The 57,671-nt window shown below is 47.9% G+C and carries 39 protein-coding genes and 1 pseudogene (1 of these 40 only partly in view); 23 read left to right on the top strand and 17 right to left on the bottom strand.

Features of this window, described 5'->3' with window-relative positions; all coding sequences use genetic code 11:
* From ACYVGO_RS35290 to ACYVGO_RS35265, 6 genes are all read left to right on the top strand, one after another.
* A protein-coding gene (locus ACYVGO_RS35290) for an ABC transporter transmembrane domain-containing protein (protein ID WP_142775284.1) crosses the window boundary here: on the top strand, window positions 1–859 show its 3' portion. The gene continues 146 nt to the left of window position 1, outside the view; only the last 859 of its 1,005 coding nucleotides appear in the window; the start codon falls outside the window, past its left edge; the stop codon is at window positions 857–859.
* Window positions 852–2,204, top strand: a complete 1,353-nt coding sequence (locus ACYVGO_RS35285; RefSeq protein WP_142775285.1) for an HlyD family secretion protein — start codon at window positions 852–854, stop codon at window positions 2,202–2,204. Before ACYVGO_RS35290 ends, ACYVGO_RS35285 begins: the two co-directional genes overlap by 8 nt.
* Complete coding sequence (locus ACYVGO_RS35280; protein ID WP_460973386.1) at window positions 2,201–3,754, top strand: TolC family protein; 1,554 nt, start codon at window positions 2,201–2,203, stop codon at window positions 3,752–3,754. Before ACYVGO_RS35285 ends, ACYVGO_RS35280 begins: the two co-directional genes overlap by 4 nt.
* A gap of 117 nt (window positions 3,755–3,871) precedes the next feature.
* Window positions 3,872–5,770, top strand: a complete 1,899-nt coding sequence (locus ACYVGO_RS35275; RefSeq protein WP_460973385.1) for a CocE/NonD family hydrolase — start codon at window positions 3,872–3,874, stop codon at window positions 5,768–5,770.
* A gap of 260 nt (window positions 5,771–6,030) precedes the next feature.
* Entirely contained in the window at window positions 6,031–7,134 is a 1,104-nt protein-coding gene (locus ACYVGO_RS35270) for a vWA domain-containing protein (protein WP_460973384.1), read from the top strand.
* A gap of 8 nt (window positions 7,135–7,142) precedes the next feature.
* Window positions 7,143–7,826: a uracil-DNA glycosylase family protein gene (locus ACYVGO_RS35265; protein ID WP_460973442.1), complete on the top strand. Its 684-nt coding sequence runs from the start codon at window positions 7,143–7,145 to the stop codon at window positions 7,824–7,826.
* A 162-nt stretch (window positions 7,827–7,988) separates the two neighbouring features.
* Here the strand turns inward: ACYVGO_RS35265 and ACYVGO_RS35260 are convergent, their stop codons facing one another.
* On the bottom strand, window positions 7,989–8,522 hold the full coding sequence (locus tag ACYVGO_RS35260) for a lipocalin-like domain-containing protein (protein ID WP_460973383.1): 534 nt from the start codon (window positions 8,520–8,522) through the stop codon (window positions 7,989–7,991).
* A gap of 179 nt (window positions 8,523–8,701) precedes the next feature.
* Window positions 8,702–9,217, bottom strand: coding sequence for a lipocalin family protein (locus ACYVGO_RS35255; RefSeq protein ID WP_142775289.1), 516 nt, complete (start codon window positions 9,215–9,217; stop codon window positions 8,702–8,704).
* Between the two features lie 176 nt (window positions 9,218–9,393).
* Here ACYVGO_RS35255 and ACYVGO_RS35250 point away from each other — a divergent pair, with 176 nt between their 5' ends.
* Together ACYVGO_RS35250 and ACYVGO_RS35245 are read left to right on the top strand one after the other, a co-directional pair.
* Complete coding sequence (locus ACYVGO_RS35250) at window positions 9,394–10,758, top strand: alpha-L-fucosidase (protein ID WP_460973382.1); 1,365 nt, start codon at window positions 9,394–9,396, stop codon at window positions 10,756–10,758.
* Window positions 10,759–10,883: 125 nt separating this feature from the next.
* A complete protein-coding gene (locus ACYVGO_RS35245; protein ID WP_142775291.1) occupies window positions 10,884–11,204 on the top strand; it encodes a heavy metal-binding domain-containing protein in 321 nt (106 codons plus the stop codon).
* A gap of 79 nt (window positions 11,205–11,283) precedes the next feature.
* Here ACYVGO_RS35245 and ACYVGO_RS35240 read toward each other — a convergent pair whose 3' ends face one another.
* On the bottom strand, window positions 11,284–12,261 hold the full coding sequence (locus ACYVGO_RS35240; RefSeq protein WP_460973381.1) for an SMP-30/gluconolactonase/LRE family protein: 978 nt from the start codon (window positions 12,259–12,261) through the stop codon (window positions 11,284–11,286).
* Between the two features lie 239 nt (window positions 12,262–12,500).
* Window positions 12,501–14,030 carry a P-loop NTPase family protein gene (locus ACYVGO_RS35235; protein ID WP_460973380.1) on the bottom strand — a complete coding sequence of 510 codons (1,530 nt, stop codon included), beginning with the start codon at window positions 14,028–14,030 and terminating at the stop codon, window positions 12,501–12,503.
* 231 nt (window positions 14,031–14,261) lie between these two features.
* On the opposite strand from ACYVGO_RS35235, the gene ACYVGO_RS35230 reads away from it, so the two are divergent.
* On the top strand, window positions 14,262–16,055 hold the full coding sequence (locus tag ACYVGO_RS35230; RefSeq protein ID WP_460973379.1) for an IPT/TIG domain-containing protein: 1,794 nt from the start codon (window positions 14,262–14,264) through the stop codon (window positions 16,053–16,055).
* A gap of 98 nt (window positions 16,056–16,153) precedes the next feature.
* Here ACYVGO_RS35230 and ACYVGO_RS35225 read toward each other — a convergent pair whose 3' ends face one another.
* On the bottom strand, window positions 16,154–17,092 hold the full coding sequence (locus ACYVGO_RS35225; RefSeq protein WP_142775295.1) for a 2-hydroxyacid dehydrogenase: 939 nt from the start codon (window positions 17,090–17,092) through the stop codon (window positions 16,154–16,156).
* A gap of 155 nt (window positions 17,093–17,247) precedes the next feature.
* On the opposite strand from ACYVGO_RS35225, the gene pdxA reads away from it, so the two are divergent.
* The 3 genes from pdxA (at window position 17,248) to ACYVGO_RS35210 (ending at window position 20,422) form a co-directional block, all read left to right on the top strand.
* The gene (pdxA, locus tag ACYVGO_RS35220) at window positions 17,248–18,753 is read left to right on the top strand and encodes a 4-hydroxythreonine-4-phosphate dehydrogenase PdxA (protein WP_460973378.1); all 1,506 of its coding nucleotides are present in this window, start codon (window positions 17,248–17,250) and stop codon (window positions 18,751–18,753) included.
* A 115-nt stretch (window positions 18,754–18,868) separates the two neighbouring features.
* Window positions 18,869–19,756 carry a YicC/YloC family endoribonuclease gene (locus ACYVGO_RS35215; protein ID WP_142775297.1) on the top strand — a complete coding sequence of 296 codons (888 nt, stop codon included), beginning with the start codon at window positions 18,869–18,871 and terminating at the stop codon, window positions 19,754–19,756.
* 15 nt (window positions 19,757–19,771) lie between these two features.
* Complete coding sequence (locus ACYVGO_RS35210) at window positions 19,772–20,422, top strand: DNA-3-methyladenine glycosylase (RefSeq protein WP_460973377.1); 651 nt, start codon at window positions 19,772–19,774, stop codon at window positions 20,420–20,422.
* 56 nt (window positions 20,423–20,478) lie between these two features.
* Here ACYVGO_RS35210 and lepB read toward each other — a convergent pair whose 3' ends face one another.
* Both lepB and ggt read right to left on the bottom strand, forming a co-directional pair.
* Window positions 20,479–21,648 carry a signal peptidase I gene (gene lepB, locus ACYVGO_RS35205; RefSeq protein ID WP_460973440.1) on the bottom strand — a complete coding sequence of 390 codons (1,170 nt, stop codon included), beginning with the start codon at window positions 21,646–21,648 and terminating at the stop codon, window positions 20,479–20,481.
* Window positions 21,649–21,825: 177 nt separating this feature from the next.
* Window positions 21,826–23,631: a gamma-glutamyltransferase gene (gene ggt / locus ACYVGO_RS35200; RefSeq protein WP_460973376.1), complete on the bottom strand. Its 1,806-nt coding sequence runs from the start codon at window positions 23,629–23,631 to the stop codon at window positions 21,826–21,828.
* Between the two features lie 225 nt (window positions 23,632–23,856).
* Between ggt and ACYVGO_RS35195 the strand changes: the two genes are divergently transcribed.
* Window positions 23,857–25,098 carry an ABC transporter permease gene (locus ACYVGO_RS35195; protein WP_142775300.1) on the top strand — a complete coding sequence of 414 codons (1,242 nt, stop codon included), beginning with the start codon at window positions 23,857–23,859 and terminating at the stop codon, window positions 25,096–25,098.
* Between the two features lie 59 nt (window positions 25,099–25,157).
* On the opposite strand, the gene ACYVGO_RS35190 is transcribed toward ACYVGO_RS35195, so the two are convergent.
* Complete coding sequence (locus tag ACYVGO_RS35190; protein WP_460973375.1) at window positions 25,158–26,732, bottom strand: NFACT RNA binding domain-containing protein; 1,575 nt, start codon at window positions 26,730–26,732, stop codon at window positions 25,158–25,160.
* Between the two features lie 406 nt (window positions 26,733–27,138).
* On the opposite strand from ACYVGO_RS35190, the gene ACYVGO_RS35185 reads away from it, so the two are divergent.
* The 7 genes from ACYVGO_RS35185 to ACYVGO_RS35155 all read left to right on the top strand — a co-directional run bounded on the left by ACYVGO_RS35185 (window position 27,139) and on the right by ACYVGO_RS35155 (window position 38,128).
* Window positions 27,139–30,429, top strand: coding sequence for a SusC/RagA family TonB-linked outer membrane protein (locus tag ACYVGO_RS35185; RefSeq protein ID WP_460973374.1), 3,291 nt, complete (start codon window positions 27,139–27,141; stop codon window positions 30,427–30,429).
* Between the two features lie 40 nt (window positions 30,430–30,469).
* Window positions 30,470–32,206 carry a RagB/SusD family nutrient uptake outer membrane protein gene (locus ACYVGO_RS35180; protein ID WP_460973373.1) on the top strand — a complete coding sequence of 579 codons (1,737 nt, stop codon included), beginning with the start codon at window positions 30,470–30,472 and terminating at the stop codon, window positions 32,204–32,206.
* A gap of 123 nt (window positions 32,207–32,329) precedes the next feature.
* Window positions 32,330–32,590, top strand: coding sequence for a hypothetical protein (locus tag ACYVGO_RS35175; RefSeq protein WP_460973372.1), 261 nt, complete (start codon window positions 32,330–32,332; stop codon window positions 32,588–32,590).
* 107 nt (window positions 32,591–32,697) lie between these two features.
* Window positions 32,698–33,903, top strand: coding sequence for an AGE family epimerase/isomerase (locus ACYVGO_RS35170; RefSeq protein WP_460973371.1), 1,206 nt, complete (start codon window positions 32,698–32,700; stop codon window positions 33,901–33,903).
* Window positions 33,904–34,023: 120 nt separating this feature from the next.
* Entirely contained in the window at window positions 34,024–36,471 is a 2,448-nt protein-coding gene (locus ACYVGO_RS35165) for an endonuclease MutS2 (RefSeq protein ID WP_460973439.1), read from the top strand.
* Between the two features lie 109 nt (window positions 36,472–36,580).
* Window positions 36,581–37,243: an HAD family hydrolase gene (locus ACYVGO_RS35160; protein ID WP_142775307.1), complete on the top strand. Its 663-nt coding sequence runs from the start codon at window positions 36,581–36,583 to the stop codon at window positions 37,241–37,243.
* Between the two features lie 102 nt (window positions 37,244–37,345).
* Window positions 37,346–38,128 (top strand): carboxypeptidase-like regulatory domain-containing protein, encoded by a 783-nt coding sequence (locus ACYVGO_RS35155; protein ID WP_142775308.1) that lies wholly within the window; start codon window positions 37,346–37,348, stop codon window positions 38,126–38,128.
* A gap of 22 nt (window positions 38,129–38,150) precedes the next feature.
* Here ACYVGO_RS35155 and ACYVGO_RS35150 read toward each other — a convergent pair whose 3' ends face one another.
* The 5 genes from ACYVGO_RS35150 to ACYVGO_RS35130 form a co-directional block, all read right to left on the bottom strand.
* Entirely contained in the window at window positions 38,151–38,903 is a 753-nt protein-coding gene (locus ACYVGO_RS35150; RefSeq protein ID WP_460973370.1) for a response regulator, read from the bottom strand.
* A 4-nt stretch (window positions 38,904–38,907) separates the two neighbouring features.
* Entirely contained in the window at window positions 38,908–40,689 is a 1,782-nt protein-coding gene (locus tag ACYVGO_RS35145; protein ID WP_460973369.1) for a histidine kinase dimerization/phosphoacceptor domain -containing protein, read from the bottom strand.
* A gap of 394 nt (window positions 40,690–41,083) precedes the next feature.
* On the bottom strand, window positions 41,084–41,587 hold the full coding sequence (locus tag ACYVGO_RS35140; protein WP_460973368.1) for an MOSC domain-containing protein: 504 nt from the start codon (window positions 41,585–41,587) through the stop codon (window positions 41,084–41,086).
* Window positions 41,588–41,702: 115 nt separating this feature from the next.
* A complete protein-coding gene (locus ACYVGO_RS35135; protein ID WP_460973367.1) occupies window positions 41,703–42,623 on the bottom strand; it encodes a metallophosphoesterase family protein in 921 nt (306 codons plus the stop codon).
* A gap of 231 nt (window positions 42,624–42,854) precedes the next feature.
* A complete protein-coding gene (locus tag ACYVGO_RS35130) occupies window positions 42,855–45,581 on the bottom strand; it encodes a DUF5686 and carboxypeptidase regulatory-like domain-containing protein (protein ID WP_460973366.1) in 2,727 nt (908 codons plus the stop codon).
* 212 nt (window positions 45,582–45,793) lie between these two features.
* On the opposite strand from ACYVGO_RS35130, the gene ACYVGO_RS35125 reads away from it, so the two are divergent.
* The gene (locus ACYVGO_RS35125) at window positions 45,794–47,170 is read left to right on the top strand and encodes a M24 family metallopeptidase (protein ID WP_460973365.1); all 1,377 of its coding nucleotides are present in this window, start codon (window positions 45,794–45,796) and stop codon (window positions 47,168–47,170) included.
* Between the two features lie 184 nt (window positions 47,171–47,354).
* On the opposite strand, the gene ACYVGO_RS35120 is transcribed toward ACYVGO_RS35125, so the two are convergent.
* The 4 genes from ACYVGO_RS35120 to ACYVGO_RS35105 all read right to left on the bottom strand — a co-directional run bounded on the left by ACYVGO_RS35120 (window position 47,355) and on the right by ACYVGO_RS35105 (window position 55,938).
* Window positions 47,355–48,479, bottom strand: coding sequence for an efflux RND transporter periplasmic adaptor subunit (locus ACYVGO_RS35120; protein WP_460973364.1), 1,125 nt, complete (start codon window positions 48,477–48,479; stop codon window positions 47,355–47,357).
* Complete coding sequence (locus ACYVGO_RS35115) at window positions 48,460–51,780, bottom strand: efflux RND transporter permease subunit (protein ID WP_142775315.1); 3,321 nt, start codon at window positions 51,778–51,780, stop codon at window positions 48,460–48,462. Before ACYVGO_RS35115 ends, ACYVGO_RS35120 begins: the two co-directional genes overlap by 20 nt.
* A 492-nt stretch (window positions 51,781–52,272) precedes the next feature.
* Window positions 52,273–53,352, bottom strand: coding sequence for a class II fructose-bisphosphate aldolase (gene fbaA / locus ACYVGO_RS35110; protein ID WP_142775316.1), 1,080 nt, complete (start codon window positions 53,350–53,352; stop codon window positions 52,273–52,275).
* Window positions 53,353–53,496: 144 nt separating this feature from the next.
* Entirely contained in the window at window positions 53,497–55,938 is a 2,442-nt protein-coding gene (locus ACYVGO_RS35105) for a T9SS type B sorting domain-containing protein (RefSeq protein ID WP_460973363.1), read from the bottom strand.
* 264 nt (window positions 55,939–56,202) lie between these two features.
* On the opposite strand from ACYVGO_RS35105, the gene ACYVGO_RS35100 reads away from it, so the two are divergent.
* Both ACYVGO_RS35100 and ACYVGO_RS35095 read left to right on the top strand, forming a co-directional pair.
* Window positions 56,203–57,009 carry a sugar phosphate isomerase/epimerase family protein gene (locus ACYVGO_RS35100; protein WP_246859279.1) on the top strand — a complete coding sequence of 269 codons (807 nt, stop codon included), beginning with the start codon at window positions 56,203–56,205 and terminating at the stop codon, window positions 57,007–57,009.
* Window positions 57,010–57,278: 269 nt separating this feature from the next.
* Window positions 57,279–57,671 (top strand): annotated as a pseudogene (locus ACYVGO_RS35095) (hypothetical protein); the annotation flags it as partial.

Here is a 57,671-nt window from a genome sequence, read left to right as displayed (position 1 = left end):
TCAGGCTGTTTTTAATCTGGTTTCAAGCGGCATGCTCTTCAGTTCGGTCTATGTAATGATCGGGCTGGTTATTGTTGGGGTTCTGGTTGGCGGTCTGCTCACGATTGTCCAGTTTACACTCGTTGAAATCATTCAGCAACGGCTTTTTGCCAAGGCTGCTTTTGAGTTTACTTACCGGTTGCCCCGCATCCAGCCGGAAGCGATGGCCGATTACTATCCGCCCGAACTGATGAATCGGTTCTTCGATGTAGTAACACTCCAAAAAGGCATGACAAAGGTTCTGATCGATCTTCCAGCTGCCGCTGTACAGATTCTTTTCGGCATCGTTCTCCTCTCCTTTTACCACCCGGTCTTTTTAGGATTTGGCCTTATTGTGCTGCTGGTTATTTATGGTGTTATCCGCCTGTTCGGGCCAGAGGGAACACGCACGAGCATCAAAGAATCGAGCGATAAGTACAAAGTGGTCGACTGGCTCGAAAAGTATTCGATCGACCTGTCAGAAAAGCGCTCGACTGAAGGCACACAAAATCCAATCGGCCAGATTGATCGCCGACTAGCCAACTACATAAACCATCGGAACGACCATTTTACAGTCCTAAAACGCTTCTATTACAGCTCCGTTGCGTTTAGAACACTGGTTACCGGAGGATTGCTTATTCTGGGTACATCGCTAGTTGTCAGCCGCCAAATGTCGCTGGGTCAGTTCGTTGCGTCGGAGCTGGTCATTGTACTTATTACCGGGGCCGTTGACAAACTCGTATCCAGTGTCGACACGATATTTGATATGCTGGCGGGTGTAGAAAAGATTGCGGCTGTAACTGACTTGCCCTTAGAAACCGATACGACAACACATGCTTAATTTATCGAATCAACAGATTGATGAGCAGATGTTCGGCGAATATCCGCTCAAAACGTTACAGGAACTGCCACATCCCCGCAGTAGTCGTCGGCTTGGCCGATGGATGCTCTTTTTTCTGTTCCTGACTATAGTCATCCTGTTCCTTCCCTGGCGTCAGAATATCAGCGGGTTGGGAAGCGTAACCGCTTTGACTCCACAAGACAGACCACAAACGCTCCAGAACGCCATTGCGGGTCGAATTGAGCGCTGGTCGGTTCGGGAAGGCCAGTTTGTCAAAAGGGGCGATACGCTACTGGTCATTTCGGAAATCAAAGACGAATATTTCGACCCCAATCTCCCCGAACGACTCGGCGAACAATTGGCCGCCAAACAGGGCACCAGAGTGGCCACGGATGCCAAGATTCAAGCGCTCGACGGGCAGATGAAGGCATTGAGCACAGGCGTACGGGTAGATTTGGCCGAAGCCAGAAACCGGGTTCAGCAGGAACACCTGAAGGTACGTATAGACAGTGCCGATCTGGTAGCGATCCGACGCAATTACCAGATTGCTGTTGACCGACTGGAGCGGTATGAAAAGGGCTACCGGGATGGCTTGTTCTCACTCACCGACCTCGAATCCCGGCGGCTCACAATCCAGCAGGACTATGCAAAGGTCATTGTGCAGGAAAACAAACTGAACGTAACACGGCAGGCACTGGCCAACGCCCGGCTCGATTTAGAGTCTATTCAGGCAAAATATGAGCAAGACATCGCCAAAACGCTATCCGATCGAAGTTCAGCTTTGTCGAGTAAGGCCAGTGCGAACAATGAGATTGCCGTTATGCGTAATAAGATCAGTAATGTTAGTGTAAGGCGTGGTATGTATGTTGTGCGGGCTCCGCAGAATGGCTATATCGTACGATCGCTGAAAGCGGGCATCGGCGAAACCATTAAAGAGGGCGAGGCTATAGCAACCCTGCAACCCGCCAATCCAACGATTGCTGTGGAGTTGTACGTACGCGCGATGGACGTGCCGCTGATTCAGCGTGGACGCCGGGTACGCATCCAGTTCGATGGCTGGCCCGCCATTCAGTTTTCGGGATGGCCTGCGGTGGCCGTCGGTACGTTTGGGGGGAAAGTGGCGGTTATTGACGCTGTGAGTAGCACCAATGGCCAATACCGGCTATTGGTAACGCCCGATGCGTTACCCGGTGATCAGCCCTGGCCTGAACTGTTACGCGTTGGGTCTGGCGTGGTTGGGTGGGTAATGCTCGACGATGTGCCCATCTGGTACGAACTATGGCGTCAACTCAATGGATTTCCACCAAGCCTAAAAGAAGAACCCGCGAAGCCAGAAAAAATATGAAGCTATTCGTTTTTCTGCTCTGGCTCAGCAGCATGGCACTTTGGGTAGAATCGGCTTTAGGGCAATCGGTTCCGGTACCCTCAGATGTTTTGTCGCGCACAGCCATTGCTACATCAGAAACCTCAACCGGTAATGTACCGTCGTCGCTGTCTGCACTGGCAGGTCTGCCTTTAGCAGATACGGGGATCGTGTTCACTGCCGAGGAGTTTTACCAGGCAGTGTTGCAGCACAATCCGATTGTTAAACAGGCGGCTTTACTAAGTCAGGAAGCGCAGGCGCAGGTCCAGCAGGCCCGTGGTGCGTTTGACCCCAAGCTGTTCTCGGCCTATAATCGTAAAAACTTTGGCAACACGCTTTATTACGACAAATGGCAGTCAGGGCTGGCTGTACCGATCTTGCCCGGTGGCCTTGATGTAAAAATGACGTACGACCGGAATACGGGAAAGTACCTGAACCCCGAAAACAACGTGCCGCCCACGGGGCTGATTGCGCTGGGAGTCAGTGTACCCATTACGCAGGGACTACTCATCGATGCACGTCGAAACACGTTGCGCCAGGCCCAACTGGCCGTTAATCTGGCCGAGGCCGATCGGATTTCATTAATCAACAAAACCCTGCTCGATGCGGCCAAAGCGTATTGGGACTGGTATCTCGCCTACCAGCAATTTCGCTGGATTGAGCGCGGGTATCAGTTGGCTCAAACGCGTTTTGTGGCCGTTCGGCAACGGGCGCTCATTGGCGACGCAGCTCCCATTGATACCACCGAAGCCCTGATTACGGTTCAGGATCGGCTGGTTCAATTTCAACAGGCGGCTGTCGATCTGCAAAATGCCCGACTCAGTCTAACAACGTTTTTGTGGAGTAGCCAGGAAGGCGCAGTTCCCCAACCTGTCGATTTGCCAGGTACAGTTATTCCGCAGGCCGCTCCCCCCGACCAGACCAGTCAGGTACAGCTTCAGGATTTACTCAACCGAGCTGCCGAACGGCACCCAGACCTGGTTAAATTGGTCAATAAGCAGCAACAATTAACCATTGAAGAGCGCTACCGCCGGGCGCTGTTGATGCCCAAAGTAAGCGTTGAGGCTAGCTTATTGAGCCGAGGTCCACTCTCGGAAGCAACTACTGATGGATCGGGTTCGTACGGCTTTCAATCGGGTAACCACAAGATTGGCGTCGATCTGGCCTTTCCTTTATTTCTCCGCGCCGAACGAGGAAAACTTCGTCAGGTGCAGTTAAAAAACCAGCAAACGGGATTGGAACGGCAACAGACAGGCCGCGACATTGTTAACGACATACAACGTGCCTGGAACGAACTGGTCGCCCTTGAAAAACAGATTACTACCCAGCAGCAAACCGCCACCAATCAGCAGATTTTGGTCCAGGCCGAAGTAAGCAAGTTTCAATTGGGCGAGAGTTCGTTGTTTCTGGTCAATAGTCGGGAAACTAAACTCATTGACTTACGGATAAAGCTGGAGGAGCTACGCACCAAGCACCAGAAAGCCCTTGCTAATTTATGGTACGCTGCCGGTTCCAACGTTGGTAGCCGGTGATTTTATAGTAAGGACAAGCTACATACAAAGCAGGATTGCTCTCAAAAGGCAGTCCTGCTTTGTTTTATCCCCATAAATTCGCTACTTCACAGCCTTTCATCTCTCCCAAACTAATTAATGAAAAACCTCTCCTCTTTCGCAGGGCGGCTAGTGGCTCTCGTCTTGTGCTTTTCTCACTATGCTCACGCCCAGGTACAGGAAGACGTTCTTAAAAAACTACAGGAAATTGCCATCATTGAGCAGAAAGTCATGATGCCCATGCGGGATGGCGTTCGGCTGGCAACGGATATTTACCGGCCCAAAACCGACAAACCCGTCCCGATTATTTTCTCTAAAACACCCTACAATTTCAACGCCTGGGGCGATGGAGAGCTTCGACAGAACTCGTACCTGGGCGCGCTTGACGCTGTAAAGCGGGGCTATGCCTATGTGGTTCAGAATGAGCGGGGCAAGTTCTTCTCCGAAGGCGACTGGGACATTCTAGGCCCACCAACCACCGACGGCTACGATGCCTTTTCGTGGATGGCCAAACAACCGTGGTCGAACGGGAAAATCGGGACGCTGGGCTGCTCTTCTACCGCCGAATGGCAGATGGCGGTGGCTGCTTTAGATCACCCGGCACACGCGGCTATGGTGCCCATGAGCTACGGCGCGGGTGTGGGACGCGTAGCTCCCTTTATGGAACAGGGCAACTGGTACCGGGGCGGGGCGCAACAAATGCTCTTTACCACCTGGTTGTATGGCACACAGGTCGACAATTTTGCCCGGCCGCTTTTCCCGAAAACCGCCAGCAGTGAAGACCTGACCCGCGTATCCCGATTCTATGATCTAGCGCCCGAAATGCCCAAAGTCGACTGGGCGCAGGGGCTGAAGTTTTTGCCGGTTCAGGACATTATCAAAAATGCGAATGGCGCGAAAGGAGTTTACGAGAAAATGATCGTTCGCAAACCAAATGACCCCGAGTGGTACAAAGGCGGTCTATATCATGATAACATGCCATTCGGCGTTCCCAGCTATTGGTTCGCGTCCTGGTACGATGTCTCGACCGGTCCCAACATCGCGTTGTTCAACCATGTCCGTAAAAACGCAACAGACCCTCAAATTCGCGACAATCAGTTTCTGGTTATTGCGCCTACGCTGCACTGCGCCTACAAACGAGCTACGGCGAATACCATCGTTGGCGAACGAAGCGTTGGCGATGCCCGGCTGGATTACGACGCCCTCACCTACGGCTGGTTTGATTACTGGCTCAAGGGGGAAAACAACGATGTTCTGAAAAACACACCCCGCGTCAGGTACTACACGATGGGTTCCAACAAATGGCAGACTTCCGATACCTGGCCACCCGCTACGTCCGAAATGACTACCTATTACCTATCCAGCGGAGGACACGCGAATAGCCTGTACGGCGATGGCAAACTTACCCCAAAGCCGGTCGGGAAGGAAGATAAACCAGATCTGTTTGCCTATGACCCGGCTTACCCGGTGCCTTCCTATGGAGGCAATGTTTGCTGCACGGGAACGGCAATTCAAGGCGGGGCTTTCGATCAGCACCAGATGGAAACCCGGCAGGATGTGCTGGTCTATACCACCGAACCCTTTGCCAATGGTGTCGAACTGACCGGCTCGATTGAAAGCACGCTTTATGTTTCTTCCGATGCCAAAGACACTGATTTCACGGTCAAACTGATTGACGTTTACCCGGATGGGAAAGCCTATAATCTGGACGAGACCATTCTCCGCGCCCGCTATCGGGAGGGCTTTGAGAAAGAAGTCTGGATGGATAAAGGGAAAGTGTATAAACTGACCCTAAGCCCCATGTCGACCAGTAATTATTTTGCACCGGGCCACAGTATTCGGGTTGAAGTATCGAGCAGTAATTTCCCCCGTTTCGACCGAAATATGAATACAGGTGGCGATAATTATAGCGAAACAAAAGGCGTAGTAGCTCACAATCAGGTGTTTCATTCAGCGCAATATCCGTCGCAGATTCGATTGCCGATTGTGAAGAAATAGCAGGTTTATTCTGGTCCGTCCCGATTGATCTCGGAGACGCCCGAACAGGCGAACAAATCAGGGAAACGTGCTGTTCTTTTAGAACAATCAGAAACCGCTAGGCACTGTACGAATAAAGAACTAGCTAAAACTTATTCCTTAATTAGCTTAAAACTACCCCGAACCCCCTAAAGGGGGCTTTGCCTATCTCTAAGACTGACAAAAGCCCCCTTTAGGGGGTTGGGGGTAGTTGGCAATTCGCTCAATCACTCATTAGCAATATGAAAGGCTTTCAATTTTCCGATTTCGTGCCGCCCGAACAGAAGGAAGGCAGCAACTTCGATAAACTGCTGAATATTTTCCAGCAGTTATTACTGCTGACGTCCGGCGATGTGGAACAAGCCATGTCCTGGATGAGTCAGCTTGACCGGCAATACGGCCTCACCGATGACAAATACGGCATTGGCAATTTCTTCGATGATCTGAAAGAGAAAGGCTATCTGACCGAAGATAATCAGGAAGGCAAAATCGTGATGACGCCCAAGAGCGAACAAACGATTCGGCGAAGTGCGCTGGAAGAAATTTTCGGTAAACTCAAACGGTCAAAGTCGGGCGGGAGCCACAAAACACCCTATACCGGCACCGGTGATGAACTCAGCAGCGACCTTCGAACTTATCAGTTCGGTGATTCTCTGGAACAGATTTCAATGACCGAATCCATCAAAAACGCACAGATCAACAGCGGTGTGGAGGAGTTTCGGTTGATGGAGCGCGATCTTGAAGTGACCGAAAAAGAGCAGAAGACGCAAACCTCGACCGTGCTCATGATCGACATTAGCCACTCGATGATTCTGTACGGTGAAGACCGGATTACACCCGCCAAGAAAGTGGCGCTTGCCCTTGTTGAACTCATCAAACTGAAATACCCCAAAGACACGCTCGATATTGTTGTGTTTGGAAACGATGCCTGGCAGATTCAGGCCAAAGAGCTTCCGTATCTGGAAGTTGGTCCCTACCACACCAACACGGTTGCCGGGCTGGAATTGGCAATGGACTTACTGCGTCGGCGAAAGAATAAGAACAAGCAGATTTTCATGATCACAGACGGGAAACCGACCTGCTTGAAAGAAGGCATCAAATACTACAAGAACTCATTTGGGCTGGACCGAAAAGTTGTGAGTAAAACACTCACGCTGGCCGCCCAGGCTCGTCGGCTGGAGATTCCGATCACAACATTCATGATTGCTTCGGACCCTTATCTGAAGCAATTTGTACAGGAGTTCACAAAGGTCAATAACGGCCGGGCTTACTATAGTGGCTTGCAGGGCCTGGGTAATATGATGTTCGAGGATTTTCAGCGGAACCGCCGGAAGAATATTAAGTAGGCTACATGCTGACAACCTTCGCAGACCAAGCCATTCCTTATTATAACACGCTCGCAGCACCAGCGAATCTGCCAACTGATGTGGGCGTGATAAATCCCTACCAACAGCCAGAAGTCGAGCACATTGTAAGCGAGTTCTACACCCGATTTTTCAGTGATACCAAACCGCGCGTTTTTGTGCTGGGTATTAATCCGGGGCGGTTTGGGGCAGGTGTAACGGGCATTTCATTTACCACACCTCAGAATCTGCGTCGATACTGTGGCATCGAAAATGACCTGCGCGATACACCGGAATTATCGAGTCGGTTTATTTATCAGGTTGTGGAAGCCTTTGGCGGAGCCGAGGCATTTTACGGGCAGTTTTTCCTGACATCCCTCTTTCCATTGGCCCTGACGAAAGCAGGCAAAAACTACAATTTCTACGACGACCGCGGAACAACCGAAGCGCTCTGGCCTGCCATTACCGAAACAGTTCGAACGCAAATCAATTTTGGTTACAACAGAAAGGTGGCCGTGTGCCTGGGTCGTAAAAACGAAACCTATTTACGTCGACTCAACGACCAGCAGGGCTTTTTCGACCGCATCGTTACGCTCGACCACCCGCGTTACATTCTGCAGTATAAAACGAAGGATATGCCAATGTACCTGGAGCAATACATCGCGACACTGCATGAATGTATAATCGATGTATAAACTTTTGAAATTACAGCGAATTTGTTTTTTGTCATTCCGACCTTAGGAGGAATCTCAAGCTTGATTATCAAAAAACTTGAGATTCCTCCTAAGGTCGGAATGACAAAAACGCAAAAACGACGCTATTCTAAAGAATTTCGGAAAGTTTAAACAGCATCTTTCTTATACCTTCGTTAGCTCCAGCGTAACGGTGTACGTTTCATCCTTACCGTCGCCGTCGAAGTCCTCCAACTCTTTACCCGACAGTTTCAGGACATTGCCACTAATAACCGTATCGTAGACGGTTACGTCGGTACCGCTGGTAAGGGTTAGCTTGTTGCCATCTAACTTCCAGGTAGAATTATCTTCAACCGGATTCATATCTGTTGAGGCAGAGCATTTAGCCCCCGGCGTTCCGGTAACTTTTCCACCCGAATTAAATATGATTGTCGTGCCTGTCAGACAGTCAACCAGATCGTTCCCAAGCCCATTCGGTAAGGATTTGAAGTAGGCCAGCACATCATTGCTTTTCTGGCCGGTTCCCAGGAAATCGACCCCAGGATCAATTTTATAGCCTGATATTTTCCAGCTTCCCTCAACGGATGATGTGGTTGGCGTTACTGCATCGTCACTCCCTTTCTTACAGCTACCGAACCACATTGGCATAGCGACGACTAACGCCCAGGCCATCAAACGGATTCCATTCAACTTTTTCATAATCGTACAATTTGTTAGAATTTGTATTCGCCCCGAAAGTATTAGCTCGGTTTGTACGGCCTGAAATGTGTTGAGCAAACGGTAAGTCGCACTTCGTAAACGGTCGAAACGAAGAATTTAACCACAAAAAAACCGACTCTATGACGAGTCGGTTTTTAGATATTGGAATTATAAGACGATTACTTTTTCGTCAAATCCATTGTATAGGTATACGCTACCTTTGTACCTGTACCCAGATAATCCTGGCTATCCTGCCATTGAACCTGCAGAACGGTACCCGTCTTGAGAACGGTATATGCCGTTTTCGTACCATCACTTTTAGTAATGGTCAATGTGTTCCCACTATAGGCCCATTTGCTGGTGGCATCAATACCTGTGATTGTACCCGGTGGAACAGTGCTTTTCTGGCAGGTAGTTGGGTTATCAGTGGCAATAGCACCGCCCGTCTGGAAGGTTAAGGTAATGTCATTCAGACAGGTAGTAGTTAAGATTAACGGAGCAGCGGCTAACAAATCTTCGTAGATACCACCTACTTTAGGATTAGCTTTCAGTGCAGTAATCTTATAACTACCCTCAATTGTTGTAGTTGGGGTAATAACTGGATTCTCATCATCTTTTTTGCAACTATCAAACCATAGGGGCATGGCAATGAGTAGTGCCCAAATGAACAGGCGGGATGAACGTAAATTTTGCATTGTTTCTGGTTATAAGAGGTGATTAATTAGGTTTGACGTCAAAATAGGCAAATAAATAATAAACTTGCGTAGCAGATAGTCAAACCATCTGAATAATTAGCAAATGATCTATCTAACGAACTAAAAGTATAAAAAAGTACCGGTCTACTTCCCCAAAAACTCCCAATCCAATAATCATGCGTTTATTTCTGCTTGGCTATTTTCTCTATATAACCCTACCAGTGCTGGCCCAAACGGCCTACCAACCTAGCGCTGAAAACCTGGCGGCCCGAAAAACCTTTCAGGATAATAAATTTGGAATGTTTATCCATTGGGGGGTGTATAGCATTCTGGGTGATGGCGAATGGGTGATGAACAATCGGCAGATTTCAGCGAAAGACTACGAAAAGCTACCCACGTTTTTTAACCCTACTGCCTTCGACGCGAAAGAATGGGTTTCAATAGCCAAAAATGCGGGCATGAAATACATTACCATCACGAGCAAACACCACGATGGGTTTGCCATATATGACTCAAAAGTGTCTGACTACGATATCGTTGACCGGACACCCTATAAAAAAGACGTACTAAAAGCCTTAGCCGATGAGTGCCGGGCGCAAGGCATCAAACTGTTCTTTTATCACTCCCACCTTGACTGGCACCATCCTGATTATTACCCACGTGGTCGAACTGGACAGAAAACAGGCCGTCCCGAAAGCGGCAATTTCGAGAACTATCTCAAATACATGGACACCCAGCTAACCGAACTGCTGACCAACTACGGCCCGGTTGGAGGTATCTGGTTCGATGGCTGGTGGGATCAATCTGCCGATGATGCAGGGCATGTAGGCAATTCAGCACCGGCTAGTAAAACCGGTATCGACTGGCATTTAGACCGGACTTATTCACTCATCCATAAACTACAGCCAGCCGCGCTGATTGGCAATAATCATCATGTAGCTCCTTTTCCTGGCGAAGACTTTCAGATGTTCGAAAAAGATCTGCCTGGTAGCAAAACAACGGGCTTCAATGAAGCGCAGACAATTGGGCAACTCCCGCTCGAAACCTGCGAAACAATGAATGGTGCCTGGGGCTTCAACATAAAAGATAATCACTACAAAAGCACCAAAGAACTCATCCAGTATCTAGTTAAAGCTGCTGGTCATAATGCCAATTTCCTGCTCAACGTCGGCCCCATGCCGAACGGTAAAATACAGCCTGAATTTGTGAAAACACTCGGCGAAATTGGCCAGTGGACACAACAAAATGGCGAGACCATTTACGGTACACGCAGTGGTCCCGTTCCCGCCCGCAATTGGGGCGTTACCACTGCTGTTGGCAATCGGGTGTTTGTGCACATACTCGACTGGTCTGACCGCCAACTGACGCTGCCCGCCATTCCAGGTAAGGTTCGCTCAGCTAAGCTGTTTGCAGATAAGAGTATTGTTAAAGTTTCTCAAACACCCGAAGGAGTAGTGCTAACCATGGCCACGGCTCCCGCAGATGATGCTATGGATACTATTATTGAGCTGGAAATGAACTCAGAGACCGCAAAAAAATAAGCCTAAACAAGTTTTTTCACGGTTGTAAGGTATAGCCACAGGATGAATGGTGCCTACAAATACCTACAACTACCTAACTTTACATGTTTGAATGGCAGATTGTTTCTTAACTTCTCTCCTCTTGTATGCTCGTAACCACTACCTCTAATATTGAAGGCAAGCATATCACAAATTATATAGGTCTGGTAAACGGGGAGGCAATTATTGGCGCTAACCTTGTCAAAGATTTTTTTACGAGCATCCGCGACGTAGTTGGCGGACATTCAGGCGCTTACGTGCAGGCCTTACGCGAAGCAAAAAGTATTGCCCTCAAAGAAATGGTTGATCAGGCTACCCGGCTGGGTGCCAACGCAGTTATCGGTGTTGATCTGGATTACCAGACCATTGGTGGAAACGGTGCCATGCTGATGGTAAGTGCCAACGGGACAGCGGTAATTGTAGCGTAATGCTATGAGCGTATAAACGATTTGCCTACTGTATGTATAGCACCATACAGTAGGCAAATCGTTTTATACTGCCTGGTCCTTATTTAAATCGCTGGATGCTATAGTCGTTCGATTGAAGTTTAGACCGATCGCCCATAGCCGCACCTACTTCGCCAATCCGGCCATTTAAGGTGAAAATCTGATTATTGACCGCTACATTCGTTGTGGCCTGGAAATAGCCGTTTGTATCTCTTTTTAACACCACAGCCGTTTGCCAGTTGTCATTGCTGTGCAACTGTGCTACCTGGCTTCCACTGCCCGTTACAACATACAAATCGTTATTCAGCAGCGTCAGTCCATCGCCAGGTAGGGGCCCTGTCCCAATTACTTCCGTAACAGCATTCCCATTTTTCAAATCCACCTTATACAACTTGCCCTGACCCGTGTTAGCCACAATCAGGTAACCGTCGGGATGGTACACAATACCATTCAGGCCAAATGTAGGACTGGTAAATCGTACATCGTCCCGCACCAGAACACTAGCCTGTCCATTGCTGGTAACTTTATAAATAACTGGCGAAAATGAGTCCGTCACGTAGATCGTACCATCTGGTGTAATAACCAGATCATTAGCAAGATTGGGTTCAGCGGCTGGCAGTAAATCGTCAAGATCAATTCGGCGCTCCAGCTGGCGGGTACTAAGGCTGAATACGAACAGTTCGGCCGTTTGGCGAGTTGTTTGGGCTGTACTTTTATCCGATGCACCCTGGTCGTTGTTCGTCACGATCAACCGGTCACCGGCTACTTTTATTCCATTCACACTAATCAGGCCCGGGTCCGACAAGAGATCCTCATAGCGGCCGTCGGTAGTAACCGTACCGATTTTCCCCTGGGTTACTGATGAGATCAGAAATTTATCCAACTGAGCAGAATAGGTGATTCCCTCTGGATATTGGCGTCGGGCTACGAAGTCAATTCGCTCCGGGAAGGAGGCATTCGGGCTAAGCCGGTGATCTTCACAGGCGGTCAGGCAAACGGCGAATGTACACCACCCGATTAGCTGGTAAGCGTTTTTCATAACGAATTAGTTGAATAGACAATAAAACGTTCTAACCATGAACAGATAGGTATGTTTCTATAACTTAGCCAAATCAGCTATTTATGAGCGAATGACCACACCAGATCCGTGTCTTATGAGTGAATGGTTCACCCAAATAGCTGATCGTACCTATAAAACCAGCAACAAAAAAGGCGTCAACCAAAGCCAGAATGACTTCAGTTGACGCCTGCTAAAACCTACCTATTTACCATTTCGGCTTAATACCGATCATCATCCTCTTCCTCTTCTTCCCCGAAGTTAGTACCTGGGTTGAACATCGAGCCGAGAAGATCCTTGAACGATAGGCCCGTATCCATTGCTTTTTTGCCAACGAGCGAATGCTCGGCCAAGCCATGCAAAGCGAACTCCATCATAAACAGTTTTTCGGCTTTGCTCATACGTTCGTGAAACTGATCCACAACATCATCCAGGCCGTCGATTGTACGGAGTCGGGCTTCGTAGTCGCGGTTGGTCAGATCGTTTAGAATGTCCATGGTATTGCCATCACCAAACCAGTCCGTGATTTTCTTGTAGGGGTTGCCGCGCTTATCCTTTTTGGCTTTCTCTGGATTCGGGAAGTACTGTAAAAACTGATTTCGAATGGCTTTACCAATCAGGTTCTGCGCTACAATAACAGGGCCCTCTACCTCACCTTCATATACAAGTTCGACCTTACCGCAAATGGCTGGCACAACACCATACAGATCGGCAATACGGACATAGGTTTCTTTTTCGCCATTGAGCAACGCCCGCCGTTCGGCAGAGGAGAGTAAATTCTCATAAGCCGAAATGGTCATCCGGGCCGAAACACCGCTTTTCGAATCGACATATTCACTCTCACGAGCTTCCAGTGCGATTTGCTCAATCAGGTCAGCAATCAGCTCATTCGTTTTCACCATGCCCGCCTGTTCCGTTTTCACGACAGCTTCCTGCATGGTAATCTTTTTACCGATTTCGATAGATTTCGGATAGTGAGTCACAATCTGCGAATCGATCCGGTCTTTCAACGGTGTTACAATGCTGCCCCGGTTGGTATAATCCTCTGGGTTAGCCGTAAAGACAAACTGAATATCGAGCGGCAAACGCAGTTTAAACCCACGAATCTGAATATCCCCTTCCTGCAAAATATTGAACAACGATACCTGAATACGTGCCTGTAAATCGGGCAATTCATTGATCACAAAAATGCAGCGGTGCGAGCGCGGAATCAGGCCAAAGTGAATGGTCCGTTCGTCGGAATAAGGCAGTTTAAGCGTGGCCGCTTTAATGGGGTCTACATCGCCGATAAGGTCAGCTACCGATACATCGGGCGTAGCAAGTTTCTCGGTGTAACGATCACTTCGGTGCATCCACTCAATGGGGGTCTGATCTCCTTTTTCGGCGATCAAATCGATGGCGAAACGCGAGAGCGGTTGCAACGGGTCATCGTTCAGTTCAGATCCGGCCACCACTGGAATATATTCGTCTAACAAATTGACCATCAGGCGTGCAATCCGGGTTTTAGCCTGCCCACGCAGCCCCAGGAGGTTAATGTGGTGCATCGACAAAATGGCCCGTTCTACATCGGGAATGACGGTATCTTCGTACCCCCATATTCCCGGAAAAACAACTTCCTTTTCTTTAATTCGCTCAATCAGATTGTCGCGTAATTCCTGCTTAATTGAACGGGTTTGATACCCGGCGGCTTTGAGTTCGCCAAGTGTAGAGATCGCTAGTAATTTTGATGCTTTCAGGCTGCGGTAGTTCATTCGCTGATTCTATGTGAAGAGTGTAGCATACAGAAGAATAAAAAGATGAATCGGGTCGTTTTCGAAGAATCAGCTTTACCAAATCTAGCTTTGTCTTTCGGTTTTCATTCACCTTTTCACAGACTATATACTTCATTAGGTCTAACAGGCTTTCGGAAGAAATGGTTTTTTGACAGTCAAATTGACTAATTTTACCAATCATGCGTCGGGTATAGTATCCCGTTGCCGTTTATGAACTCGATTGTATCATTTTTCTTTCTCTTTATTGCATTTATCGCTGTATCTGGGTGCCGCGTACAGAATAGTCCACCCGAATTAACCGGATTATCGACAAAAGAGGCCTTTGTTGGTGATGCAATTACCCTAACTGGTTACCAATTTGGCTCTGATCCTGTTGTAACTTTTGGTATTGCTTCCTCCGCTGTTACGGCTCAAATTAGCAGTCACGACGAGAATATCATCCAATTAACGGTGCCCTTAGTTCAACCGGGAAATACGCAGGTTCGCGTTCGTACTGACGAAGGCACCTCAGATCCACTCCTGCTTAAGGTAAAGCAACCCGTTCCTGTATTAACAACAATTACCCCCGGCAATGGGCTACCTGGTTCTCTGGTCGTTATTACGGGGGCTTACCTCAATCAAATTAAACGGGTTCGCTTCGACGATGTCACGGCAGAGATAAAAGATAGTACAGCCCAAAAGCTCACTATCGTTGTTCCGCCCAAACTACCCCACGGCCCGGTAGCACTCGCTATTGAAACAAAAGGCGGTGAATCTACCAGTAAATTTATTGTAGCGGGAACACCTCAGATTACCAGCGTTAGTCCACTACGCGCCAAACCCGGTGCGGAATTAGTTATACAAGGTCAAAATCTGATAGATGGTATTGTAAGTATCAATGGGCTTCCTACCGAAAAATCACTAACAACAGTAAAAGACACGGAGATTCGGACGGCAATACCGGCAACGGCTACATCGGGTGTGATAACGGTAAAGGTATTCGAGACATTAATAGCTACCAGTGTCGATACGGTTAAGATCATCCAACCCCCTTTCATTACTAATTTACTGGCTCAGGATGGTATTGCCGGAGATAAACTCCTTGTGAATGGCCGTAATCTCCGTGATGTAACCGGTATGACAGTAGGCAATGTGGGAGCTATATTCCGCATAATAAGTGATACACAGCTTGAAGTCACAATACCTGCCCTGACATCGTCGGGACCGGTACAGATTTCGGCCAGTAGTATTGGCGGAAACACTACCGCTACAGATCTTTTCTTTTTCTATCTGCCCCCTTCTAACCTCGTTATTACGCCAGCACGTCAACTTCGCGGGCGAACACTCACCGTTTCGGGCAAGAACTTGTATCGTATTACTGCGGTCAGTGTTAGTGGTATTACGGTGCCCATCACCAGCAGAAATGAAGGTATTGACTTACTTATTGGCGTGCCAGAAACTGCAGTAAGCGGCCCTATTACCGTTTCAAGCCGGGCAGGTACGGCTTCCGCTCCGTTAGTAGTCGTGCAACCGCCCGTTGTTTCTGATATTCTACCCGCAAAAGCACGACCGGGAGAACGGATTGTTGTACGGGGAGATTTCCTGTTGAACGCACAAATTTTCTTTACCGGTTCAGCTACACAAGCAGTTGATGGAGGGAAAAATGAAGATACCGAGCGCTGGATTCTTGTATCAGCCGATGCACAATCAGGCCCATTACGTGTGGTAAACGCTGCCGGTGAAATTGCGACACCCATGTTTTTTTCGCCTATCCGATTAGTAACCATCACGGACTTCCTGCCCAAGACGGCTAAAATTGGTGATGAGATTACCATTACCGGACAGAACTTATCATCTGTAACAGCCGTGCGTTTTAATGGTGGCACATCAACTCCGGCAACCTTCAGGCTATCGGGCAGTTCGCTACTTGCAACGGTTCCAACGGGGGCAGTTACAGGTCAAATCTGCCTTACCAATGATGCAGGGACGGTTTGTACAAGCGCTAATCTTACAATAACAAAGTAGAGCCCGGTCGGCCGTTGCCGCATCCCTGCGGTTCTTGTTCACCAGTAATACCGTCTGGCAAGTGGAACCGCAAGGATGGGGAAAGGGCCGACCGGGCTCTACATCTGCTTGATTTGCCTTATCAGTACTTCGTTGATACGAACGTAGCTTTCGTGGGTCCAGCCTGCTATGTGTGGCGTTAGTACTACCCGATTCGACTGGCGCAGATAATCAAAGGCGGCTTGCTGATCGGGCGTTAGTTTTGCTAACTTTTCGTTTTCCAGTACGTCTAAACTAGCCCCACGAATTTTGCCACTTTCCAATCCACGGACAACGGCTGCCAGTGACACAATTTCGCCCCTGGCTATATTATTCAGGTAGAATGGTTTGGCCACTTGGTCGATGAATGAATCGTTAATCATCATCCGCGTTTCATCAGTCAGTGGCACGTGTAGGCTCAGTACATCCGCTTCGGCCATAATCTGGGCTAGTGAAGCCTCCTGAGCAAAGCCGTCTCCATAGTTCGTCAGAAATTTGTCGTAAGCCAGTACGCGGCATCCAAAGCCACTAAGCCGCTGAGCGGTAGCCCGACCATTGTTGCCGTAGCCAACCAGACCAACGGTAAGACTACCGAGTTCATACCCTCGGTTGCCCTCCCGATCCCAAATTCCCTGACGCACTTCACGATCGGCTTTCAGGATATTGGCCAGGAGTGCCAGCAACATACCTACGGTATGCTCGGCAACCGCATCTCGATTTCCTTGACCTGCGTGAAAAACGGCAATACCTCGCCGTTCGGCAACCTCAAGGTCAATCAGATCTAAACCAGCTCCAGCCCGCCCAATAAAACGTAGGTTAGGGGCCTGACTTAGCAGTTCCTCATCGACAGTCGTTTTGCTCCGAATAATAAGACCGGTAAAGGGTGCAAGGCTCGTTATCAGCTCGGCTCGGCTAATTTTTGGTTGATACTCATACAAAAAGCCAGCTTCTGTAAGCATGGCAAAGAGCGACGGGTGCATTTCGTCGGCAATCAGAATAGATGGTTGATTCTGGGACATCCGGGGGGTTTTCGTAACTTGCGGCTATATGAGTGAAGAATGAAAAGTGAAAAATGAAAAATGAAAAGCTTCGCTTGATAGTTTACCATTTATTCTTCACTCTTAATTCTTCATTCTTCACTAGTTAAAATTCTTGGCGAAACTACGAAAAGTACATGGAACAACGCCAACCGAACGAACCGAACCAATCCCGCAATACCTCTTCAGGTGGGCCAAAACCTGATACCCGCTCAACCGATGCGCAAGTACAGCCATCGACAGAGCAACGGCAGAACAATCAGCCCCGCAACAATCGCCAGGATGTTCCTTATCAAGACAACCGAAAAAAGGATAATGCGGTAAATGATGCGCCAAATCGGCCTGAGCGATCGTACAAACCCGTGCAGAATCAACGGGAGAACCGACAGCAACCGGGCCGAACTGACGAGCCACGGCCCAAGAACCAACGGGATAATCGGCAGCCCAACAACGGTCAGCGCCCCAACGAAGCTCGCCAACGTGATGAAAACCGGCAGGATCGGGATCGGAATCCGAACAACAACCGGAATCAACCTCGCGAATCCTTACTAAGCGAAGGAGGATCGCGTGATTTTGGTAATCAGGCAGCTCAGCCAACCGAATATGCAGGTCGAGAGGATCGGCTAGTGATCGGCATTTCGCTGGGCGATTATAATGGCATTGGTCCCGAAGTAATTCTAAAAGCCCTTCAGTATAACCGATTGCAAAAAATCTGTACGCCTGTTATCTACGGTTCCATGCGGATTTTGAATCGGTATCGGAATTTGTTGAACCTGAAAGACTGGAATCTGAATGGAGCACAGACGATTGGTCAGATCAGTCATAAACTGACCAACGTAATCACCTGCTGGCCCGACCAAAATCAGGAAATTCAGCCCGGCCAAGTGACTCCCGAAGCGGGCCAGGCCGCATTGGCTTGCTTGCAACGGGCCGTTGATGACCTAAAGAATGGCAAGTTAGATGCCCTCGTAACCGCTCCAATCAACAAATACAACATCCAGTCGGAAGAGTTCAAATTCCCTGGCCATACCGAATACCTGGCGCAGGAATTTGGGGTTGAGGATAATCTGATGTTCATGGTCAGCGAAACCTTACGGATTGGCGTTGTAACAGGTCATGTCCCCTTGGGGCGCGTCCGGCAGAATGTCACGCGTGAGCGTATTGTCCAGAAATTGCATATGATGATGCAGTCGCTGAAGCAGGATTTTGGCATCGAAAAACCGAAAATTGCGGTACTCGGCCTGAACCCTCATGCGGGTGAAGAAGGACTACTAGGCAGTGAGGAGCAGGACATTATTAAGCCACTGCTCATCGAATTGGCCAACAAAGGAGAACTGGTTTTTGGACCCTACCCTGCTGATGGTTTCTTTGGCACCAGGGCTTACAAGAAATTCGACGCAGTTTTGGCCATGTACCACGATCAGGGTCTGATTCCGTTTAAGGCTATTGCCTTTGAGGAAGGCGTGAACTTTACGGCTGGCATGCCCGCCGTACGAACATCGCCCGATCATGGGACCGCCTATGATATTGCTGGCAAAGACCTTGCCGACGAAACCTCCATGCTCCAGGCCATTTATACCGCCATTGATGTTGCCCGCAACCGCAAGGAGTTTTTAGAACTAGAAGCAGGAGCCCTGAAGTAGGGCGGTTGGTTATTGAATCAGTGGTTTATTGAGTTATACATCTTATGACTTACTTAATAAACTATGGCGCGATAACCTATTAACTTAACAACCCATACAAAACCATACCAATCGAATGCTCAAATCAATGACTGGCTTCGGCAATGCAACAGTGGAAGCTGGTGGCTTGTCTGTAACGGCGGAAATTAAAACCCTGAACTCAAAGTTTTTAGATATTTATTGCCGGATGCCCCGGCAGTTTTCTGATAAAGAAATTGAGTTGCGTGCCTTGCTGACTCAGCAGTTGGAACGCGGCAAAGTAGAGCTTTCGCTCAATCTGGCTCGTACCAGTGGCATACGGCCGGGTGTAACCATTAATCGCCCACTGGTGCAGGCGTATGTGAGTGATTTAAAGGAAACTGCCAACACAATGCTTATGAGTATACCAGACAGCGATGTGCTGCAACTGGCTCTCCAGCAACCGAATGCCTACCTGACCGAATCCGCCGACCCGACGGATGACGCATCGGACTGGATAACCGTACAGGCCGCTGTGCAGGAAGCATTGCGCCGGTGCGATGGATTCCGTAAGCAGGATGGGGCCGTTTTGGAGAGCAAATTTCAGGAGTATATCCAGATCATTACCGACCGATTGGCAGCTATTGAAGAGCAGGATGTTCGGCGGATTCCGGGCGTTCGGGATCGGATGCGAAACTCGGTAAAAGAGCTATTGGACAGCGAATCGTTCGATCAGAACCGCTTTGAACAGGAGTTGGTCTATTATGTTGAGAAGTTCGACATTTCAGAAGAGAAAGTCCGGCTCAAAAGCCACCTTAGCTACTTCTTAGAGGTGCTTTCAACAGAAGAAGCCAATGGAAAAAAACTAAATTTCATCTCGCAGGAGATTGGTCGGGAAATTAATACGATTGGTTCCAAGGCCAACGACGCAGCCATTCAGCGGCTGGTTGTACAGATGAAAGACGAGCTGGAAAAAATCAAAGAGCAGACGATGAATGTGATCTAAAAACTCCTGCTACTCTTGACAATTCTTGACCATACTTTCTATCAGTCACACGACACCCTAACGCTGGCTCAACTCCTGCTCGGTTGTGAACTCGTACACGAGAGCCGTGGCGACGGACCGCTGGAAGGCATAACAGCAGGCATTATTGTGGAAACGGAAGGCTATTTAACTGATGATCCAGCCTGCCACGCTTACCGGCGGCAAACAGTCCGCAATGCCGCCATGTTTGGGCCAGCCGGAACGTTGTATGTCTATCAGATTTACAACCACTACAACTGTATCAATGTCGTATCAGGTCCCGAGGGCGTAGGAGAAGCGGTGCTCATTCGGGCCCTCGAACCTACAGAAGGCATTGACCTGATGGGACTCCGGCGTAACGAAGCCTTTAAGACCGGCTTCGAACGCTATCGTAACAATACCATCGACGCCACAACCGCCGATGGTCAGCGTAATCTCGCCAACGGACCCGGCAAACTCACCATTGCGATGGGCATTAGTCGGGAGCATGATAATGCCTCATCGCTGGTAACAGGTTCAATTTATATTCGTGGGCCGGTATTGCACGACTTCGATATGGTCACCACAACCCGTATCGGCCTAACGCACGGCGCTGATTTGCCGTATCGATATTATATAAAAGGGAATCGGTTTGTGAGTAAGAAATAGATAAGAAGAACTACATAGTTATTTTTATCTATTTCTTACTCCTCAGTTAAATCCTCCTAGTTAATCACACGGAACAAGCGATCCCAGCGTACTTTGTGCCAGATATCAGCCGGAACAGGATCGATTGACATCCAGACAAATACCGCTTTACCAACAATATGATCTTCAGGAACAAACCCCCAGTAACGGGAATCCTCTGAGTTGTGTCGGTTGTCGCCCATCATGAAGTAATAATCCTGTTTGAAGGTATAGGTGGTTATTGGCTGGCCGTCAATGCGAATGCCAGTTGGCGTTACCTCTACCGTCTGATTCTCTTCATACCGCTGAATGGCAGTCCCATATACGGCAATTGTTTGGGTATTGATGGGTATTGTAACCCCTTTTTTAGGAATGGTAAGCGGACCGAAATTATCCTGATTCCAGGGATAAGCTGACCCACCATAGATGCCCTGTGTAGCTAATCCTTTCGGCTCCGTTATGGGTTCAATTCCCTTCACCCAATCGAATCCGGCAAATTTATGCCTGACTTCCTCCGTCATATTGACTCGGTAGCCTACTAGTGTAGACGATTTCGTTGACTCATTATAGGACTCAAGCGGCTGCCAGTTAATGAACGGTCCCTCCGGCGATTTGAAATCATTGACGATATCGTATTTCCGAAAAAATCGCTCGTCAAGTACCTCATTGGTTTTCACAAAATAAGTCGTTTCAGATCGGGCTGGCGTTGGGAACGCCTTACCATTAACATATACCTGCTCCTGACGAATCTCCACTACATCGCCGGGAATACCGATACATCGTTTTATAAAATTGGTTTTTAAATCGGTTGGATAGGCAGGTTCCCCAGCTTTAGGCGGTGGGTAATTGAAGACCACAACATCCCCATTTTTCACATGCGTAAAACCAGGCAACCGATAAATTGGCAACTGAATGGCTGTGCTATAGGATGGTAGATCGGTACCCCAGATTTTCTGATGGGTAAGCGGTATTTGCAGGGGCGTTTTGGGGGTACGAATACCATAATGCAGCTTGCTGACGAATAGGAAATCGCCAACCATCAGGCTGTTTTCCATGGAAGGTGTCGGAATGGCGTAGGCTTCAAAGGTCAGAAACCGGATAAGCGTAGCGGCAATAACCGCAAAAAGTACCGAATCGAACCATTCCCGGATGGGTGTTTTTTTGGATTTAAGGGGCTTAGTCGCCTGCTGTTTTTTCGCTTTGAGCATATCCTGAGGGGTCGTGAATGTAAGAACGAGTATCTGAAAATGAAATATAACCATCGGTGTAATAGGCTGATACCTATTTTACACCGATGGTTATATGACTAGCTGAATGCCTTGTTCTGTATTCTACACTCAAATCCAGCAACAGGAAGCTGCCTGTTCACGGATCAACTGCTCGCATTAATACCCCCTCGCGGTATTGTCAGCTCTTGGGTCAGATGCGCCCTCATAGGAGCCGTCGGGGCGGATCAGTACGCAGTCCATACGACCCAATGTATTTGTGAGTTTTTCCAGAGTATAGCCCCGGTTTTGCAGCGCCTGAATCGTGGCGTCGGAAAAGGCTCCATTTTCGAAAATCGTTTTATCGGGTAACCACTGGTGATGGAACTTGAGCGCATTAACCGCCTGCTGCATGGTCATACCATGTTCTATAACGTTCAGAATGGTCTGGTATACCGACGTAATAATGGTTGAACCACCCGGCGTTCCCACCACCATAAACAGTTTCCCGTCTTTTTCCAGAATAGTTGGAGTCATCGACGAGAGCATGCGTTTATTAGGCGCGATGGCGTTGGCCTGATTTCCAATTAAACCAAACATGTTTGGAACGCCTGGTTTTACACTAAAATCATCCATTTCATTGTTCATGAAAAAACCAGCGCCACCTATAACCACCCGGCTCCCGTAACCACCATTCAGGGTTGTGGTGATACTTACGGCATTACCCTCTTTATCGACCACCGAAAAGTGGGTAGTTTCGAGGCTTTCGTATCCAGGAATAGTGCCGCCCTTCACGTCTTTACTATCGGTAGCCTTAGCCCATGAGAAATCCGTCCAGCGCGTACGCAGGTAGTCCGGGCTTATTAATTGGCTAACAGGCACCTTCACAAAATCGGGATCACCCAGAAACTTAGCCCGGTCGGCATACACACGACGCTCGGCCTCTATCATTACCTGCACCGTACTGTCGCGATTCCAGCCCCACTTTCGGAGCGGATATGGCTCTGTCAGGCGCATCATTTGTAGTAAAGCAACCCCACCGCTTGAGGTTGGTGGCATCGTAATAACATTGTACTCTTTGTATTTCGCCTGAATTGGCTCCCGCCAGACAGAATGGTAATTTTTCAAATCTTCTTCCGTAATCAGCCCTTTTCCACGAACCATCTCTTCTGCCAACAGCCGGGCCGTTTCGCCTTCATAAAACCCGGCTCTTCCCTGCGCCTGAATCCGCTGTAGCGTTTTTGCTAAATCAGATTGCACGAATAATTCACCTTTATGCCAGGTAACTGTATCCGTAAGAACGGCACTTTTCAGGAAGTATGTTTTACCAGGGTTAATTGTATTCAGATCGGTTTTGATCCGATTTAGGCCCAGTGCATCACGTTCGGTTAGCGCAAACCCTTTGGCAGCCAGATCGATAGCTGGCTGTATTACCTGTGTCCAGGTTAGTTTCCCAAAGCGTTTATGGGCTTCGGCCATTCCATCAACTGAACCGGGAACCCCACTCGCCAGATGCCCGCTAATGCTCAAACCGGGTCGAACATTGCCCAGTGAATCAAGATACATATTCTGGGTGGCACGGCCGGGCGCTTTTTCACGATAGTCGAGCGTATACGCTTTACCGACATTATCCCGATAAACCATAAATCCACCACCCCCGATATTGCCGGCACCCGGATACACTACAGCTAATGCAAACTGTACGGCTACAGCCGCATCCACCGCATTCCCTCCCGCTTTCAGGATGTTTAGTCCTACCTGCGATGCTTCGGGATGGGCCGATGCCACCATGCCATTACGCCCGGTTACGCCTACCCGATCAGAGAAAAAGGGTTTTACAGTTGGGTCTTCGTCACGATATTGATAAACACCCTGACTCTGCGTTACCTTCGTATCGGTCGTTGTTGAAGGGGCTTGCGTTTTGCAGGCGGTTACTCCTAACGTAAAAAGCAGGAATGGTAAATAGTATGTACTGCATTGTTTCATAGGTTACGCTTCAGTTAGGTTGTATTATGCCGTAAACTACAAAAATAACGGTATCCCGCTGATACCCAAATCAACCACTTATCCGCCAGAAGTTTATACTTGTCCGAAATTCGTTGGCGATGCAAACCTCATGTTGTACTTTCATTGCTTGGAACCTTGTAGGCAGCATGGCTCTAGGGCGTGCTAGACTAGGCTGGTTATTCACTTTTTCGCTCTTTATACCAGATGCGATTTATTCGTCAGACTTTTGAAAGTTTTCGGTTCGCGTGGCAGGCACTTCGCTCGAACCTTCTTCGTACAATGTTATCGCTACTTGGGGTAACCATTGGTATTTTTGCGATCATCGCCGTTTTTACGCTGGTCGATTCACTAGAACGAAACATCAAAGAAAGCCTGTCCTTCATTGGCGATAAGGTGGTGTATGTAGAAAAATGGCCCTGGGTCTTTAGTGGCGATTTTCAGTGGTGGAAATATTTTCAACGGCCAGTACCCACCTATAAGGAGTACCGCTTTCTAAGTGAACGGCTTGAAAATGCTCAGGCGGTTGTGGCTATGTCTTTCAAAGGTCGGATTACGATCAAAAAGGATAACAACAGCATGATTGCCCTCATTCAGGGAACAACATTGGATTACAACAAGATCTCGGATGTGCCGGTTGAACAGGGTCGTTATTTTACCCAGCAGGAAGTTGACGTTGCCCGCAATGTAACTATCATTGGGTCCGACGTGGCCGAAAACCTCTTTCCAGGTCAGGATCCTCTTGGCAAGTCGTTTAAAATAAATGGCATGAACTTTTCGGTCATTGGTGTTCAGAAAAAGAAAGGTGAAAGCATCCTTAACGTAGGCGGTAATCCAGACATCAAATGCCTGATTCCTTATGGCGCCTTTGCGAAGATGTTTCACTCCCTCAATCCGAATATTACGCTGGCAATCAAAGGGTATGATACGGATGAGGGATTGCTCGAACTGGAGAGTGAAATTCGCGGGTTGATGCGTACCCGACGTGGATTACGTCCTACGCAAGATGATAATTTTGCCATTAACCGCCCCGAAGCTGCCGCACAGGCAATCAGTGGTATTTTTTCCGTTTTAACCTTAGCAGGCTGGGTAATTGGTGGTTTTTCGATTCTGATCGGTGGCTTTGGAATTGCCAACATTATGTTCGTTAGTGTGAAAGAGCGCACCAATATCATCGGTATTCAGAAATCGCTGGGAGCAAAGAATTACTTCATTCTGTTTCAGTTTTTATTTGAAGCTGTGCTATTAAGCTTAGTTGGCGGGTTAGCCGGTATCTTTCTGGTTTACCTACTGTCGTTCATGGATTTAGGAAGCCTTGATCTCCAGTTAACAGCGGATAATATCGCATTGGGGCTGGGTGTTTCTAGTATCATTGGCATTATGTCGGGAATTATTCCCGCATTTTCAGCGGCCCGTCTCGATCCCGTAATTGCCATACGGGCAAAGTAAGTAGGATGTATGATATATGATGTAGGTGTCCAGTCTGAATCCATACATCATATATCTTCTCACTCTCCCTTTGGCGCAACCAGGACAACATCTTCTTTCTCCACAATCACTTGCCCAGGAGCAAGGCCTTTCGGCTTACGAACAAATTTTTTGGGAGTAACAACAACAGGGCATAAGCTATCAGTTCGGCGTTTTGAGTACCATGCAGCTAACTCAGCGGCCCGTTCGATAACATGACGAGGAAAGGTCTTACCGGCCTGGTATTTCACAATTACGTGCGAACCAGATACATCACGGGCATGAAGCCAGAGATCGTCTTTGTAAGCATATTTCAATGTTAGTAAATCATTATTTTTCGCATTCCGGCCAATCAGAATGCGAAAGGCATCAATTGTTACTTCTTTAAATATAGGCCCAGCATCATTATTGGGCGAAATTCGGTCCGCCGAATCCGTGAGTAAATTTTGTTGTTTCACATAGCGACGTAGTTCTTTTAGGGTTTGAATTCCGGCTAAATCAACTTTCTGCTGGTTAATCCGCGCTATTTCCACTTCACGGTTGGCTACCATCTCTGTCAAGTGTTTCTCTTCAATTTTTTCATTCTTTGCCTTTCGATAAAAGTTCTCCGCGTTTTTCTGAGGACTTAGGTCAGGCTTAAGTTTTAGGATTATTGGTTGATCGCGATAGAAATCGTATAGTGTTAACCGTTCAGGAGATTTAGCCCCTGGTATCTGTGGTACATCATGAAGATTTGCCATCAGTATATGTCCCATTTCTTCATGACTCGCTCCCTCTTCACGCGATATAAGTCGTTGCATAGCGCCCGCAAGCTGTCCTTTTGCCCGTTTCTGACGCTTTTCGAGAAGGCGTAATAGGTTTGCTTTCTCATGCTCAAAAATACCTAGTCCGTTATAAGTAGTATAAAACCGATTAGCGGCCTCAACAGGATCGTCAAACTCGCGCAAATAGGATCGGTTGGGAGCCTCCCCAGCGTCTGGATCGACCATTGGTAACAGGCTCAAGGTTGGCGTATGATGCAGTTGCGTCAAGTAATACCGGGGGTGTTCGAGTAGCCGCAAAGTGTCCTGAATAATAGTCCACTGGGGTTTACCCTCCTCTAGATTTTCCGATTCTTGCTTGCTGATCCATTCATTTACAACTTTCCCGAAGGTTGGAAACAGTTTTCGATGGTCGAAATTAGCCCGCTCGAAAGCCGCATAAGATTGATCGATTGGGCGGTCAATAGACGAGAAAAGGAGATGCTCATCACTTACTAATTGGCGGTTAAACAGATCGACAACCCCATTGTTGAAGAAAGCCAGTAAGTTAGGCCGGTTGCCGAAAAATTTAAATACTAATGAGAAACCGCCCTCCAACAAAATAGCCAGGCAGCGCTCGTTCAAAAATGAACGAACACCAATAACTGCCCGTTCCTGCCCCGTTTCTCCAACTACTGTTTCAAATAAATCAACACTATTCGTTCGTGCACGTTGCACAGACTCAGGAAAGAACAATCCAGAGAAATCGGGGCGTAACGTTGCTTTTATGTAGAATGGTTTATAGTAATTGTTTTTCCCCCTGGCCTGCGCAAAAATGAGCACAACTTCATCACGGTCCTGACTGAAACATTCCATGAATAGGAGCCCCTTTGAAAGTGGGTTAGCAGTCCCTGAAATTAGCGCAAAATTACCTAGTAAATGGGATTCGAGGACTGGAGCAAGCTGCCGTAGAAAGTAATAGTTGGTATGCATATAGCGACAAAAATACGCCTATAATTTCTTAAGCCACTCTATAGTCAATAACTAGTTAAAACAGAACTATATTAAAATTATATATAACTAATCTAACATAATATAATTTTAACTACATACAATAATTTGATTATCAGATTGTTGTTAATATTTCAATATGGTTTTTTTAATAATTGATATTTTTTTAATTAGCCAGCCAGTGTACATTTATTAAGATTTCACTTTGAAGTATAACTAAACTAACTTAATATTGATGCGTTTAACTCAATATATAACCAACCTAATCTTCATGAAAGCAACGCTCTACAGGTTTCTGCAGACCGCTTTTCTGGGCGCAGTTCTACTGCTCTGGGGCTTATCAGCCTCTGCCCAAGACCGTCGATTGACGGGTAAAATTACGGGTACTGATGGTCCCGTACCAGGTGCCAACGTGGTCCTAAAAGGGACCCAAACGGGTACCAGTTCCGACGCAAGCGGTAACTTTGCCTTAAACATCCGGGGCGCCAACCCGGTGCTGGTTGTATCAGCCATTGGCTTTAAAACCCAGGAAATTAATGTAGGTAACCGTACCGCCGTAACCGTATCTCTCGAAGATGATGCTACCGCTCTTAGTGAAGTAGTAGTAACCGGGTACTCCACTGAAAATCGTCGGGATGTAACTGGAGCCGTATCCACTGTGAAACCCGCTCAATTGAAGGTTGTTCCTTCGGCAAACGTGGAGCAACAGCTACAGGGCCGTGTAGCCGGGGTAACCGTGATCACTAACGGACAGCCAGGTACCTCCAGCCAGGTTCGAGTGCGGGGCTTCGGTTCGTTCGGTGGTAACCAGCCATTATATGTAGTGGATGGTGTACCGACCCAGAACATTCAATTCCTCGCACCGGATGACATTGAAAGTACCACGGTACTGAAAGATGCGGCCTCAGCTTCGATTTATGGAGCGCGGGCAGCTTCGGGTGTGATCGTGTTGACAACCAAGAAAGGTCAGCGTCGGGCGCAGAAATTAAGTGTTAGCTACGATGGTTTATTTGGTGCTACCGATCCAGGCAAAAGCTTACCAATCCTGAATCCACAGGAGCAGGCCGACTGGAGCTGGCAGGCCCGTAAAAATGACTTGTACCAGGCTGGTACAACCCCCGATGCGACGAGCTTTGCGGGTATTGCCGGTGGTCAGTATGGCTCGGGCTTAACACCTGTTCTGCCAGATTATCTGTTGGTTGGTAGCCGTTCGGGCTTGTCGGCTTCGCAGGTAGATCTAACGGCTGAAGCCGCTAAGTATAACGTCAATTCGGCTAACGGTGCGATTTACAACGTAATTCCATCTAACAAAGCAGGCACCGACTGGTATGCAGCCATTACCCGTGTAGCTCCATTAATGCGCCATCAACTTGGTTTCTCGGGTGGTACTGAATCAAGCCGATTCTATATTAGCCTGGGTATGCAACAGCAGTCAGGGATTGTTATTAATAATGAATTCAAAAAATACAATCTCCGTGCTAATACCGAGTTCGATATCACCAAGAAACTCCGGTTCGGCGAAAATTTCCAGATTTCGTATGTTGCAACCAAAGGCATTTTGGGCGGTGTGGGAAACCAATTGGGTAATGCTACCAATAACAACTCAAGTGCTGCTTCGGACGAAAATGAAGTGTTGTCGGCGTTCCGTATGCCGCCAATCATCCCGATTTATAACTCCTTCGGTGGGTATGCCGGTACAGCCGCTCCAGGCTTCAACAACCCCCGTAATCCGGTTGCTGACCGTATGGCAAACGCTAACAACGGCAACTTCAACATCTTCGGCTTTGGTAATGCGTATTTAGAATACGATGTACTTCCATCCTTAACCCTGCGCAGCAGCATTGGTGGTACGTATTTCAGCAACTATTTTAATAGCTACGGTCGGGTACAGTACGAAAACTCGGAGAATAACACCACCTACACCTACAGCGAAGGATCGGGTTATGGCTTAGCCTGGACCTTTACCAACACGGCTACTTTCAAACAGAAGTTTGGTCGCCATGACATCTTTGCGTTAGGCGGTATCGAAGCGCTGAACACAGGGCTGGGTCGTAACATCAACGGATCGGGTCAGAACCCATTCTCGCAGGACCCTAACTACGTGACCATCAACACAACCACGCCAGGCGCCACCCGCGGTGTTGGAAGTAACTATTTCCTCGGGAATAAATTTTATTCCTTGTTTGCGCAGGCTCGTTATACCTACAATGACAAGTATATCCTGACGGGAGTTATCCGCCGGGATGGTTCGTCTCAGTTTGCGGCTTCCAACCGGTACGGGGTGTTCCCTGCTGCCTCAGCAGCCTGGCGTTTGTCGGGCGAGGAGTTCATGAAAAACCTACCCTGGGTATCAGACCTGAAAGTACGGGGTGGGTACGGTATCATGGGTAACTCCAACTACCTGAGTGCTACTAACCAGTTTAACCTCTACGGTGGTGGGGCTGGTCAGGGTTATGACCTCGGTGGCACCAATAACTCGATTTCGCAAGGCTTCTACCGGAGCCAGATCGGGAACCCAGAAGCTAAGTGGGAATCCAGTATCACCAAGAACATTGGGGTCGATGGAACGTTCTTCAACAATAAGTTGGAAGTGGTACTTGATTTCTGGCAGAAGGACACCAAGGATCTGCTCTACCCATTGGCATTGCCGGGTGTCGTAGGTGTTCGGTCGAGCGCTCCCTACAAAAACGTAGCCAGCATGACCAACAAAGGGATCGACATTCTGGTGACCAATCGGGGTACACTCTCGGGGGATCTGACCTATGAAGTAACAGGTATTGCCAGTTTCCTGGATAACAAGATCACAGCCATTGACCCATCGGTTCCGTACTTCAACGCAGGCGGTACTCGTTTGAGCACCAACGTGGTTCGTAACCAACCTGGTCATGACCTGTCTTCGTTCTTCGGATACAATGTTATCGGTCTATTCAATACCAAAGAAGAAGTGGCCGCGGCCCCAACGCAGGATGGTGCCGCTCCAGGCCGTTTCCGTTACCAGGACACCAATGGTGATGGCAAGATCAATGATGACGACCGCCAGTTCCTGGGAAGCCCCATTCCGAAGTTCACGGGTAGTATCACCCTGACGCTGAAGTACAAAGGTTTCGATCTGAACACCAACCTGTACGCATCGCTGGGCAACAAGATCTTCAACAACCAGCGCTGGTTCACCGATTTCTACCCATCTTTCACAGGTGCTGCTATGGGTGGCCGTGTACGGGATTCATGGTTACCAACACACACAAACACCACAGTGCCCATTTTCGAGAGTGCTTCGAACTTCAGTACCAACACCCAGGCCAACTCGTACTACGTAGAGAACGGTTCATACGCCCGGATGCAGTATCTGAACTTAGGCTACACCTTCCCAGCGGTGGTTCTGAACAAAGTGAACCTGAGCCGGTTGCGCTTATCTGTATCGGCCACTAACCTGTTCACCATCACCAAATACTCGGGTCTTGATCCAGGCGTTGGTGGTTCGGCTGACCAGAACTTCGGTATCGACGTGGGTAACTATCCGGTTCAGCGTGGCTACAACGTGGGCTTAAGCTTCGGTTTCTAACATAACTCAAACTCATCTTATTTCTTAGGCAAATCGCACTATGAAAAATCCGATTACAAAGGGGACCGTAGCCACTGCTCTGATGATGCTGGTTACCTTCGCCTGTCAAGATAAATTCCTGGATGTACCGGCCACGGGTCAGTTATCTGGGGCTCAGTTAACCTCCAAAGCTGGTCTGGACGGACTCTTGGTTGGCGCTTATGCCCAATTGAATGCCCGTGGTTTTTCCCAATCCGCCAGCTCGTTTAACTGGGTTCGCGGTAGTGTTTCCGGCGGAGATGCCAACAAAGGCTCCAACTCCGGGGACTTTAACGCCCTGACGCCATTCCAAACCTATGGCATTTTAGCCACCAGCGGGGAAGTAAACGCCAAATGGAATGCTATGTACGAAGGAGTTGCCCGGTGTAATTCGACCTTGCGCTCGCTGGCTTCGGCCGGTGCGGATGTAACGGCCGCCGACAAAGCCCGCATCTCGGGGGAAGCTCGCTTCCTGCGCGCTCACTACTACTTTGAACTGAAGCGTTCGTTCAACAAAGTCCCGTATGTGGATGAAACGAAGGATTACGGTACGGGTATTGAAGCCGTCCCCAATAGCGCCGACATCTGGCCTAATATTGAGGCTGATTTCAAATACGCTGTTGACAACCTGCCTGCTAGCCAGGGAGCCGTGGGCCGGGCCAATAAATGGGCGGCTACAGCTTATCTGGCTAAAACGTACCTCTATGAGAAGAAATACGCTGAAGCGAAAGCCCTGTTCGATCAGGTGATTGCCAGTGGTGTTACCTCGGACGGGAAAAAGTATGCGCTGGTGGCCAACTTCCAGGATAACTTTAATGCCGCCAAGGATAACAGCTCGGAGTCGGTGTTCGCTATTCAGGCAGCTGCCAACGCGGGTAACTCAGATAATGCCAACCCTGACCTCGTACTGAACTTCCCTTACAACACGGGTTCTAACGGTCCGGCTGGTTGCTGCGGATTCTTTGCCCCTAGCTTTGAATTGGCTAACTCGTTCCGGGTAGATGCCAATGGCTTACCCTTACTGGATGGCTCCTACAATTCAGCTGCAAACCAGTTGAAAACTGACCAGGGAATTGCGTCAAGTGCGCCGTTTACACCCGATGCGGGTCCGGTAGATCCTCGTCTGGACTGGTCGATAGGCCGTCGGGGTATTCCTTACCTGGATTGGCAGGTGCACCCAGGTCTGGACTGGATTCGTGACCAAGGTTTTGCTGGTCCTTACTCACCGATCAAGTTTGTGTTCTACAAATCGCAGGATAAAGTACTGACCGATGGTAGCTCGTGGACGGATGGTTACTCGGCCATCAACTACAACATCATCCGCTACGCTGACGTGCTGCTGATGGCGGCTGAGTGCGAAGTGGAAGTAGGTAGCTTAGCGACCGCTCTATCGTATGTAAACCAGATTCGGAGTCGTGCCAAAGGCACTGCTTACGTGAAAACGGCAGCTGGTGCTAATGCAGCTAACTACCAGATCGGTTTGTACACAGCGTTTGCCGACAAGGCTGCGGCTCGTACGGCGATCCAGTTTGAGCGGAAGTTGGAGCTGTCGGGCGAAGGTCACCGGTTCTATGACCTGGTTCGTTGGGGCACGGCCTCTACGGTGTTGAACGCCTTCATTGCTTACGAAGGCAAACTGTTGCCAGTGGGTTACACGGGTGCTAAATACACCACCGGCAAAGATGAGTATCTGCCGATTCCGCAACAGCAGATTGACTCTCAGGGCAAGAGCATACTTGCTCAGAACCCAGGGTACTAAGCCAATAGCTTACCTAAATAATACAGAAAAGCCCGTCCTAACTAGTTAGAACGGGCTTTTCTGTATTAAAACAATCTGCCTTTTGGCCAGTTATTTAGTCTATACAACAAATAGACAATTATCATGGCTAATCACAAAACCACAGATCAGCCGGGCTCTAATGATTTGCAGCCCGGCCGCGAACGAAGCCGCAATCAAAACGCTCAGAACAGCGGTGGTCAACGGCCTAATGGCGAGAAAACAATGACCAATGCCAACAAAAATAAGCAGGGGCCCGAAGACGAACACCTGTGGCCAACTGAGAGTAAAGCCGAACTTACTGAAGAACGGGGAGGTCACGGCCACTCAGGACACAGTGGCGACCGTAATGGAAGTAGGAAGTAGATCCTAATGAATAATCGGGGTCGCCCGTGCGGTAGAATGGATAATGAGTAGTGTTTCACGCCTGTGGACTTCATTATCCATTCTACATTATTCATTATTCATTGCCCATGGATATAAACCAACTCCGCGCAGAATTAAGACAGGAGCATAAAGATATTCTGGCCTATTGGCAACGCTATGCACCTGATGCCGATCACGGTGGATTCTATGGTCGAGTCAATTACCAGAATCAACCTGATCCTAAAGCAGACAAAGGCATCGTACTGAACGCCCGTATCCTGTGGACATTCTCTGCGGCACTTCGGCATACCCATCACGAAGAATACCGAGCCACCGCCGATCAGGCTTTTCAATATATTCATCAATATTTTATCGATCCGCAATATGGTGGCGTGTATTGGTCAGTTGATGCGATGGGCCAGCCCAAATACCCCCTCAAGCACTCCTATGGCGAAGCCTTCGCACTTTACGGTTTAAGTGAGTATGTACATGCTACAAACTCCGCTCCTGCTCTGGCCCTCGCGAAGACTCAATTTCAACACATGGTGAAGCATGCCTTTGATCAAAGCAAAGGCGGCTTTGTCGAAGCCCTCAACCAGGATTGGTCACCGGCAACGGATTACATCATCAGTAAATACGACAATCAGGAGATAAAGACGATGAACACGCACCTCCACATTCTGGAGGCTTTCACCTGTCTGTATCGCGTCTGGCCAGACAAATCCGTTGCCGATCAGATACGGGGCCTATTGCACATGTTTCTGGAGCATATCATTGATCCGAAAACGTATCGCATGAATTTGTTTATGGATACGAACTGGGCAGTTCGGCGAACGGCAATTTCCTATGGTCATGATATTGAAGCCTCCTGGCTATTACCCGAAGCCGCCGATGTATTAGCGGCTAAAAACCCCGGCGATAAGCCTCTCCAGAAAACAGTTCGGGATGTGGGCGTGAGAATGGCACGGGCCGCTTCTACCGGGTTCGATCCTACCGATGGCGGCATGAACTATGAACTTGAGCCCGATGGTCACCTCAATAGCGAACGGTCGTGGTGGGTACTGGCCGAGGCCATGGTGGGGTTCATGAACGCTTACCAGCTTACACACGATAAAGCGTTTTTAGATAAGTCCATTAAAAGTTGGGAGTTCATCAAAAAATATCTGCTTGACCTCAAAAACGGTGAGTGGTTCAGTGGCGTAACCGTAGCGCACAAAGTCCTTGGCAACGACAAAATCAGTATGTGGAAATGCCCCTACCACAACAGCCGGGCCTGTCTGGAAATGCTCGAACGTTTAGAGCATTTGCGATAATCGAACCCATAATCCATGCGCGCTGTTATTCATAAAATGCCGCTCCTATCCGAGTTGGCTATGAAAACTAGTCTAAACAGTTGTGATCATCAGCCGGCCTGGCAGGGGCGGCTCTACGTAATGCTTTACCCAAATACCTTAGAACAAAAATTAGGTTTCGATACCATCCGCGAACGTCTTAAAGAAGCCTGCGTCAGTCCGCTGGGACAGGATTATGTTGAGAAGATTCGGTTTACGGATAATGTACAGCTTATCGACAAACTACTTCAGCAAACAACGGAGTTCAAACAGATTGTTCAGTATGAACCCGACTTCCCGAATAGCAATTACATCGACGTTCGACCACATCTGAGCCGTGTCCGTGTAGAAGGGATGGCGCTAACTGAAGCCGAATTTTTCGACCTTAAACTAGCCCTTAGAACCGTTCAGGACTGTTTGCGTTTTTTGTCCCGCCAAAGTGACTCCAAACGGGATGAAAGTACGAATTTCCCATTCCTTCGCGAATTAGCGGGTCCAGTTGGCGTCGATAAAAAGCTGACGGAAGCCCTTGAGCGCGTCATTGATGATCGGGGAAATGTCCGGGATTCTGCTTCGCCCGAATTAGCCAGCATTCGTCGGCGAATTATCGGCGAGCAGGCTAACCTGCGCAAACGGCTCGATAGCATCATTCGGCAGGCCCGGCAAAATGGCTGGATTCCCGACGATCTCTCGCTAACCGTTCGTGGAGGACGGCTGGTAATACCCATTGCCGCCGAGCACAAACGCAAAATCAAAGGCTTCGTTCATGACGAGTCGCAAACGGGGCAAACTGTGTTTCTCGAACCCGCTGAAGTCTTCGATGCCAACAACGAAATTCGGGAACTGGAGTATGCAGAACGACGCGAAATCTATCGTATTCTGCTCGCCCTTACTGACCAGGTCCGCCCCCATTTAGACGATTTAAGAAAGGCGATCAATTTTCTGGCGCAAATCGACTTCATTCGGGCAAAGGCCAAATTGGCTGTTCAGTTGGATGCGATCATGCCCAAGCTCCACGACCGCCCCTTTATCAATTGGATCAATGCCCGGCACCCATTGCTTTATCTCTCATTTTCGAAGCAGGGGAAAGCGGTTGTACCCCTCAATGTTCGGTTAGATGAGAAAGCGCGCATTCTGATTATTTCTGGGCCGAATGCAGGGGGTAAATCCGTTGCCCTTAAAACAATTGGCTTGTTGCAGTACATGCTGCAATGCGGGTTACTTATACCGATGGCTGAATACGCAGAAATGGGCGTTTTTCAGAATTTGTTCATCGACATTGGCGATGAGCAGTCACTTGAAAATGACCTCAGTACATATTCGTCGCACTTAACCGCCATGAAACAGTTTCTGATTGGCGCTAACAAACGGACGCTGTTTCTGATCGACGAATTTGGTACAGGAACAGAGCCTGGTTTAGGGGGAGCCATTGCCGAATCCATTCTGGAAGATCTCAACAAGTCCGGCGCTTATGGTGTGATCAATACACACTATACTAACCTAAAGGTTATGGCTGACAAAACGTCGGGGCTGATTAATGGCGCCATGCGCTTCGATGGCGAGCATCTGGAACCGCTGTATCAGTTAGAAATTGGTCGGCCGGGCTCTTCGTTTGCGTTTGAGATTGCTCAGAAAATTGGGCTGCCGAAAGGCGTCATTGATCGGGCGAAAGAAAAGCTCGGTAATCAGCAGGTGAATTTCGAGAAATTGCTGAAAGAACTTGATATCGAGAAACGGGTTTTCTCCGAGAAAAACATCGAAATCGGCATCAATCAACGGAAGCTGGCGCAGCAGTTGGCCGAATATACCGCCCTGAAAAATCGCTTAGACAACGATCAGAAGAAGATTGTTAACGACGCCAAGCAAAAGGCGAAAGCCCTCGTTCAGGAAGCAAATCAGCGGATTGAAACTACTATCCGTGAGATTAAGGAAAATAAAGCCGAGCGCGAACCCACGAAGCAGATCCGACAGGAGTTGGAACGGTTCGAGCAAAAAGAACTGAAGCCAGAACCCGTTGTTGTCGAAACGCCCAAACAACCTGAGGAGGAGTTTGAAAACGATGGTGGAGCTATTACCGTTGGCAGCTATGTTCGCATAGCAGGCCAGAACACCGAATCCACGGCGGCCATTGGCGAGGTACTGACTCTGCGTGGTAAAGATGCCGAAATCCGTATCGGGGATCTGAAATCGAATGTCAAACTAAACCGACTTGAAAAAGTAAGCAAGAAGACCTTCAAAGAGGCTACTGACGTTCGGGACGACCGGCCCCGCAGCCAGGGTGTTGATATAAACGAGAAGATGCAGAACTTTAGCTTCAACCTCGACATTCGGGGCAAACGGGGTGAAGAAGCCCTCGGCGAAGTTGATCGTTTTTTTGATGATGCGTTGATGCTCGGTTACCCAGAACTCCGCATCGTTCATGGTAAAGGCGACGGTATTTTACGCACCCTCGTTCGGAACCACCTTCGAGGGTATAAACAGGTGGGAAAAATGGAAGACGAACACGCTGATCGAGGTGGCGCAGGTGTGACAATTGTAAAGATGAGATAAATGGTTTGGGGTTTGACGTTCGAGGTTTGAAGTTACCTGACACACGAGATTGTTCACGTCAGGCAACTTCAACCTCGAACGTCAAACCCCAAACCCCAAACTACAATCTATGAAAGCAGTCATTTTTGACATGGATGGGGTCATTGTCGACACCAATCCGCACCACCGCATTGCCTGGCGGGAATACTACCAGCGCAATGGAAAAACCTTAAGCGACGACGATTTTGTACACTATGTTTCAGGAAAACATAACACAGACATTGTTGCTCATTTATTTGCCAATCAATCACTTACTCCCGAAGAGGTACACCGGTTAAGCAAGGAAAAAGAAGCTCTATTTCGAGAATTATACCGCCCCGCCATTACGCCGGTTACCGGATTGATCCCGTTTTTGAAAGCCCTGAAAGAAGCAGGTATCCGCACAGCAGTGGCAACATCGGCTCCGGTCGAAAACCTTGACTTTGTCATGGACGCTCTGAACATTCGGCCTTATTTTGATGCACTACTAAACGAAAGTATGGTTAGTCATCCGAAGCCTGACCCCGAAATTTATCAGAAAGCAATGGCTATGTTAGGCGTTGAACCAGCGGATAGCGTCATTTTTGAGGATTCAATGACGGGTATTCAGGCAGCTAAAGCATCGGGCGCGTTTGTTGTTGGTATGGCTACCACTCAATCTCCTGATGAACTCCGGCCATTCGTAGATGATGTGGCAACTGATTTTACCGAGTTATCACTCGATCGGATACAAAAACTGGTTAAGTTTTTTTAACAGCATTTAACGCTGCCAAGCCGTATTTTTGTAATTATGACCTTGAGTCCGACCACAAGTGTGGTTTTCGAACTTGTTTAGGCTTTACTTACCGACTGTCTTATGCCCTACAAACGCCTTTTCATTCTTTGCGTTGCCAGTTTCCTAAGTTGGTCAGGTAGCGCGTGGGCACAAGGCAAATACGTAATTGGAACAGTCATTGACCAAACCACTAAAGGTCCTGTCGACAAGGTACTGGTTGTGAATCAACGCACCCGGCAGCGGGCTCGTACCAATGCAAGTGGACGTTTTTTCCTCACGATTCAACCGGGCGATTCGCTTATTTTAACCAGCCAGCTTTATAACCGTACCGGTATCCGTTACGATGGATCAGATAATCCAACGATTGTTGCCCACGCGCTTCCACCTATGCCCTACCGAGTGGTTGACCTTGCGGAAGTAACCGTAACGGGTAAGCGCTATGAAGAAGTTAAACGCGAAATTCAGCAACTACTCGACGAGCCAACAGCCTCGAAAAAAGTAACGGGTGAGCAGGCCTTTGATCGGCTAGCCGATGGCGCGGGCGTAACTTTACTTTACGAAATGTTTGGGAAAAGGCCTAAATCAGATCGGAAGGCCTATTATATCATGCAACAGGATCGGCGGCATGCACTGGCCCTGGAGCGATTCCGGTTACTGGTTGAGCAGTCAACAACGCTACGAGCTGATGAAGTTGATCGGTTCTTCGACTTCTGCGATTTTGATGATGATTACCTGCTTAAAGCTGAAGATTACGACCTGATAAACACTATTCAGCAGCTCCGAAATCGCTTCCAGAACGGGATTAATCGGCGTCCCAGTCGGATTGCACCCGACCCAAATCAGTCCACGCCTAAACAGCCATAGATTTTTCCTTTCGCGTAAGCACTTAATGAGACGGAGCCTTCTTTGTCCGAACCACTCTGAGCTTATTCATCAATTCTTTGCGACTTGTAGCCGGAATGGGAATGGGAGGTTCGTGATTGACCAGGTACAGATGGTTAGGCTCCAGGCGTTCCAGATAGTTTAAATTAATAAGAAGTGATCGGGATAATCGGTAGAAATTAGGTGTTGGAAAATATTGGGCCAGATGGCCTAAGTTCATGCTAATGTAGTATGTCTTTTTGCTGGCCAGAAAAATCTCTACGTACGACCCATCCGCTTCGATATATAGCACATCGTTAGGATCTATTTTTTCATGCCCATTATCAACCGGGAAATATAAATAGTTAGATACTGGAATATCACTGGATTTGGTCAGTGTATATTGAAAATAATGATAGGCCATTTCAATCTGTAACTTCAGTTCATCGTGTCGAAATGGTTTTAGTAAATAAGCTACAGGTACTGTCTCTTTTGCCAATTGAAAGGTTTCAGGCTCAGAATTAGCCGTCAGATACATAATTGGCATCGAATGAATTTCCAGTAGTTTCTTGGCGGTCTCAATACCGTTCGCAGATGAACCCTCCAGATGAATATCGACCAGGGCTAGATCAGGCGGATTATTCTTAACAGACTTCACGGCATCCTGAAACGTACGGGCAATTACCGTAACAACATGACCAGCTTCCTGGAGGGTTTCGCGAAGATCCATTGCGGTAATGGTTTCGTCTTCAACAATCAAAATCTTAAGTGGCGTCATGGGTCTATACGCTGAATTCCATCGTAAATACGACACCTGAAGTTGTTCCTCTCAGGTGCGTGCTAAATTGATACGTTCCGTTTACCTGTTCCACCTGAGCTTGAATAAGTTGCATACCAAATGAGCTGGTTTTGATAGCTTTTGAGGAGGTGAAGCCGAAGCCATCCAGCCGGGTATCAGTCCAACCAGGGCTATCCATTCCGGGGCCGTTATCAGATACAGTGAGTTCTATCTTCTTGCCCTTTCGATGGCATATGACCCACAGTTCAGGAGTTTCATTGTCAGGGAAAGCATATTTACAGGCATTGGTAATCAATTCATTTAGGATTAACCCTAAAGGAACTGCCTTGTTAGCCGATAACATAATTTCGTCAATAGCAAAGTGTACTGTTACAGCAGAACTCCCATACGCTTTTAGAACTCCCCGTACCAACTCCTGAATAAAGTCATTCAAGTCCACTTCGGCTAACCGCTCCCCGTCATACAGCCGTTGATGAAGTATGGCCATTGACTGTACGCGTAGGCGGCTTTCCTCTACAGCTTTCTTTGCCGTTGGATCTACCAACCGTTTCGATTGCAGACTAAGTAAACTCGAGACTACCTGTAGATTATTTTTAACCCGATGATTCTGTTCTTTGATCAGGTCCTCATTCCGGCGACTAATCCGTTGGTTTTTTCGATACAACCGAAAAAAAACGACACTCATTCCAGCAGCTATCACAAACAGAGCGAAGGTGACAACACTAAAGTATTTCTGTAACCGTAGATTTTTGGCATTCAGATCAATTTCTTTCTTCTGTGCGCTTAGGAGTGCTTCTTTTTTTTCTGTTTCATACTCCATATTCAATCGGGTAATGGCCCCGTCACGATCTGCCAGAAGTCTGATGCGCTCTAATTCATTCAATTTTCTCAGCCGCTCAAACGCTTTATCCCACTGCCGTGTGGCCTCAAAATAGGCAACAAACTGCGTTTCAAGACCCAGTTGAATCTCGTAATCGGTTAATTTTTTACTGGAATAGAGGCTTTCCGCCTTAACTAAGGTTTGGTAAGCCTGCTCAGGTTTATCGAATGTTAAATAAGCAGACGCCAAATGCACCATCGTATTCACCAGAATACCATCTTTGTGTTTGAGGGTAAATAGATCCTGGGCCTTTTCCAGATAAGAGAGTGCTCGTGGATCTTTAACCTGCGAAAAAAGTGTTCCCAACTCCAGGCTTACTTCTGCTACACCCACAGTATCTCTTAACTTCACACACAGCAGCTCCCGTTTTTTATAATACAAAAGAGTTCTCTCAAACGTTGATTGCTTACGTGGCACTTGTGCACTCCAGATGGTTTCATAGGTTTGGGCTAACGCTCCGTAAGCACGTATTAAGGCCATAGCCTGATCTTTCCGAATATGTTGCGCAACCTTCAAGGAACGATAAGCATACTGCAGAGCCTGCGTTGAACGGCCCAATCTGTTTTCACTTTCACTTAGTCGCACATAAAGTCGACTCAATTCAAAAGAATAGCCTTTAGGCTCTTGGATGCGAAGCGCTTTTACATAATAAGACTGAGCAGTCCGATAATCGCCCACAAAGACATACGCTTTCCCGTATAGGTAATACGCTTCTGCCAGGATCAATGAGTCGTCTTTAGCAATAGCTTCCTTCTCCAGTTGTGCGGCTTTCTGAATTTTTTCTGGATTTAGGTGTAAATGAACCGGTACTTGCGCCTTGGTCAGGCCCGAAATAAGCATCCAAAACAGGCACACATAACGAATTTCGGTAACAAATTGAGGCATTTAAGCAACTAGTTTAGAGCGAAAGCGCAGTTTCTATTGTCTTTATTAAGATCATAAGTTTCGTACCAAATTTACTAAAGTATGCATTAATCATCATAGGTATTTTCCCATAAGAAAGATAGACTACTTGGTAAGAAAAAGGGCGCTATTGGTAAAGTGGCCGTTGCAAATGATTGGTTAATAAAGCAAGTTTGAAAGATTGCCGAATAGAACTAACTTATGATACTAAGTAAATGTACTTCTTTAGAATAGGCTTCTATCCGTATTGAGTAGTTCCAATGTATCGAAATTGTTGACAATCTGGCTTTCCGTTTCTATCCACAAGAAGAGTATTCACGTAGTTCAACCTCTCCAAACTTTATAAAATTTGGTAAAACCTTTACAAGCCAATACATCAGGAAGTTGGTGAATGAGGATCATTGGTGCCAACTAGAACTTTATCGCCCACCCGAATGGCTCCTCCGCGAATCACCTTTGCGGTCATTCCGCCATGCCCACGCATCGCGTTGTAACCACCAGGTCCTAAAGCTGTCTCCATTTTGGAGCAGGGATGGCATTGCCCCGTAATCTCAAGAACAGTTTCCCCAATCTGGATTTGGTGATCTTTCAGAGCGAGTAGATTCAGCCCTGATACAACTATATTCCGACGTACCAAGGCTGGGTCAAGTACATCGTGTCCTGTTAAAGCCGCTACAACGGGTAAATGTTCGGCCTGAATAAGCGTTACATGACGATTACCACTTCGCCCGCTGTAGTGGTCGCCCATAATGCCTTTATTGGTAGAGATGGTAATTGCCTCGACTACCTGCACCGGCACACGTCGTTCAGGCCGAATACCGATCCATTCTATCCGACCGGGGCGGGGGAATACGTCAAATAAGTCTTTTATGTTGTCCATCGTCTGACCGGGATTTAGCTGATTTATAGATTAAAACTGATTTTGTCTCAAACTGATTCGCCTGAACGAAGCGCAGTACAAAATCTTGTAAATCTATAAATCAGCTAAATCCCGGTCAGATATAGTTTACATACGAATTCACAAAAGACCCATCATCAAATAAATCGACGAGGGCGTACCCGGCTGCGGTATGGTGGTACTTGCCAAACCACCAGGCTCCGCTAACAGCACCGTTGCAGAAGTACGAAACACCACTATAATCGACCCGATCTGTTAAATGAATATGGCCGCTGAGGGCGGCCTTTACGTTGGGGTGACGATGAAATAAATCGGTAATACGAACGGTATCGCTATGCATCCAGCGAGCCGGTACACTCCAGCTCTCATCGGAAAAACGTTGTCCATCGAAGAACACGCAAGCCGCCAGAATTGGCACATGGGAGACAATCAGAATTGGTATCTCAGCAGGAGTATTTTTCAGATCATTTTCCAGCCAATGGAACTGTTCATCATCTAAATGAGCCGTATACCAGCTACCATCCGCTTTAGGCTGTACACTATCTAAGACTACAATATGCCAGCCGTTCTGGTCGAGACTATAGTATCGTTTCGTCATAGCCAGCTCGTCCATTGCCCATTGACGACCAGCCTCAAAGCAGATTTTGGTTTCCTGCCGACACCAGATATCATGATTCCCTACGCAACTCAACAACGGCAAAGCATTCTCACTTTTAAGTACATCCTGGTAGAGCCTCCACTGTCGGCTAACACTATCTTTACTCCGACCGTGGGCTTCCATAATGGCATCGCCCCCATTGATGATCAAATCGGGTTTATCGGCTAATCCCTGTACGTGATGCAGGCACTTCTCAAAGCCTTTGGCCGCCCCAACCAGCGGTTGCATGTGTACGTCTGTGAGATGCGCAATCCGTAAAACCCGTTGCTTTGGCTTTACTCCCTGAGCGCTACACAACTGATGACCTGTAAGAGCGATAAAGCCCGCCCCCATTTGCTTGACTATATCCCGGCGCTTCATGCAAGCCTGTATTGGTTTGCGCAAAGTACGGCTGTAGCTATGTCCTGTTGATTATCCGCACTTTATGCTTTTGTTAGGAAATTAGCGGGTTGAGAGAGGGATTTGTTTACATTGTCAGAACCGGGATTTAGCTGATTTAGGGATTTACAGGATTTTGTTTTATAGATTCTTCAAAGATGCGCAGAGCAAAATCAGTTTTAATCCGTAAATCAGCTAAATCCCGTTTCTGACTTACCGCCCAAACTTCAGCGTCGTTCCAATTCGGAAGCCCAGACCCTGATACTTTGCATCCTGCCACTGCGAGATGACTTCGACCCGGAAAAAGGGCAGTACCTGCGGAATGAGCCCGTCCAGGCCGTAACCCACTTCGGTGTAGTTCTTTGAGGCTGGCGTATATAGGTAGTGGACGAATAGATTTTCTTTCAGCCCGATCAATCGCACAAGCGTTAACTGGGTAATGAAAAACTTTCGAAATTCGGCCAGTACGTGCGCTTCGGCAAAATGCCTGCCCGTGCTGTACTGATAATAAGGCAATAGACGGTAGGTTGATACAACATCGCCCTGCTGGAAGAAAAACTCGTTCCCCGCAAAGTGCTTGAAATCAGGAAAATAAACCTTCCGATCATTTAGGAATGCACCCGCGCTGAGTTGGTAATTCAGTTTACTCCGAATCCCCGTTTCAAACGAATGACTGATGCTCCCCTGTATAAAATCATAATCGACCGCATCGGCAGACCCATCTGATATGCCCTTTCGGTAATTAAGGGTTAATAAAGGTGAGTCATTATCCCGTCGGGCCGTACGCCGGCCGTTGCGTATCGTGTATTGAGTTGCGCCCAGTCGGGCCGATGCGGTTAGGTTTAGGATCAGGGCATTGTGCGTAGGGAAACCGGTACTGGCTACCTCAGCGTTGTCAGGGCGGTTTGAGGTGTACATCCGGTTGCGCCAATCAATCCACGGCTTGAGGTCTTCTTTGTAATTTGCCAATTCAGTACGTCGGGCATATTCCAGGCTACCCGATAGCGATACCCGGTTCTTAAACGGTGACGCGCTTACACTTAAATTCACAAATTCTTTCTGATAGAGCTTTATGAAATTCTGCTCAAACAGAAGTGTTGTCAGCGAGTTCAGAAACGGACTAATAGGGTTATCTGGATTAAACTGGTACAGGTATCGGCCACCCGTCAAACCTACCTTCGTCGATTTGTACTGATAACTAGCCTGTCCATAGCCCACCAATGCCTTCCGGCCAAACTGATAGCGGCCTGTACCACCAATGTTCCACTCGCCTAGCGGAATTTGCCGGAATCGGCTCACGGAATCCACTCGCTTCCGATAACGCAGATTTAAGGCTCCCTCCACACTATACCCCTCTACGGTATTGTATTCAATGCGGGTAAGTGGGCTGGTGTATAGCAGAGAAGTCTGTTTCGATAATTGCCATGTATGCCCAAATAGTACCTGATCAAACCCAAACTTATTCGGCGATTTTTTCTTCTGGGTGGAATCCCGCTTGGCGAGTCCACGCTGGGTTGTATCAACAGTACCCGGCACTTTTATCTCGCGTGTTAAACCAAGGCTGTCGGCTTTTCGATAGCTTTTGATTTCGGCAGTAGTTAATGGAACCGACCGTAACGAATCCCAGTACATATTAGAGCGTTTACGCGCCAGTGAATCAACAACCAGCGAATCATCACGCACAACGGTCACATCTTCTTTCCGATTCTTGCGCGCCTGTTTCTCCTGCTTTTCGTATTCTTTCACCATCTGACGAAGGTTTTTCGTCGAGAACTCCTTTTGTTTCTTCACTAGCTCATCGAAGTTCTTGCCTTTGATGTCGCCTTTGGCCAGAACCTGAGCCGGTGGTGCTTTCTTCTCGTCGGCCACCTCAATGTCCTCCACGAACGCAGGATTTACCACGAATTCACTGAACGTCAGGCTCCTGATGTAATAACCAGTAGCTTTTATGCCCAGATACGAGCCTTTGCCTTCATAACGCTGGTTGGTTGGCATCCAGACGCCCTGTACCGGACTACATATGTGGCGCATCGTAAACGAAATACCAATATTGTTTACGGTTTCAAGTTGCAGGCTATGAATGGCCCAGGTATTTTCAATAATGTAGATGGTTCCTCGAAACACTCCTTCTCCATATTGCCGGGGCGTTACCTGAATTTTGCTCACTTCTACCGTTCGTCCATCGGGTCCAGGCTCACGGAATGTCCCTTTGTACTCAAATTTGTAGTAGGCAAACGCTTTCGGCGACAAGGGAGATACAGCACCTGCAACGGTTGGACTATAGAAACTAGCATTGAAAAACTGGCTTGGGTTCAGAAAATCGCCCTGCGAGTTACGATTGGCAATAATCCGCTGGCGATAGGTATTGGGCTGACTAAACGATACTTCCGCTACGGTTTCATTCAGCAAGGGGACACCCACTTTGAAATTGGCCTCTTTCTCAGCTTCTTTCAATTGTTTCCGAAAAGCCATTTCGGCCAGATTTGGGAGGTCGATGACGGTAAAAGACGACTTCGTATAGACCCGCGCCTTAAATCGTTGTACCTGCAATTGATGAAATCGACTTTTGGCAATAGCCCGACGCATAATGGTATAAGCAGGATCTTCGTTTCCCGCTTTAGTCTGTACCTCAGCCAGGCGTAATGCCTGCTCTTCCAGTGTGGCATCTAGCGTGGTAAACCCAGTTTCTATTTCTGTTGATTTCTGGATAGTCTGAAAACCCAGATATTGAAAAACAATATCATATTTACCGGGTGCCAGCACGATTTCATAACGGCCTTCTGCATTGGTGATGGTGCCGTTTTTAGTGCCCTTCACAATCACTGCCGCAAACGGCAATGCCTCTCCCTGGGCATTTTTAACCGTGCCCCGAAGGCCAGTTTGTGCTTGTCCACCTATTGAATAAAAGCAGGCAACCAGAATAAGTAATATGGACTTCATGCAGCTATAAGCTTTGTTAATAACGCGAATGTATTCGTTTAATGAAGGATGCGCTGCTTTTTTTGATGAATGACTATTTTCATCCATAAGCAGAACTACTTAGCTTTTAAAGGCAAGATGCAATTAAGCGCGCTAACGTTGTCTGCACTTTTGTTAAAAAACTATAATCTGTCTTACGTATCTTGCTTCAAACTCCTCACAATCTGACTTGTATGCAAAAATCAGTACACTTCTTCCTCAAATTATTCATTTTTTCACTAGTTCTCACCTCCGCCATTGCCCAGTCATCTTCGCCATCCATTGTCTTACCCGAACGCGAACGGGCGCGGATCATCGACGAAATTCTGGACGATCGGTTCACTAATTTTTTACCCCAGCTCATGCGTCGCGAGGGGATCGACATGTGGGTTATTATCTCCCGAGAGTATAACGAAGATCCCGTTTTGCGGACCATGTTGCCGAGCACCTGGCTTTCGGCTCGCCGACGAACGATTATCGTCTTCTTCGATACTGGGAAAGAACGGCCCGCCGATGCGGTTGAGAAACTGGCCATTGCCCGTTACGATGTGGGCAACTTGCTAAAAGGAGCCTGGGACATCGACGTTCGACCAAACCAGTGGGAAGCGCTGGCAAAGATTATTGAGGACCGTAAGCCGAAAAAGATTGGACTGAATATGTCTACCAACTACGCGCATGCGGATGGGCTCTCTTTTTCGGAACACGATGAATTTGTAAAAAAACTACCTGCCGACTACCAAAAACGGATTGTATCGGCGGAGAAATTGGCTGTTGGCTGGCTCGAAACCCGAACCGAAAAAGAGATGGCTATTTACCCGCTCATCTGTCGGTTATCGCACCAGATTATTCAGGAAGGATTTTCGGAGCAGGTCATTCAGCCTGGTGTTACCACCACAGATGATGTGGTTTGGTGGTTCCGCCAGCGGATTACCAATCTTGGCCTGGATACCTGGTTTCACCCAACGGTAGATGTGCAACGATCCGATAAGGAGGACTTCAATCATCTCCGTACATTCTCCAAGCGCCCGGATAAACAAGTGATCATGCCGGGCGATTTGCTCCATGTTGATTTTGGCATTACCTACCTCCGCCTGAATACAGATCAGCAACAACACGCCTACGTGCTGCGTCCCGGCGAAACGGACATTCCTGAATCCATCAAAACGGCGTTTAAACAGGGGAATCGCCTACAGGATATCCTAACGGAACAATTCAAGATGGGAAAGACTGGGAATCAGATGCTGTTGGCGGCTTTGGACCAATCGAAAAAAGAAGGAATTAATGGCACCATTTACACGCACCCAATCGGTGTTCATGGTCACGCAGCTGGTCCAACCATTGGTTTGTGGGATCAGCAGAAAGGCGTTCCTGGCCCCGGCGACTACCCGCTCCTTGCCAATACGGCCTATTCCATCGAGCTCAACGCTGCCGTCGAAATTCCTGAATGGAAAAAAGTAGTGCGTATTATGCTCGAAGAAGACGGCTTTTTCGACGGCCAAACATTCCGCTATATTGATGGTCGGCAAACGGAGATTTATACCATTCCGAGAAAGTTGGGGTATGTGAAGTAACGAATGAGACGCAAGGGATTGCAAATCCCTCACGTCAGCAATCTTAGCCGTGGTGTCGGTTACTTCTAACCGACACGTTAGGTTTCTCAAAACCTACTGTAATTCGTTAGGTTTTGAGAAACCTAAAATGTCAGATGTTAGCATCTGACATCACTATGGGACTTCAATTCCTTGCGTTTCTACATTACTTCACCGGCGCCCCATCCCGAATTTCTTCTGTGGCGGTTGTAATGAGCGAATCCCCTTCGGTTAACTGACCGAAGATTTCGATTTTATTGTCGGCTTCCAATCCTTTTTTCACAGGTACCCACTCCGCTTTATGATCCTTAACCCGGATCACGAAAACGCCCGTCGTTGCGTTAACGATAGCCGATTTCGGCACAACAAACGTACTCGTTTTCGTAGGTAGTGGCAGGTTTACTTCAACTACCATACCGGGTAGCAGCTTTTTATCATTGTTGATCACATCCACTTCAACCCGCTCCGACCGTAAGCGTTTGTCGAGCGCGCCCGATAAGCGTTTTATCTGGCCGGTAAATTTCTTATCGGGAAATGTTTTGACCGTAAAGCTCACTTCATCATTCTGATCAACATAGCCCGTGTAGGCTTCAGGGACCGAAATAACCAAACGAAGCCTCTTTTGCTCGGTCAATACAAACAAGGGAAATTCTGACCCTTTGCCTGATGGGCCGATGTAGGCGCCTGTGCTGGCATTACGGGCACTGATAATTCCGTTGAACGGCGCTCTGATTTCCAGGTATTTCTTTAAATCGGCCACTTCGCGGTAAGCCGATTTAGCCGCTTCCAGTTGGGCGAGGTCGGCATTACGTTTCGCCAAGGCGAGATCAACATCATTCTTTGAAACGGCACCGGAGAATTTGCTGGCCTCTAAAACCCGCTCATAATTAGCCTTACTGCCAATGGAAACGGCTTCCTGTGCTTTAAGGCGCGATTCCGCAGAACTTAATTGAGCACTTAGCTCAGGTGCTTCGGCTAACGCCAGTAATTGGCCCTGTTTCACTTCAGACCCAACATCCACATTCAGCGATTTAATAAAGCCGCTTACTTTAGCGTAAATATCTACATCGCGAAATGCAACCAATTCACCGGGGATGTGCAGGGAAGAAGAGAGCTTACCTTTTTTCAATGAAAATACCTCAGCAGCGGCCACTGGCGCATCAGCCGTTTCGGCTTCTTTCGCTTCTGCTTTGCTTTCGGAAGAATGACAATTCGTTAGCACACTGGCCAGCAGCAGACCGCCTGTAAGGATAAGCAGACCACGCACTGGTTTATTGATTAGCCGTTTCATACGAGGGAGAAATGTAATATTTACTGTCTTTATCTTCGGGATCAAGCGATACCGATTCGGTTGTTGTTTTGCCCTGTACCCAGGCAAAGGCCAATGGTAGAATGAATAAGGCCGCAAACGTTGAGGCAATCAGACCACCGATAACAGCCCGGCCCAGCGGTGCTGCCTGCGAGCCGCCTTCGCCTAAACCCGATGCCATGGGAATCATACCAACTACCATGGCTACGCTGGTCATCAGAATAGGCCGCATACGCAACGACGCGGCTTCTCGTGCCGATAGCATGGCATTCCCATTTTTCATTCGCAGTTCTTCGGCATTGGTCACCATCAGGACGGCGTTGGAGATGGATACGCCCACCGACATAATCATACCCATATAGGATTGCAGATTGAGCGTTGAGCCGGTCAGCATCAACAGCGTCAATGAACCGACCAATACCGCAGGCACCGTACACAAAACAACTAGGGATACCTTGAATGACTGGAAGTTGGCCGCCAGCATCAGGAAAATAACGACGATAGCAGTGATCAGACCTGTTTGCAGACTATCAAGCGTGTCGATAAGTACCTGAGTTAACCCCTGCATTTTCACGGTTAAACCACGAGGCAGTTCGCCGAGCGAGTCGATGGCTTTCTGAACATCGCGGGCTGCGGTGCCTAAGTCGATATCATTCAGGTTGGCCGTTACAGACAGTACTGGTATGGCACCAATGTTATCATTCTCCCCATAAGTCGTTCCTTGTTGAAGAGTCGCCACATCGCTCAGAACCGGGCGATTTGAATTTGGCAAAACCGGTATTTCGCCTAAATCATTGACACTGGTCATTTGACCTTCTGGAACCTGCACCTGCACGGTATAGGATTGACTCGATTTTGGGTCGATCCAGACGCTCTTCTCTGTATAGCGCGACGACGATGTAGCAGCAATCAATGAACGGGAAATCGCCGATATATCGGTGCCTAGCTGAGCGGCCCGTGTCCGGTCAATGTTTATATTAATAGCGGGAGATTTCGTAGCCTGACCAATCTGAACATCCCGCAGATAGGGGATTCTGTTCAGTTTAGCGATTACCTTATTGGCATACTCTTCGTTCTGCTGTTTGTTCTTTCCCGACAATTTAACTTCAATAGGCGTTGGTGAACCCTGGCTGAGAATCTTGTCTGTCAATTCAATGGGTTCAAACGAAAGCTTGACATCAGGCAGCGCCTTTTTCATGCTGGCTCTGAATTTATCTTTCAACTGATCCAGATCAACATCGTAATCTTCTTTCAGACTTACCTGCAAAACACCCTCCTGTGGTCCGGCCATGAACAGGTAAATGGGGCTCGTTGAAAACTGGGCTCCGTGCATCCCAACCATAGCCGACGTAATTTCAATATTTTCCTTGCCAACCAATTGATTCAGTACATCAATCGTTTTCAGCATCGTGGCTTCGGTCTTTTCGAGTCGGGTACCGTCGGGTTTGCGAATACGAACCTGAAACTGCCCTCCGCTTACTTTTGGCAATACATCGCGACCAATAGAGGTAATAAGTAAAAGCGCAATACCCAATGAACCAGCCACATAGATCAAGACAATAGGCTTACGATAGACAAGCGTACGGCCAATGAATCGCACAAAACGCGCCCTAATCCGCTCGAAGAAACTGATCTTACCATCGTTATCGAGGTCGATACGGTGCGCTAGCTTTTTCTTTTCCTGTAGTATATCATCCTGACTGTGGTTACCATTTACAGGTAGTTTTCCATTAGGTTTAATCAACTGCCCATTTGCCTCCTGACTGTGGCTCCCATTTAGACCTGCTTTTCCATTACTAACCGGATGGTGTTCTTTCATCATCCAGTTGGCCAAAACCGGCACTAAGGTTTGCGCCATTAGATACGATGTGATCATTGAGAAACCAATGGCCAAAGCAAGTGGCAGGAACAACGCCCCCGGAATACCCGTCATCGTAAATGCGGGCGCAAATACGGCAAGAATACAGAACAGAATCAGCAGTTTTGAAAAGGCAATTTCTTTACAGGCATCCCAAATAGCTAAGGCCTTGGGTTTACCCATATCCATATGCTGGTGAATATTCTCGATCGTTACGGTACTCTCATCGACCAGAATCCCGATGGCAAGCGAGAGACCGCTCAACGTCATAATATTAATCGTCTGTCCAAATAATGACAGGAACAAAACCCCCGAAATAATACAGGTTGGGATGGTAATAATTACGATCAAAGCGCCACGCACATCACCCAGAAAGAGTAGTACCATCAGCCCCGTTAGAATGGCACCAATAGCTCCTTCCGTCATCAGGCTTTCTACGGCGTTGATTACATATACCGATTGGTCGAAGGTGTAGGTCAGCTTTACATCTTCCGGTAATAGAGCCTGAAAACGGGGCAGGGCAGCTTTCAGATTCTGAACAACCTCCCAGGTAGACGCATCCGCCGACTTGGTGATGGGTAAATACACGGAGCGCTTTCCATTGACCAATACGTAGCCCTGGGTAATATCGGCCCCATCTTCAATAGTGGCAACATCTTTCAGATACAGGTTTTGAACCGTTCCGGTATAGAGTGGAATATCGCCGAAATCCTGAATATTCTTGACTGTTGTATTCGCGGGGGTAAAGTAATTGAAGTCGCCAATGCGCACGTTTCCGGCAGGCGTTGCCTGGTTATTGATCCGTAAAGCAGCCACCAGCTGATCGGGCGTCAGATTATGCGCCCGCAACAGCTCAGGGTCTGCTTTAATAACAATGGAACGAGCATTACCTCCAAACGGAGCGGGCGATACCAGACCTGGAATAGACGTGAACCCGGACCGGATATAGACGTTGGCCAGATCCTGCAACTCATTATTACTGCGTTTCGGACTACTAAGAACCAATTGCCCAACCGGTAAGGTAGAGGCATCGAAACGTAAAATAAAGGGTGGCTGGGAGCCGGGCGGGAAACTGGACTGGGCCCGGTTCGAATACGCAGATACCTCCGCAGCTGCCTGCGCCATATTCGTCCCTTCGTAAAACGACAGTTTCAGGAGTGTAATCCCCTGAATATTTTTCGTTTCAATACTCTTTACCCCCGACACGTAGAGTAACAGGTTCACATACTGTTTCCCAAAAAACGACTCCATCTGGTTGGGTGTATACCCACCAAATGGCTGCGAAATGTAAATGACCGGTAAATTCAGGTTTGGAAAAATATCAATCTTTATCGAACGAACGGCACCAATGCCGAAGTAGAATAAGCTGGCTACGATAACCAGAATCGTAATTGGCTTCCGTAACGCAGAGCGGATTAAATTCATCTTAAATTAAATTCATCTTAAATTCTTAACTCGGTTGAGCTAATCACACGATTTCCTTTTCAACGTTCCTCTAATTCAAAAAGGAGAATCCGACAAAACCCAATTTTTTCCATAATACATCACATACACAGATATATTACAGGGAAAGTTAACGAATTTGTCTGGTAATTTCACTGGTCTCATTGCGCTCTTTCAGAGGTATTTACGCGATGGCCTATTGAGCAATCTATCCAATTGCTATGTCATATCTAAGTAAAAACACCTACGAATGCGACCTTATTTTAATCAATAAAGTGTTGTATAAATCAGGCAAAAGCTAATAAAGGTTGACCTTACAACCCGCCTGTTTTTCAAGTAGTTTAGTCAAGAAAACTACCCAACTAAATCAGCTATTTATTTTTATACCTGCTGGTTTATCCAGCTTAATGATATACAAAAAAAGTGTCGGGTTCTTCAACCCGACACCGCTGTAAACCGAACACCGAACGTTGACTAAGCCAACCGGTTGATACAGTTCAAATCTTCGAACGCAATTTTCAGGCGTTGCACCATGCTTTCTTCGCCTTTACGGAGCCACACACGTGGATCATAGTATTTTTTGTTTGGCGAATCAGAGCCTTCGGGGTTACCCAACTGCGATTGCAGATAACCTTCTTTCGATTTGTAGTATTTCAGGATACCTTCCCACATAGCCCATTGCATATCGGTATCGAGGTTCATTTTCACTGCACCGTAGCGGATAGCTTCCCGGATTTCTTCGCGGCTCGAGCCTGATCCACCGTGGAATACGAAGTTCACAGGCAGTGGTCCCGTATTATAGTGCTCCTGAATGTATTTCTGCGAATTGTCCAGAATGATCGGCGACAGCTTCACGTTACCTGGCTTATATACGCCATGCACGTTTCCAAAAGCAGCTGCAATGGTGAAGTTCGGCGAGATTTTGCTCAGTTCTTCGTACGCATAGGCTACTTCAGAAGGCTGCGTGTAGAGTTTAGAATCGTCAACATCGGAGTTGTCAACACCATCTTCTTCACCACCGGTAACGCCCAATTCAATTTCGAGGGTCATGCCAATTTTTGCCATCCGCTCAAAGTATTTCGAGCAGATTTCGATGTTCTCTTCAATCGGCTCTTCCGACAGATCAAGCATGTGCGACGAATACAGGGGCTTTCCTGTTTGATCAAAATGCTTTTCGCCAGCGGCCAGCAGACCATCAATCCAGGGCAGGAGTTTCTTCGCGCAGTGGTCGGTGTGCAGAATCACGGGTACGCCATAAATTTCGGCTACGTGGTGAACATGCAAAGCACCTGAAATGGAGCCAGCAATGGCCGCTTGTTGTTTATCGTTAGGCAGGCTTTTGCCAGCATAGAAAATACCACCACCATTCGAGAACTGAACAATAACCGGGGAATTTACAGCTTTAGCTGTTTCCAGTACGGCATTTACAGAGTCAGTACCGACAACGTTGACGGCAGGCAGGGCGTAATCATTTTCGTTGGCGTGACGGAAAAGTTCGGTAACGCCTTCGCCGGTTACAACGCCGGGGGCAAAACGGGTGGCTGCTTCGCTCATAATTAGGGATTATTTTTGGATTCGTTCAAGAAATAGTTTACCGAAAGTTCGACCGGCTAACCTATTTGATTTCAGTGGGTAAAGTTGGGAATATTAGCGGAATATTGCTACGATCTGTTGATATTGCCCCATCTACAATCCAGTTCATCGAATGACCTGAATGATACCCTCTCTGGTAAACGAATCCGGAAAGTCAATGCCTTTCCCATCGAGTCGATACACATACAAACCGCTCGTAACAGGCTGGCCACCACAGGTACCATCCCAGGTTGTCCAGCCCCCTGGCGACGATATACCATCGGTGACCTTATAGATCTGTTCGCCCCAGCGATTATAAATGGTTAGCGTCATATGCTCGGCCCCCGAGCCATAAATAACCAGCGCTTCGTTCATTCCGTCCTGATTGGGCGTAAACGCATCGGGAATAGTAACAACGGGCGGCATGGGAGGGCAGTTGGCAGTAACCTTTACGGAATCAATTGCCTGGCAACCAGCGGATGTACGCACCATCACTGTGTAGGTACCGTAGGTGTATACCTTTAAAAGTCGATCGGCTCCAATTGGTTTTCCGCCACTTGTCCAGGTATAGATTACGTCCGGCAACAAACCAGCATCCAGTTCCTGATAGCCATTGCTGGTGCTAGCCAAACAAGCAGTTATCTGGTGCGAGCCTAGTTGTAGCTTGGGAATAGGATTAAGCGTTACCGTAACCGCAGTCTCGCTTTTACATCCCGTAGTTGTACTAGATGCCGTTAGCTGATATTGCCCACTTTGTCGCGCCAGGGCAGTTGTTCCCGTTATAGAACTGCCATCCGGGAATTGCCAGCGAAAGGCATCCCAATCGGTGGTAGGAACAGCCCGCAGGCTGAGCGTATCCCCGCAAGCTGAGCGAGTTGATGTCGTCAACTGAAAAGGTGCAGGTGCTGTAAACGTGGCCGTTACTTCTTTTTCAGCAAAGCAGGTGGCATCGTCGGAATCGGTGACCCGCACCCGGTACGTTTGGCTGCCACTAATGCCAGACACCGTTAACGAATCCAGTCGATCACGAGCGGATGTAATGCCAAATCCGGTCCATTGAAGGCTCCCCCCGCTCGCATGGGCATTAAGTAAAAACGTACCACAGGAGTCAGGAACGAGTTTAGCGGTAGGATTTGCCTCAACCAGAATAACCCGAATCTCATTGGAAGTTACCTGTATGTCCTGGCATTTCGTTTCGCGCACCTTCAGGCTATACGTCCCCGTTTTAGCGGGCGTCAGTGTGGGCTTATTGCCACCCGCAACGGCAACGCCATCAACATACCACTGATAAATCAGGTAATTGGGATCGAGGTTAATAATCTTCGATTCCAGTAAAAAATTATTGCAGCCACCCGGTTTTTTAAGCGAGATGCTGACCTCAGGTGGCAGTTGTTTTACTTCGTCGATCACAAACGGCAGACCCGCCAACGCTTTTCTGCCACTCAGACTAACAGCCTGTGACACCAACCCGCACCCGGTTCCAGACTGATTGGGTTGATTAATGGTTAACAAATAGTTTTCTCCGGGCAGGGCTCCATAGATTTTATCATCAGGCCCTAGTTGTAAAGCGCCAATCCCTTTTGAATAGCCAGTTTGAGCCTGCACCGTCAGCGTTGTGTTAACGGATAAACCAGCCACGTTGATCTGGTAAATCTTTTTACTGAACATGGTAGAAAGATAAAGCAGGCTGTTATCCGGCGAGAACTCCAGTCCATAAGCGCCAACTGTTTCAGCGCTTTCCAGTTTTACGGGATTGGAGATAGCACCCGTTTTATTATCAAAATCGAATACTTCCAGAAACCCGCCCTGAATACTATCCGAAACCGCAACCGCCAGCTTTTTACCATCGTGCGACGGTTTCATATAGCCTTTATTCTGTTGCCGTGTTCCATGTCCTGCGCCAGACAGGGATTGATGCGTACTGCCAACTTTATATACCGTAGGCGTCAGGATCAGGCCGTTGTCATTGAGCAGGTAAACCCGGAACGTATTACTCCCGAATTCATGGGTAATAATCCAGTGATTCAGGTTATTACAATGCTTGATTACCGTAATTTTTTCTGTGGAAGGCAACAACAGTGGCTTATTTTTATAGGTTAGCCCCCCTAGTCCAGATCCCAGATTCATATCAACATACGCGTACTGCATTCCGGTATTCTGGTTCTGAGTACCCAGCGAAAACACATAAAATTGTTTGGTACTGTTCTGATAGGGCACGATTAGTACCGATTGTGTTGTCTGACTATTGCCTCCCAAGCCCGTAGCACCGGGCATAACTTCGTGATTTCGGTTCCAGATGGTACTGCCGTCGGTGTAAAAAAGTAGTTGACCGTTCTCATCCGACATGCTGGCACATCCTTCCATAGAACGCAATTTTCCATCCGTTACAGCCTGAGGAGTTCCACCATTGAAGGTAACCCCTGCCCCATCGCCAAAATACCAGTTGGAATAGCTTTTAACAGGTTGTGCGTTTACAGGAATCCAGAGGCAACAGAGCGGTAGCAGGAGCATGAATAGGCCTGTTACACCTAGTCGCCCTAACCGAGGTTGGTAAAAGAAGTCTTTCACGTATATCGCTGAGTAAACTTGACCAAAAGGAAGTATGAGCAAAGACAACCTGAAATTGAATTTCTACTTATCAACGTATGACCCTTTTCCGGAAAAATTAGTTGGAGGTTGTAGGCATTAAATTTATCGGCAGAAGTGAATTCTGATGGTAGTTTACCAGATACTATTTACTTGCTATTACAAAACCCGAAAACTAGTAGTTACTCTTTCCCTGAACCGTTTTTTCTACCAACTTTGAGCTACTAAACTAAACCCGCTGAATTCTTGAAAACTCTCTTCTTCTGCCCCATGTGGGGTATGGAAAACCTGTCGTATACGGAGGCCGCCAAACGAGTAAAAGCAGCCGGCTACGACGGCATGGAAATTGCCGCTGGGCCAGACAAACGAAATGAAGCCGTTCAGGTCATGCATGATAACGGTCTGGAGCTCATCCTAATGGCCTTTGGGGGCGGGAGCAATTTCGCGGAACACAAGAAAAAGTACCAGGATGATCTGCTTAACATTGCGTCGTACAAACCTTTGTTCATCAACGCGCATACAGGTCACGATTACTTTACCTTCGAGCAAAATGCTGAGTTGATTCAGACGGCCGCAGCGGTTCAGGCACAAACTGGCGTTCGTATTCTACACGAAACCCATCGGGGTCGATTCTCCTACAGTGCACCGGCCATTCAATACTACCTGCTCAAACTACCAGACATGCGCCTTACCGCCGATTATTCGCATTGGGTGAATGTGGCCGAATCGTATCTGGCAGATCAGGCCGGGAACGTGAACCGCGCTATTGCCGTCAGCGACCACATCCATTGCCGGGTGGGCCATCCGGAAGGACCGCAGGTAAACGATCCGCGTGCACCTGAGTGGAAAGATGCCCTCGAAAGTCATGCCAAGTGGTGGGATGCCATCCGCGATCGGCTACAGAAAGCCAACACCCCAACCCTAACCATCACCTGCGAATTTGGCCCGGCGGGGTATCTACCCACCTTGCCCTACACCCAGCAACCCGTTGCTAGTCAGTGGGATGTAAATGTGTTTATGAAGGACTATTTGAAAAAAAGATGGCAGGTATAAGGAGTTACGGTTTGTGATTTACGAGTTACGTTCGTTTACAGTATGATTTTTGCTCTAGATCATAAACTATAGTACCTGCGGGTTGAAAATTTGCAAAAGGTATATGAAAGGAATGTTTTTTAGACAGGATTAAACAGGATTTTTGGGCAATTGAAATCCTGTTTAATCCTGTCCAAAGAATAAGACACAATCTGTGCCCATACTCAGCCAACTAAAACTTGTCCTGCACCCTTCGTAATTCGTACTGCGTAAATCGTAAATTTGAGTATATGATTCGTATCCTATACATACTCTGTCTGTTGTTGATTGTTGCCTTCCAACCCGTGCGGGCGCAACTGGAACAGTCATTACGTATTGAAATCCCCTCCGACCCAGACGAAGCTGAATCGTTCGATGTAACTCCGCTGAACGAACGGGGTGTGCTGATGACCATTCGGACGGGCGGTTTTTATGATACGACGCCTGCAACACTCAATTTCAAGAAATACGACATTAATCTAAAATTGCTCTGGCAAACGTCGTTTAAGCAGGATATAAAATATAAATCTGTGTCAACGTACAACAACGACCAGTACGTTTACCACCTTTTCCGTGAATACGATACGGATCAGTTTCAATTCCTTCGGTTGCATCTCGATGATGGTGTCATAGAGACATACGAA

Source organism: Spirosoma migulaei (assembly GCF_054776855.1).
This window is presented reverse-complemented; position numbering and strand designations above follow the sequence as displayed.

Excerpts from the sequence above, each read along its gene's own strand:
- ACYVGO_RS35285 (WP_142775285.1), top strand. The coding sequence starts at position 852 with ATGCTTAATTTATCGAATCAACAGATTGATGAGCAGATGTTCGGCGAA.
- ACYVGO_RS35280 (WP_460973386.1), top strand. The coding sequence starts at position 2,201 with ATGAAGCTATTCGTTTTTCTGCTCTGGCTCAGCAGCATGGCACTTTGG.
- ACYVGO_RS35275 (WP_460973385.1), top strand. The coding sequence starts at position 3,872 with ATGAAAAACCTCTCCTCTTTCGCAGGGCGGCTAGTGGCTCTCGTCTTG.
- ACYVGO_RS35270 (WP_460973384.1), top strand. The coding sequence starts at position 6,031 with ATGAAAGGCTTTCAATTTTCCGATTTCGTGCCGCCCGAACAGAAGGAA.
- ACYVGO_RS35260 (WP_460973383.1), bottom strand. The coding sequence starts at position 8,522 with ATGAAAAAGTTGAATGGAATCCGTTTGATGGCCTGGGCGTTAGTCGTC.
- ACYVGO_RS35255 (WP_142775289.1), bottom strand. The coding sequence starts at position 9,217 with ATGCAAAATTTACGTTCATCCCGCCTGTTCATTTGGGCACTACTCATT.
- ACYVGO_RS35250 (WP_460973382.1), top strand. The coding sequence starts at position 9,394 with ATGCGTTTATTTCTGCTTGGCTATTTTCTCTATATAACCCTACCAGTG.
- ACYVGO_RS35245 (WP_142775291.1), top strand. The coding sequence starts at position 10,884 with ATGCTCGTAACCACTACCTCTAATATTGAAGGCAAGCATATCACAAAT.
- ACYVGO_RS35240 (WP_460973381.1), bottom strand. The coding sequence starts at position 12,261 with ATGAAAAACGCTTACCAGCTAATCGGGTGGTGTACATTCGCCGTTTGC.
- ACYVGO_RS35235 (WP_460973380.1), bottom strand. The coding sequence starts at position 14,030 with ATGAACTACCGCAGCCTGAAAGCATCAAAATTACTAGCGATCTCTACA.
- ACYVGO_RS35230 (WP_460973379.1), top strand. The coding sequence starts at position 14,262 with ATGAACTCGATTGTATCATTTTTCTTTCTCTTTATTGCATTTATCGCT.
- ACYVGO_RS35225 (WP_142775295.1), bottom strand. The coding sequence starts at position 17,092 with ATGTCCCAGAATCAACCATCTATTCTGATTGCCGACGAAATGCACCCG.
- pdxA (WP_460973378.1), top strand. The coding sequence starts at position 17,248 with ATGGAACAACGCCAACCGAACGAACCGAACCAATCCCGCAATACCTCT.
- ACYVGO_RS35215 (WP_142775297.1), top strand. The coding sequence starts at position 18,869 with ATGCTCAAATCAATGACTGGCTTCGGCAATGCAACAGTGGAAGCTGGT.
- lepB (WP_460973440.1), bottom strand. The coding sequence starts at position 21,648 with ATGCTCAAAGCGAAAAAACAGCAGGCGACTAAGCCCCTTAAATCCAAA.
- ggt (WP_460973376.1), bottom strand. The coding sequence starts at position 23,631 with ATGAAACAATGCAGTACATACTATTTACCATTCCTGCTTTTTACGTTA.
- ACYVGO_RS35195 (WP_142775300.1), top strand. The coding sequence starts at position 23,857 with ATGCGATTTATTCGTCAGACTTTTGAAAGTTTTCGGTTCGCGTGGCAG.
- ACYVGO_RS35190 (WP_460973375.1), bottom strand. The coding sequence starts at position 26,732 with ATGGAATGTTTCAGTCAGGACCGTGATGAAGTTGTGCTCATTTTTGCG.
- ACYVGO_RS35185 (WP_460973374.1), top strand. The coding sequence starts at position 27,139 with ATGAAAGCAACGCTCTACAGGTTTCTGCAGACCGCTTTTCTGGGCGCA.
- ACYVGO_RS35180 (WP_460973373.1), top strand. The coding sequence starts at position 30,470 with ATGAAAAATCCGATTACAAAGGGGACCGTAGCCACTGCTCTGATGATG.
- ACYVGO_RS35175 (WP_460973372.1), top strand. The coding sequence starts at position 32,330 with ATGGCTAATCACAAAACCACAGATCAGCCGGGCTCTAATGATTTGCAG.
- ACYVGO_RS35170 (WP_460973371.1), top strand. The coding sequence starts at position 32,698 with ATGGATATAAACCAACTCCGCGCAGAATTAAGACAGGAGCATAAAGAT.
- ACYVGO_RS35165 (WP_460973439.1), top strand. The coding sequence starts at position 34,024 with ATGCTTTACCCAAATACCTTAGAACAAAAATTAGGTTTCGATACCATC.
- ACYVGO_RS35160 (WP_142775307.1), top strand. The coding sequence starts at position 36,581 with ATGAAAGCAGTCATTTTTGACATGGATGGGGTCATTGTCGACACCAAT.
- ACYVGO_RS35155 (WP_142775308.1), top strand. The coding sequence starts at position 37,346 with ATGCCCTACAAACGCCTTTTCATTCTTTGCGTTGCCAGTTTCCTAAGT.
- ACYVGO_RS35150 (WP_460973370.1), bottom strand. The coding sequence starts at position 38,903 with ATGACGCCACTTAAGATTTTGATTGTTGAAGACGAAACCATTACCGCA.
- ACYVGO_RS35145 (WP_460973369.1), bottom strand. The coding sequence starts at position 40,689 with ATGCCTCAATTTGTTACCGAAATTCGTTATGTGTGCCTGTTTTGGATG.
- ACYVGO_RS35140 (WP_460973368.1), bottom strand. The coding sequence starts at position 41,587 with ATGGACAACATAAAAGACTTATTTGACGTATTCCCCCGCCCCGGTCGG.
- ACYVGO_RS35135 (WP_460973367.1), bottom strand. The coding sequence starts at position 42,623 with ATGAAGCGCCGGGATATAGTCAAGCAAATGGGGGCGGGCTTTATCGCT.
- ACYVGO_RS35130 (WP_460973366.1), bottom strand. The coding sequence starts at position 45,581 with ATGAAGTCCATATTACTTATTCTGGTTGCCTGCTTTTATTCAATAGGT.
- ACYVGO_RS35125 (WP_460973365.1), top strand. The coding sequence starts at position 45,794 with ATGCAAAAATCAGTACACTTCTTCCTCAAATTATTCATTTTTTCACTA.
- ACYVGO_RS35120 (WP_460973364.1), bottom strand. The coding sequence starts at position 48,479 with ATGAAACGGCTAATCAATAAACCAGTGCGTGGTCTGCTTATCCTTACA.
- ACYVGO_RS35115 (WP_142775315.1), bottom strand. The coding sequence starts at position 51,780 with ATGAATTTAATCCGCTCTGCGTTACGGAAGCCAATTACGATTCTGGTT.
- fbaA (WP_142775316.1), bottom strand. The coding sequence starts at position 53,352 with ATGAGCGAAGCAGCCACCCGTTTTGCCCCCGGCGTTGTAACCGGCGAA.